This window comes from Psychrobacter sp. 1U2, assembly GCF_051847575.1.
Genome location: NZ_JBPYDC010000023.1, coordinates 1 through 43,653, shown reverse-complemented (window position 1 = coordinate 43,653; position 43,653 = coordinate 1). Strand labels below are relative to the sequence as shown.

28 protein-coding genes are annotated in these 43,653 nt (G+C 45.0%); 17 read left to right on the top strand and 11 right to left on the bottom strand.

Features of this window, described 5'->3' with window-relative positions; translation table 11 throughout:
• Nucleotides 1–159: 159 nt before the first annotated feature.
• From nrdA to ACS8FD_RS10820, 6 genes are all read right to left on the bottom strand, one after another.
• The gene (gene nrdA, locus ACS8FD_RS10845) at nucleotides 160–2,436 is read right to left on the bottom strand and encodes a class 1a ribonucleoside-diphosphate reductase subunit alpha (protein ID WP_439275862.1); all 2,277 of its coding nucleotides are present in this window, start codon (nucleotides 2,434–2,436) and stop codon (nucleotides 160–162) included.
• A gap of 221 nt (nucleotides 2,437–2,657) precedes the next feature.
• Nucleotides 2,658–2,876, bottom strand: coding sequence for a hypothetical protein (locus ACS8FD_RS10840; RefSeq protein ID WP_439275861.1), 219 nt, complete (start codon nucleotides 2,874–2,876; stop codon nucleotides 2,658–2,660).
• A 134-nt stretch (nucleotides 2,877–3,010) separates the two neighbouring features.
• Entirely contained in the window at nucleotides 3,011–3,391 is a 381-nt protein-coding gene (locus tag ACS8FD_RS10835) for a YbeD family protein (protein WP_439275860.1), read from the bottom strand.
• A 144-nt stretch (nucleotides 3,392–3,535) separates the two neighbouring features.
• Nucleotides 3,536–5,452, bottom strand: coding sequence for an RNA polymerase sigma factor RpoD (gene rpoD, locus ACS8FD_RS10830; RefSeq protein ID WP_439275859.1), 1,917 nt, complete (start codon nucleotides 5,450–5,452; stop codon nucleotides 3,536–3,538).
• 445 nt (nucleotides 5,453–5,897) lie between these two features.
• On the bottom strand, nucleotides 5,898–8,003 hold the full coding sequence (locus ACS8FD_RS10825) for a DNA primase (protein WP_439275858.1): 2,106 nt from the start codon (nucleotides 8,001–8,003) through the stop codon (nucleotides 5,898–5,900).
• Between the two features lie 204 nt (nucleotides 8,004–8,207).
• A complete protein-coding gene (locus ACS8FD_RS10820; RefSeq protein ID WP_439275857.1) occupies nucleotides 8,208–9,434 on the bottom strand; it encodes an outer membrane protein assembly factor BamD in 1,227 nt (408 codons plus the stop codon).
• Between the two features lie 733 nt (nucleotides 9,435–10,167).
• On the opposite strand from ACS8FD_RS10820, the gene ACS8FD_RS10815 reads away from it, so the two are divergent.
• From ACS8FD_RS10815 to ACS8FD_RS10790, 6 genes are all read left to right on the top strand, one after another.
• The gene (locus tag ACS8FD_RS10815; RefSeq protein ID WP_439275856.1) at nucleotides 10,168–11,313 is read left to right on the top strand and encodes an RluA family pseudouridine synthase; all 1,146 of its coding nucleotides are present in this window, start codon (nucleotides 10,168–10,170) and stop codon (nucleotides 11,311–11,313) included.
• Nucleotides 11,314–11,381: 68 nt separating this feature from the next.
• The gene (locus ACS8FD_RS10810) at nucleotides 11,382–12,416 is read left to right on the top strand and encodes a polyphenol oxidase family protein (RefSeq protein WP_439275855.1); all 1,035 of its coding nucleotides are present in this window, start codon (nucleotides 11,382–11,384) and stop codon (nucleotides 12,414–12,416) included.
• A 41-nt stretch (nucleotides 12,417–12,457) separates the two neighbouring features.
• Entirely contained in the window at nucleotides 12,458–13,063 is a 606-nt protein-coding gene (locus ACS8FD_RS10805) for a flavodoxin family protein (protein WP_439275854.1), read from the top strand.
• 652 nt (nucleotides 13,064–13,715) lie between these two features.
• A complete protein-coding gene (locus ACS8FD_RS10800) occupies nucleotides 13,716–15,158 on the top strand; it encodes a cytochrome c (protein ID WP_439275853.1) in 1,443 nt (480 codons plus the stop codon).
• A 320-nt stretch (nucleotides 15,159–15,478) separates the two neighbouring features.
• Nucleotides 15,479–17,080: a flavin monoamine oxidase family protein gene (locus ACS8FD_RS10795; protein ID WP_439275852.1), complete on the top strand. Its 1,602-nt coding sequence runs from the start codon at nucleotides 15,479–15,481 to the stop codon at nucleotides 17,078–17,080.
• A 63-nt stretch (nucleotides 17,081–17,143) separates the two neighbouring features.
• On the top strand, nucleotides 17,144–17,803 hold the full coding sequence (locus ACS8FD_RS10790) for a c-type cytochrome (protein WP_439275851.1): 660 nt from the start codon (nucleotides 17,144–17,146) through the stop codon (nucleotides 17,801–17,803).
• Between the two features lie 79 nt (nucleotides 17,804–17,882).
• On the opposite strand, the gene ACS8FD_RS10785 is transcribed toward ACS8FD_RS10790, so the two are convergent.
• The 4 genes from ACS8FD_RS10785 to tolQ form a co-directional block, all read right to left on the bottom strand.
• On the bottom strand, nucleotides 17,883–19,205 hold the full coding sequence (locus ACS8FD_RS10785; RefSeq protein WP_439275850.1) for a translocation protein TolB: 1,323 nt from the start codon (nucleotides 19,203–19,205) through the stop codon (nucleotides 17,883–17,885).
• A 115-nt stretch (nucleotides 19,206–19,320) separates the two neighbouring features.
• Nucleotides 19,321–20,304, bottom strand: coding sequence for a cell envelope integrity TolA family protein (locus ACS8FD_RS10780; protein WP_439275849.1), 984 nt, complete (start codon nucleotides 20,302–20,304; stop codon nucleotides 19,321–19,323).
• A 45-nt stretch (nucleotides 20,305–20,349) separates the two neighbouring features.
• The gene (tolR, locus tag ACS8FD_RS10775; protein ID WP_439275848.1) at nucleotides 20,350–20,805 is read right to left on the bottom strand and encodes a protein TolR; all 456 of its coding nucleotides are present in this window, start codon (nucleotides 20,803–20,805) and stop codon (nucleotides 20,350–20,352) included.
• Nucleotides 20,802–21,524, bottom strand: coding sequence for a protein TolQ (gene tolQ, locus ACS8FD_RS10770; protein ID WP_439275847.1), 723 nt, complete (start codon nucleotides 21,522–21,524; stop codon nucleotides 20,802–20,804). Before tolQ ends, tolR begins: the two co-directional genes overlap by 4 nt.
• Nucleotides 21,525–22,328: 804 nt before the next feature.
• Between tolQ and ACS8FD_RS10765 the strand changes: the two genes are divergently transcribed.
• The 11 genes from ACS8FD_RS10765 (at nucleotide 22,329) to ACS8FD_RS10715 (ending at nucleotide 42,936) form a co-directional block, all read left to right on the top strand.
• Nucleotides 22,329–23,624, top strand: a complete 1,296-nt coding sequence (locus ACS8FD_RS10765) for an NCS2 family permease (protein ID WP_439275846.1) — start codon at nucleotides 22,329–22,331, stop codon at nucleotides 23,622–23,624.
• A gap of 808 nt (nucleotides 23,625–24,432) precedes the next feature.
• On the top strand, nucleotides 24,433–27,687 hold the full coding sequence (putA, locus tag ACS8FD_RS10760) for a bifunctional proline dehydrogenase/L-glutamate gamma-semialdehyde dehydrogenase PutA (RefSeq protein WP_439275845.1): 3,255 nt from the start codon (nucleotides 24,433–24,435) through the stop codon (nucleotides 27,685–27,687).
• A gap of 11 nt (nucleotides 27,688–27,698) precedes the next feature.
• Nucleotides 27,699–28,391 carry a 1-pyrroline-5-carboxylate dehydrogenase gene (locus ACS8FD_RS10755; RefSeq protein WP_439275844.1) on the top strand — a complete coding sequence of 231 codons (693 nt, stop codon included), beginning with the start codon at nucleotides 27,699–27,701 and terminating at the stop codon, nucleotides 28,389–28,391.
• Between the two features lie 616 nt (nucleotides 28,392–29,007).
• Nucleotides 29,008–30,660: a xanthine dehydrogenase small subunit gene (locus ACS8FD_RS10750; protein WP_439275843.1), complete on the top strand. Its 1,653-nt coding sequence runs from the start codon at nucleotides 29,008–29,010 to the stop codon at nucleotides 30,658–30,660.
• Nucleotides 30,657–33,263 (top strand): xanthine dehydrogenase molybdopterin binding subunit, encoded by a 2,607-nt coding sequence (gene xdhB, locus ACS8FD_RS10745; RefSeq protein WP_439275842.1) that lies wholly within the window; start codon nucleotides 30,657–30,659, stop codon nucleotides 33,261–33,263. Before ACS8FD_RS10750 ends, xdhB begins: the two co-directional genes overlap by 4 nt.
• Nucleotides 33,256–34,275: an XdhC family protein gene (locus ACS8FD_RS10740; RefSeq protein ID WP_439275841.1), complete on the top strand. Its 1,020-nt coding sequence runs from the start codon at nucleotides 33,256–33,258 to the stop codon at nucleotides 34,273–34,275. Before xdhB ends, ACS8FD_RS10740 begins: the two co-directional genes overlap by 8 nt.
• A 258-nt stretch (nucleotides 34,276–34,533) precedes the next feature.
• Nucleotides 34,534–35,946: a guanine deaminase gene (gene guaD / locus ACS8FD_RS10735; RefSeq protein WP_439275840.1), complete on the top strand. Its 1,413-nt coding sequence runs from the start codon at nucleotides 34,534–34,536 to the stop codon at nucleotides 35,944–35,946.
• A gap of 206 nt (nucleotides 35,947–36,152) precedes the next feature.
• Nucleotides 36,153–37,115, top strand: a complete 963-nt coding sequence (locus ACS8FD_RS10730; protein WP_439275839.1) for an alpha/beta fold hydrolase — start codon at nucleotides 36,153–36,155, stop codon at nucleotides 37,113–37,115.
• A 152-nt stretch (nucleotides 37,116–37,267) separates the two neighbouring features.
• Nucleotides 37,268–37,585, top strand: a complete 318-nt coding sequence (locus tag ACS8FD_RS10725) for a hypothetical protein (RefSeq protein ID WP_439275838.1) — start codon at nucleotides 37,268–37,270, stop codon at nucleotides 37,583–37,585.
• 162 nt (nucleotides 37,586–37,747) lie between these two features.
• Nucleotides 37,748–42,079: an ATP-dependent RNA helicase HrpA gene (hrpA, locus tag ACS8FD_RS10720; RefSeq protein ID WP_439275837.1), complete on the top strand. Its 4,332-nt coding sequence runs from the start codon at nucleotides 37,748–37,750 to the stop codon at nucleotides 42,077–42,079.
• A 257-nt stretch (nucleotides 42,080–42,336) separates the two neighbouring features.
• The gene (locus tag ACS8FD_RS10715) at nucleotides 42,337–42,936 is read left to right on the top strand and encodes a class I SAM-dependent methyltransferase (protein ID WP_439275836.1); all 600 of its coding nucleotides are present in this window, start codon (nucleotides 42,337–42,339) and stop codon (nucleotides 42,934–42,936) included.
• A gap of 130 nt (nucleotides 42,937–43,066) precedes the next feature.
• Here ACS8FD_RS10715 and ACS8FD_RS10710 read toward each other — a convergent pair whose 3' ends face one another.
• Nucleotides 43,067–43,438: an MliC family protein gene (locus ACS8FD_RS10710; RefSeq protein ID WP_439240888.1), complete on the bottom strand. Its 372-nt coding sequence runs from the start codon at nucleotides 43,436–43,438 to the stop codon at nucleotides 43,067–43,069.
• Between the last annotated feature and the right edge of the window lie 215 nt (nucleotides 43,439–43,653).

The following is a 43,653-nucleotide window of genomic DNA, read 5'->3' as shown; positions in this document are numbered from 1 at the left end:
AGAATAAGTCATCGTTATTAATATCTTTCTCTCAGTTTTAAAAGTATTGTATCTTATTTATAAAAGACTGACTATATATTGTCCATGAGAACACCATTAATTATAATTGTTGAACGTAGTCTAACTTTCTTAGACTACGTTTTTTTATTTAACTTATAATTAAATCTTACAAGCACCGCCAGCACAATCATCTTCCATATCCGCTTGTGCATCGTTCGCTCCATCACGCGTGTTGTGATAATACAACGTCTTCACACCCATTTTATAAGCGTTTAGCAAATCTTTTAGCAATATCTTCATCGGTACACGGCCGCCTTCATAACGAACCGGATCATAGTTGGTATTAGCCGAGATACTTTGATCGACGAATTTTTGCATGATAGCGATAAGCTTGAGGTAGCCATCGTTATTTGGCATTTGCCACAGTAGCTCGTATTGACCACGCAGCTTCTCAATATCTGGCACCACTTGCTTTAATATGCCATCTTTAGACGCTTTGATAGAAACCAGACCACGTGGTGGCTCGATACCGTTAGTGGCGTTAGCGATTTGGCTTGAGGTCTCAGATGGCATCAGCGCGGTTAGGGTAGAGTTACGTAGACCGTGCTCGGTGATCTCTTGACGCAAGCTTTCCCAATCGAGATGTAGTGGCTCTTGGCAGATGTTATCCAAGTCAGACTTATAAGTATCGATCGGCAAGATACCTTGCGAGTAAGTGGTCTCATTAAAGGCAGGGCACGCGCCTTGCTCTTTGGCCAATTTGTTTGAGGCTTTCAAGAGATAGTATTGCAGCGCTTCAAAGGTTTGATGGGTCAGGCCTAGTGCTGAATCATCTGAATAGCGCACGCCATTTTTCGCAAGATAGTAGGCATAGTTGATGACGCCAACGCCAAGGGTACGGCGACGCATACTGCCATTTTCAGCAGCTTTGACCGGATAGTCTTGATAGTCGAGTAGGGCATCGAGGGCGCGCACGATTAATTCTGCGGGCTCTTCGATATCGCTGACGCTCTCGACTTTACCTAGATTGACCGCTGATAGCGTACAAAGCGCGATTTCACCTTCTTCGTCATTGATGTTATCAAGAGGTTTCGTCGGTAGCGCGATTTCCATACATAGATTGGACTGGCGAATCGGTGCAACGCTCGCGTCAAACGGGCTATGGGTATTGCAATGATCGACGTTTTGGATGTAGATACGGCCGGTGCTAGCACGCTCTTGCATCATCAGGCTAAACAGATCTGCCGCTGGAATCTGGCGCTGACGTACAGAAGGGTCGCCTTCGTACTTGGTGTAGAGCGCTTCAAACTTCTCTTGATCTTCAAAGAACGCATCGTACAGACCTGGGATGTCATCCGGCGAGAATAGGGTGATGTCTTGGCCTTTGATCAGGCGAGTGTACAAGGTTTTGTTGATTTGTACGCCGTAATCCATGTGACGCACACGGTTGTCTTCGACACCGCGATTGTTTTTGAGTACAAGGAGTGATTCAACTTCTAAATGCCATAGTGGATAGAAGAGAGTCGCGGCCCCACCGCGCACGCCGCCTTGCGAGCAGCATTTGACTGCCGTTTGAAAGAGCTTATAAAACGGGATGCAGCCGGTATGCTGAGCTTCACCGCCGCGGATAGGGCTACCCAAAGCGCGAATACGGCCAGCGTTGATACCGATGCCAGCGCGCTGCGAGACATAACGCACGATAGCGCTGGTGGTAGCGTTGATAGAGTCGAGGCTGTCACCGCATTCGATAAGTACGCACGAGCTGAACTGGCGCGATGGCGTACGTACACCTGACATGATAGGCGTCGGTAGTGAGATTTTAAATTGTGAGGTCGCGTCATAAAAGCGTTTGACGTAACTTAAGCGCTCAGCTTTATCGTAATTGGCAAATAGACACATGCCAACGAGCATATAAAGGAACTGCGGGCTCTCATACACCGTTTTAGTTACGCGGTCTTGCACGAGATATTTACCCGCCATTTGCTCAACAGCAGCATAGGCAAGATTCATATCGCGCCAGTGATCGAGATAGGCTTCTAGCTCATCGAATTCTGCGCGGCTGTAATCTTTTAGGATATGTTCGTCGTATTTGCCCGCTTCAGTTAAGGTGGTGACATGATCGAATAGATGTGGCGGCTCGAACTGGTTATAAGCGATCTTACGTAGATGGAAGATTGCGAGGCGAGCGGCTAGATACTGATAGTCGGGCGTCTCTTCTGAGATTAAATCAGCGGCTGACTTGATGATAGTCTCGTGGATATCACGGGTTTTGATCCCTTCATAGAACTGAATGTGCGATTTGAGCTCCACTTGTGAGACTGACACATTATCTAAATCGTGAGCGGCCCATTCGATCACCTTATGGATTTTATCCAAATCTATAGGCTCTAGGCGTCCGTCGCGTTTGGTTACTTGAATATTATCAATATGTGTCATACCGCCCTCATAAATTATCAATAGTTAGTCGTGTTACTCAGTCAAAAACTGGCCTATAGTGTTATCGACTTCTTTTATTAAGCAAGCTATAACCAGAAAGCTTCCGTGCTTTTTTAGGCAAAAGAATACCGAAGGCTCTATTGAGGTGAAAACCCCTGAGCACTACATATAGCGTATTTGTTAGTAAGTAGACACAATATAGCGGGAATATTTTGAAAATGCTATATTGATTTTAGATTGGATTTATGTTGTTGAGGCGCTAAATTTAAGCAAAGAGTGATGGCATAAGGCCTAGAAGATATGTAAAGAATAATAAAATTTTTTATAAAAAATAGCTTGCTTTTTATTTTTGCTAATTTGATATCTCTGGCACAGATAACAGCAGTGCCAAGAGCAAAATAACGGCAGAGATTGTACCCGATAAGCACAGTCAATGCCATAGATAATCGTCACCTAAACAGTGACGATTTTCGATGTACTTTTCAATATGAAAAAAGATATGACTCGCTAAATAATGGCTTAGCTTAGATAGCTCGGTAACTCGTTTTGGCAGTACCTCGCAAGAAACTTGCTTTTATACCACCATACGTACCGTTTGGGCCTTATCAAGCGCAGCATAAAGCTCATTAACTTGCTCAACGCTAGTGAGATACAAATTGACCCGCGCTGAATGAAAGCGGTTCGTCTTTGAAGGTTTGACTTCAATAGAAGCTAAATCAAAATCAGGGAACTGACTGCCCAAAATGAGTTTAAGCTCATTGAGTAGGGTCTCGTGCTCGCCCTCATGACCGATCACACTCATAGGATAGTTCATGGGAAATTCCCACAGCTCTGGATTTTGAATGTCTGTTTTTTTACCTTTCAAAATACCGTCGTTGGCGACTAATTCGGTGACTTTGACGTCTCTTTTGCTGGTTTGCTGATTGTCAGGATTGTTTTTTGGATCGTTACTCATAATGAAACCCTTATTGTTTTTTGAGGACTAATGTCTTTTAGCTGCACACAAAAAAGCTGAGACTCGCTCAGCTTTTTTACTCACTGCCTGCTAATGTCTTGCCTTCTTTATAAGGCTTTAACAGCGCTTTTTCAAGAACCTATGTTAGTCATTCTCAAGGAATGAGCGCAGATGCTCAGAGCGAGAAGGGTGGCGCAGCTTACGTAGTGCTTTGGCTTCGATCTGACGAATACGCTCACGAGTGACGTCGAACTGCTTACCGACTTCTTCTAGAGTGTGGTCGGTCGGCATATCGATACCGAAACGCATTTTGAGCACGCGTGCTTCACGTTCGGTTAAGTTGCCTAACACATCACGAGTCGCTTCACGCAGACCCGCTGAGGTCGCATCATCGACAGGGCTTGAAATCGTACCATCTTCGATAAAGTCGCCTAAGTGCGAATCTTCATCATCACCGATAGGTGTCTCCATAGAGATCGGTTCTTTGGCGATTTTCAGTACTTTACGGACTTTGACTTCGTCCATCTCGAGACGTTCGCCTAATTCCTCAGGCGTGGGCTCGCGGCCCATTTCTTGCAAGAGCTGACGCGAGACGCGGTTGATTTTGTTGATGGTCTCAATCATGTGTACTGGGATACGAATGGTGCGCGCCTGGTCAGCGATAGAGCGAGTAATCGCCTGACGAATCCACCAAGTGGCGTAGGTCGAGAACTTATAACCGCGGCGATATTCAAACTTATCGACTGCTTTCATCAAGCCAATATTACCTTCTTGAATGAGATCCAAGAACTGTAGACCACGGTTGGTATACTTTTTGGCAATCGAGATGACCAGACGTAAGTTAGCCTCTACCATCTCTTTTTTGGCGCGGCGTGCTTTGGCTTCACCAACCGCCATGCGGCGCGCAACATCTTTCATATCAACGATTTCCATGTCGAGCTGCTGCTCATAGTCACGGATTTTACGCTGCAAAAGAATTACATCGTCAGTAACTTTCTCTAACGTCTCAGCAAAGGCAGGCTTGCCTTTGAGGCGCTCTGTGAGCCAGTCGACGTTGGTCTCGTTACTTGGGAAGGTCTTACGAAACTCGCTACGCGGCATACGACCACGGCGAATGACCAGACGCATAATCTGACGCTCTTGCTTACGCACATCATCATAGACATCGTGCATAATCGCCATGACCTGATCAGACATGCGATTGTTCAGTTTAAGCATCATAAAGCGCTCAGCAAGCAAGGCATAAGCGGCTTTTGCTTGCTCGCTACCACGGCCATATTCGATTAAGGCTTTTTTGGCGGTGATAAATAAGTCTTCGATCTCCTCAACACGCAGGCGTACCGCTTCTGGATCGATACCGCCGCTTTCTTCCTCTTCAGCTTCTTCTTCCTCGACGTCATCTTCGTCTTCATCGTCATCGAGCTTGCTCTTATCTTTAGCTTTGAGGACAGGTGCTTTTTCTTTCTCCTCACGGGCCTTTTCTTTTTCTTCTTTAACGCGATCTTTTTCTTCTTTAGCTGCCAGACGATCTTCTTCAGTTTCAGGATCTAAAAAGCCGGTAATCACATCAGAGAGTTTTTTCTCACCCTCTTGAACCTTTTGGTATTCATCAAGCACAAACTGTACCGTACCAGGCCAGTAGGCCATCGCATGCTGTACATCGCGGATACCTTCTTCGATACGTTTAGCGATAGCGATCTCGCCTTCACGAGTCAGTAGATCAACGGTACCCATCTCACGCATATACATACGTACAGGGTCAGTGGTGCGTCCAGGTTCTGTCTCAACAGAAGCGAGTACGGCTGCTGCTTCATCCGCTGCCATATCATCATCGCTTGAATCATCGCTCATCAAGATATCATCGGCATCAGGAGCAGATTCAAAGATTTTGATCCCAACGTCCGTCAGCATTTGTACGATATCTTCGATCTGATCGCTTTCGGTAATAGAGTCTGGAAGTTGATCATTCACCTCAGCATAGGTGAGATACCCTTGCTCTTTACCCATCTGGATTAAGGTAGCTAGCTGGGAGGTGGACTTAGATAAGGACTTATCGTTCATAATTACTCGCTTGCATCGGGCATTGTCATAAAAAGGCATAAAGGCTAAGCGCTTAGATTGACCAGTAAGCTTAGCGATTAATCGTCATCTGTTATAACAATGAGTTGATATGAATAAGGGCTCAAAAACATCAATACTATAATTAAATTACTATAATAAAAAATAACAAAAACAAAAAATTATAAAATAACAAAAAATTGGTTCAAATCGCTCAAATCAAGCTGATAACGGCGTAGTTTAACACAGACCTATGAAAACAGAATACGGCTAATCAGCGCAGACGCTAGAATCTATGGTTTTTTAACCGCTGATTTTGAAAGCTTGTTGAGCATTATCATAGATGATGGGGTCGGCCTCTAGGGTTTTAAAGGGTTTCGCTAGCATAAAAAGAAAATTAAACCAGTCCTAGCCCATCTGTAGCGATAAGTAAGCCGCAGAGATATGCTCAGCTACCGAGCATCTGGGCAGATTGTTCGGCTTGTTGCGCTCGCATCCAATCATTGAGGTGCTGGGTTTGTTTTCTGACGATGGCTAATTTGACATGATTGGGGTTTTTTATCAGCTCTTGGGTCTTTTTTTGCATATGTAGCTGAAGTAGCTGCATGACTAGAGTCTCAATCAGCGCGTCCAAGCTCAAGATATTTCTGGTATTTAAGGTCTTATAGAAAGGGCCCCAGCTGCGGCTTAGCGACTCTTGCGTATTAGCTGTAAGATTAGATAAGATAAAATGTGCTGCGGCATTGGCATCTTTTGGCAAATAATTCATACAGCGCTTAATCGTACTTACTACATCTATAAGAGGCGCGTCTTGCAAATCCTCCCAAACCAAAGCTCGCATGGCATCATTTGAAGCCTTTTGCTGAATGTGTGCAGGCAAAAGTAAGCTATTGAGCCCTGCTTGCTGCCAAATCATCTCAATAGGATCTTCGCTTAAAGCTAGGGGCTGGAATAAAAAGCACAACTGTAGCTGTTGGCTGATGGTCATATCGCCATCAAAGTCTAACAGAGCATCCTTAGCTTCACTGTTCTGGCTGCGTTTGCCGCCTAGTTTTTGATAGATATCGTTGTTAAGCAAATAGCGAAAGCTACTACCTTTTGGCAAGGATGCCGTCAGTGTCCGCACTTGCGACATAAGCTTAGCTTTACCTTCTGCTAAGCTCATATCATAACGCTCGCTTAAGTAAGCAAAGATATATTGCGACAGCGGCATGGCGTTTTTAATCTGCTCGCGCATAGCCTCATGGCCATGACTTTTAATAAAGGTGTCGGGATCATGATTGTTTGGCAACGTCAAAAACCTAAGCTCTTTGTCATCCGCGAGCACTGGAAGTGCCACCTCGAGCGTGCGCCAAGCTGCTTTTTGTCCGGCGCTATCCCCATCGAAGCTTAAAGTTAGCGTCGGGTTCAAGGTCAAAAGCCTTGATATTTGACTCTCGTTAATCGCCGTACCCATAGAGGCCACTGCGCCATAGATGCCCGCTTGATACAGCGCGATGACATCCATGTAGCCTTCAACGACGAGCCAATCATTAGCCCGCTGCTGGCGCGACTCATAATAACCATAGAGTACGTGCTGCTTATGAAAGACTGGCGAATCTGAGGAGTTAATATACTTAGGCTTGACCTCATCATCGAGGGCGCGGCCGCCAAAGCCAATCGTCCGTCCTTGATTGTCACGAATCGGAAAGATAACGCGATCACGCAATAGATCATAATCACGACCTGACTCCGACTGACGCACGAGCCCTAGAGCCTTGAGTCCTTCTATGTCCTGTGGAAATTCATGCTCAAGGTGCTGCCAGCCAAAAGGCGCGTAGCCTAAGCCAAAATCCTCAACACTCTGCTCAGTGATACCACGGGCGGCAAAGTAATGCTTGGCATGCGGATGCGTGCGCAAATTACGCTGATAAAACTGCTGAATCTGAGTCAACAGCTCATATAAGTTACCGTCTTGTTCATTAACGCTATTGTCTTCCGTTACGGAATAATCATCAGCCATCAGCCAATCAGGCGGCGGCTCGTTATCGATAGGATTATAATCTGCAGGATAATCCAGAGCCGCGGACATGTTGCTGGCATAGCTATCAGGGTAATCACTATTTTCACGGTTATCATAGAACGCGTAATCGCTATGATAGTCAGGCGCATCATCAGAAGTTTGCTGTAGCGGCGAAGATGTGTTTTCTACCGCTTTAGGAGACGAGGGTTGAGTAATGGGTTTAGGCTTAATGCGCTGGTAGCTGACGTTTTTTTGCTCGTCTTTTGGAACTTCGATGCCCGTCTGCTTAGACAGCTCGTCGACTGCTTCCATAAAGGTAAGGTTTTCATAATCGCGCAAAAAACTAATCGCATTACCGCCGACGCTACAACCAAAGCAGTGGTAGATGTTTTTTTGTGGATTGACATAAAAGGAGGGCGACTTTTCACCATGAAAAGGACAGCAGCCTTTAAACTCGCTGCCAGCCCGTTTGAGCGTAGTATGCCGACCAATCATGCTGATCAAGTCAGCTTGGCTATTTAATTGCTCGAGAATGTGGTTAGGAATACTCATAAGGATAAATATTTTAGCACAGAGACTGAGCAAGATTATGCTCAGCTTTTAATTTTGGTGAAATATTTAGAGGTGGCTTTACGCATACCTCATCATGAAGCGCGCTAGTATTTAATATTAGCTTAAAATAAATAAGGTCAACGATAACGTTGACCTTATATTTATCCACTTGCGTCGTACCTTAATACAATATCAGTAAGCCGACTATTCAGTGTCTTCTTCAATGACATCCGTATCGGCAGGCGTGAGCTGAATACGCTCGCTAGTATTGTCATCAGGTAGGGTTGCGCGGCGCACAGGATTGGTGGTTTGCGGATTAACAATAGCGGATCTGGCAGTAGAGCCGGTGCTTGCTTGGTCAGTGATGCGCTCGCTTTCATTTTCAGGCAGACCTAGACCGATATTGACACCGCGATTGTCGCCGGTGACTAGGTTGCTTGAAGAAGCATTAGCATTGCTGGCAGCAGCATTGTCGCTTGGCAGGCGTAGCTGAGTGGCGCTACGAATGATCTGCTCTTTGGTTGCGCCAGTATATTGACCCGTCGCTATCGAGGACTCGCTAATACCTGCACGACCAAGCTTACCAAAGGTTAGCTTGTTTAACCAAGAGCTATCACGTTTGGTGTTGATTTTGACCCGGCCATCATTAGTTAACCAGCTTGGATAGTTAATCTGTAGTAGCGTTTGGTACTCTTGGGCAAGATCAGTAATCCCAAGCTTTTGATGCGCGTAAGTTAAGATAGCTAGCGCTTCAGGAACAGACTCACTTAGCGGATAATATTGTACCACCCACTTGGCACGATTGACGGCCGCGACATAAGCTTCGCGCTCGATATACCAGTTAGCCGCCGTCAGTTCGCTTTGTGCAAACTGATTGTAGATAAAGGTCATACGCTGAGCGGCATCAGGAGAATAAGGGCTATTGGGATACTTATTAACCAGCTCTTGGAAGTTGGCAAAGGCAAGACGTAAATAGGCTGTGTCACGCTCTGCTTGATTAACTTTAAAGATTTTTAAGCCATCAGATGAGCCTTCCATATTAGCGACGCCGCGCACGTAATAGGCGTAACTGACTTGCGGATTAGAAGGATAAAGACGAATGAACTGTTCGGCGCTGGCGGCAGCGAGCTCATAGCTATCATTAGCGTACTGAGCGTACATGACATCTAGCAATGCTTGCTCTGCGTAAGGCCCAGTCGGATAAAAAGTGCGCAAGTTATTCAAGTCATCGATGGCTTGGTTGTAACGTCCTTTGTCGATTTGCGCAATAGCATCGTTATAATAAGCTTGTTCAGACTTTTCGGCCGTCTCAATGGCATCTACATCATCGCCTGTTAGGTTCTTGAAAGTCTGGCAGCCGGCCAAGCTTACACTTAAGGTAAGCAAGGTTATTGAAGATAGTTTGATAAACGTGTTGCCTACAGGGCGCATACTTCTCTCCGCACAAAAGGCATAATAGCAGCGACGCTACTATGCAACATAACAGGTTAATGATAAAAGTCAGTAGTAGCACCAATCGATAGGCTACTAGCAAAAGTTCTGCCTACTTTATAGAATAATGCAAGCTTCGTCTATTTTTTCACAGTTTATTTTCGCAAGCTTAGCGATTTTACCTAACATTGTTCCCAACACCTAACATGGTGCTCACCACTTAAAATTGTGCCTCACATTGTGCCTCACTTAGTATACTCAACCGATATATAGCCGACCCCAAATCAATTAGATTGAGAACGTTATCAACTATATCATTAAGTCTAAGTTAAATAAGTGCTACTGAATGACGGTAACTCAAGCCCCAAACCGCTACGGCAATAGTTTAGCACGAGCGGAGTCAATGGGCGATAATGAAAAGGGTGAATGGGGGTAAATATACAGGAAGTTACCACGATGTTATATTTCAGAGATGTGAGCGCGTTTATTTTTGATAGTCTTTGGTAGCCAGATTTATAGCGGGCTCTAACTAGGCAATACATGCATATGAACCACTTAACCGCCCTAATAACAGATAACTTAATGACGCTGTAGGGCTAGAGCATTTGCCATGCTACAATATAGCACTAATTAACGGGTATTTTATTTTGATAGTTAGTGATTTTAATTATCAAATAATTGTCTATATTTCTATAAAGTGCACTATGGTGACTTTACGACGACTGAATATGCTATGAATGATAATGCCACAAATACAACCCTAAACGCTGATGATGACCTGATCGACAATGAAGCAGCGTTAGTAAACTTCGATGATGACTCTCTTGCGGAAGATGGTCTTATTGATGAAGAAATAGAAGACGATGATGAATCGGACGATGAGCAGCAAGGCTCTCAGCTCGCGGGTCAACGCGTATTAGAAGTCATTGATGTGACTCATACCGTGACTGAAAAAGAGTCAGGCCTACGCATTGATAAGCTTACCTCACAAGTCTTTACCGATTTCTCGCGCGGGCAACTCCAAGGATGGATCACTGACGGTAGTTTGCTGTGCAATGGCAATGTAGAAAGACCCAAATACCGGGTAAAGGCTGCTGACGTTTTACATTTATCCACGACGCTACAGCAGCATAGTGAAGATCAGCCAGAGAATATCGCTATCGAAGTCGTCTATGAGGATGAAGCGGTACTCGTCATCAATAAGCCAGTTGGCATGGTGGTGCATCCTGGCGCCGGCAATCAAACAGGTACGCTGGTTAATGCGCTATTATATCACTATCCGCAGCAGCACCATTTGCCGCGCGCAGGTTTGGTCCATCGTATCGATAAAGATACCTCAGGGCTGCTATTGATCGGTAAAACCAAACCGGCGCAAATGGCGCTGATGGAGCAACTCAAAGATAAGAGTGTATATCGTCATTATCAGTGTGTGGTTGCAGGAGATCAGGCCAGTTTAAGGCGGCATCAAAGGATCGATGCGCCTATCGGTCGCCACCGCAACCAGCGTACCAAAATGACGGTCATGACTGCTGGACGCGAAGCAGTTACCCATCTATTGAAGATTACCCCTTTAAATGAAAACTACTGTTTATTAGATGTCGGCCTTGAGACCGGACGCACGCATCAAATCCGAGTGCACTTGAGTCATATCAGCCATCCTATCGTTGGTGATCGGGTCTATGGGGGTCGTCGTCAGTTGCGTGCCGGTTTAAGCGAGGAGCAGCGCCAAACTATCGGTAGTTTCCCGCGTCAAGCTCTGCATGCTTACGCTTTAGGATTCGTGCACCCGCTTACTGGTGAAGATATCGAAGTCACCGTGCCAATACCAGAAGATATGCAGCAGCTCATAGCGGTATTAAGCGACGATTATGATTTATAATAACTGCTTGTAAGCTCATTTTTAAGCCAATGTACCACGCTAATTTAAACCTATGTGAAGCGCAGAATATGATGGATAAGACAGCGGCTTTAGGCGAGCCACCAGTGCGATTAATCGCTCAGCTTGACGGTGTCTATATTTTTCAAACCCAAGCTTTTACTGCTGATGATAATGACCTGCTTGCGGCCAAAAGCGAGCAATTGCAAAAAGGCCAAGCAAGCTATGGGGAGTTTAATCTAGGCTTACATGTCAATGACGCCAGTTTGCTCGTATTGATGAACCGTATGCGCTTATTGAGCAAGATCAATGAGCAGCTAAGCGCGCAAAATTCAAACGCGCAACCACCAATAATTGATCGCCTGCATTGGGTCAATCAAGTGCATGGCAAGCAGGTTTATGACATTAATAATAGCGCTGATGATGCACGTCATAACATCAAGCTGAGCATGTGCCCGGTAGATGCTGACGCGATGATTAGCAAGCAAGCTGGTACGGCTTTAGCGATTATGACTGCAGATTGTGTGCCTATTGTGTTGTACCAACCGGCGACTCGCCAGATTGCAGCGATTCACGCTGGCTGGCAAGGGATTTCGTGCGGAGTTATCAAAGCGACTACTGAGCGTTTCGATAGCAGTGAACCTATCATCGCTTGGATAGGGGCCTGTATTAGTCAGGCCAATTATGAAGTAGGTACTCAAGTATTAGAAAAGTTATTAGTTGGCTGCACTGATAATGAGTTACTAGACTCGATAACTCTCAATAATTTTGCATCTTTATTTAGTAGCTCTGCTTTGATGGAAAGCGAGATAAGTAATGACAGCAGTCTAAACAATAAAATCAATAATGGCGATTTACATAAGAGTATTGATAAATTATCAAATCGCGCTACCCTAAGCACAGATAATATATCTCCCAATAAAATTAAGCTCAACTTACCGAAGCTCGCTGCTGCACAACTAGCGCATTTAGGGGTACAAATAGCGAATGATACCGCTATTGCCTGTAGCTATGAGGATACTAGCTATTACTCTTATCGTCGCCAGACCCATTTACAACAGCCAGCTACAGGGCGTATGGCTTTAATCATTGCCCTCAGCCACTAAATGCTACTTACTCCATAAACCAATTCATTATTAGAGCCCGTATGACTACACCTATAGCCGCGACGGCAAACCATCCTAATAGAACGTCTGACTTATCCATAGCTGTTGTTTATCACAGTAATTATGGACATACCAAGCGTGTTGCAGAAGCTATCGCTACAGGCGCTCGTCAGCAGTTGGCAGATACACAAGTGAAAGCTATCGATGTCCATGATGTCGATTGGGATTTTTTGGATCAAGCCGATCTCATTGTGTTTGGCAGTGCGGTATATATGGGCAGCTTAACGGCTGGACTGAAGATCTTTATGGAGGAGACCTCAAAGCGTTGGTTCCATCGTAAGTGGGAAGGCAAGTGGGCGGCAGCCTTTGCCAATTCAGGTGGACTGAGCGGCGACAAGCTTGCCGTATTACAACAAATCAATTTGTATTGTATGCAGCATGGGATGAATTGGATTGGTTTGCCACTGATGCCAACGGGACACGGCGAGAATGATCTAAACCGGCTATCGAGCTACTTGGGTTTGATGACGCAATCTGCTGATGGACCGCCAGAGGAAACTCCGGGTAAAGGCGATATAGATACTGCGATATGGTTTGGTAATCATTTAGCTAAGACGATTATCAAGCACCAACCAGCAAACGGTTGATAGTCGAAAACAATTGATAAAACAATTGATAAAAAGTCACTAAGTGGCTAGCCGAGCAAAAAGGCAGATATCTAAATGATATCTGCCTTTTTAGTTATGCGTGTTTACTTATTGAGACTCGTCTTGAGTAGTGGGCTGGAACTATAATCTGGCGTTCTAGACTAGCATTACGGCTGGCCATAAGCATTGTAGGAGATAACAGGAATAGGACTAGCGCCAAATTGCATCGACTGACAACCGCTTTGCAGCGCTGCAGATATTACGACAGCACTGAGGGTAAGCGCGCGTATAACAGTAGCTTTAAATAGAGTTTTCAAAATAAGGAGTCTCTTAACAAACATGAAAAATGAATAGTTGAAGTATACCTGATGCGAGCAGTTGCAAGGAGTGTGCTATCAAAACAAAACGTTTGTACAGGGGTGAATCATATAAACTAGTCTCGTTTTTGTAAAGTCTTTGCAGGAATACGTTAATAAACTAGCAATAATTTAGAAATAATATAAAGTTGACTTAATAAGACACTAAATGACGTTGACACAGCTCAGTATAAAGGTGATATAGCTTTTTAGAGCATTAAGTTAAAAGCGCTGTGCAATCTAATCAACGCAAAACAATGAATTAAAAATCAAGCTGCTAGCTATATGAGGATATTATGAAGCCACTTTATCTGATGCTATCGATGTTTGCTATCGGTCTCACCTCTACTGCTGCATTAGCCCAAGCGGCAAATATACCTGATGCTGCAAGCCTACCTAATGTCAGCCCTGCCAACAGCGATCTTGTCAATCGAGGTGCATACATTGCCCGCGCTGCTGACTGTATGGCCTGCCATGGCGATGACTACACCGGCGGTAATGCTATTGAAACGCCCATGGGCGATATCTATTCAACGAATATTACGCCTTCTAAACAATACGGCATCGGTAAATATACTGAGAAAGATCTAGAAAATGCGCTAAAAAAAGGGCGAGCGCCTAATCATATGATTTATCCCGCTATGCCATACCCCTCCTATAGCGGCATGACTGATGAAGACATCAGCGCCTTATTTGCTTATCTGCAAACGGTGCCGGCTTATGACGAAGCCCCTCATTATAAAACCAGTTTACCATTCCCCTTTAACTTTCGCTTCTTAATGCTAGGCTGGAATGTGCTCAACGTGCCTTCTACTGAAAATCGTGAAGGTCTGACACCGACTCAGCAGCGCGGTGAGTATTTAGTGAATAACCTTGGCCATTGCGGCACTTGCCATACGCCGCGCAACAGTACCATGGGTTTTGATAAAGATAAATACTTATCAGGTGCCGAGCTTGGTAACTGGTATGCGCCTAATATTACCCCTGACGAGTCGAGCGGTATCGGCAGTTGGAGTGAAGAAGATATCGTCACCTATCTACGCACCGGTCAGCTCGATCAACGTGCCTATGCTGGTGGACCGATGGCAGAGGCTGTGGCGCACAGTACCCGTTATCTTAAAGACGAAGATCTAGGGGCTATCGCTTCTTATCTAAAAGCAGTCCCTGTCGTACAAACCCAAAATAAGGTCGAACCTGTAGATGCGTCGCGTCTACCTAGCCCAATCAACGAGTCTATCACTCATGATCTGCTAGATCAGGATGATTATCTCACGCAAGCCAAAGCACAAGTCACTGGAGGTCCTAACTCTCCAGAAGCCCTATACTTATCTGCTTGTGCCAGCTGTCATGGTGTCAATGGTTATGCCCAGCCGGATGCTCGCTACGCACCTATCGTAGGTCTAAGCAGCATTCGTAGTGAAAGCCCCAATGCTTTGATTAATGTCATCGCTCATGGAGCAGAAGGCCCAACCAATACCAGTCCAAAAATGCCTGGGTTTGAAGAAGAGCTGAGTAGTGAGCAAATCGCTAATATCGCCAACTATGTCCGGGTCAAATTTGGTAGCTTGCCTAGCAGTAATTTAACTGCTGATGATGTTGATCAAGTGATCACTGCTGAACCTGCGCAGCCCTTTTTAATAAAATATGCAGGCTGGCTGGCCGCTCTTGGGATCATCGTTGCTATCGTGGTTATTTTCTTTATTGTTCGCGCGATTATACGCTCAAGACGTTATGACTAAAATAACCTTTTAGCAGTCGCGGTCTTTGTTGAGCTGTTTCATACTCAGCTCACTTGACGGCTTAACAAGAGTAACGCACCTCTTATCGAGAAACGACTGCAAATTACACAACTGATATTCCTACTAAGATTAATACTAAAAAATATCGTATTCAAAATAATTATAGGGTAAACGACAGGGCAATAATAATTGATTTAGATAGACTCCATGGTCTCTCGTTTTTACTCACAACATAGAGACCACTGAGCTCATAAACAGAGGTATCAATCATTTATTAATACGCTTAGTTAGCATGACCGTCATACCAAAAGGACAACATCATGAAAGATATGCTTCAATCACCAACACGGCGCCAACTGCTGTCAATGATCGGTAAGACTGCCGGGGCCACGGCTATGTATCAAGCCATGACCACTTTAGGGTTCGCCTCTGAGTCTACTTTCAAAGAGTCAATGGATCTATCAGGCGCGCCTCCTGGAGCCAGTATTGTTATTCTTGGTGCCGGGCTTGGCGGACTAACGGCAGCTTACGAGTTACGTAAAGCTGGCTACGATGTCAAAGTGCTAGAGTACCAAAATCGCGGTGGTGGTCGTAGTTGGACGCTCCATAGCGGGGATAAATACACAGAGCTTGGCGGTGAAGAAGTCACTTGCGATTTTGAAGAAGGCAACTACTTCAACGGTGGCCCTTGGCGCTTACCTAGCCATCATTATGCCGTATTTCATTACTGCAAAAAGTTTGGTGTAGAGATGCAGCCTTTTATTCAAACGAACGACCATGCCTATCTGCACCGCACTACGCACTTCGGCGGCGTACCGCAGCGTCTCGGCGATGTAAAAAACGACATTCAAGGTCAGGTTGCAGAGCTATTATCTAAATCTGTTAACGTCGGCGGCCTCGATCGTTCAGTCAATACTGAAGATAAAGAGAAGCTGCTTGAAGGCCTTAGAGGCTGGGGAGTCTTAGATAATGATTATCGCTATACTCCTAGCAATGCTACTAGTAAACATCGCGGTTATAGTGTCTTTCCGGGCGGTGGTTTAATGCCGGATGAGCAGCCCTCTAAGCCTTTGCCTATTAGTGAACTACTCAACTCTGGCATGTGGGCAGACATTTATAGTAATCATATGACTTACGCCCATCAGCCGACCATGTTCCAGCCTGTTGGTGGTATGGGTAAGATCGGCGATGCTTTCACTCGCGAATGCCGCGATATGATTGAATTCAATGCTAAAGTCACTAAGATCAATCAAGATGATACGGGTGTGACAGTCGACTATGTCGATAGCAATAGCCCTGATGGCGCGACCAAATCAGTACGGGCAGATTGGTGCATCTGTAATATTCCGCTTACCGTACTGACCCAAATTGATATTAACGTCTCAAAACCGATGAAGCAGGCAATGGCAGCGGTTCCCTATGATACCTCTTATAAAGTTGGTCTTGAGTTCAACCGCCGCTTTTGGGAAGAAGATGAATGGATATATGGTGGCTTAACTTATACTGATATGCCTATTGCACAAATCGCCTATCCCTCAGAGAATATGTTCAAAACGGGTAGTGGGGTATTATTAGGCGCTTATGGTTATGGTCCAACCTCTTATAAGTTTAACACTTTAACCCCGCAAGAGCGTATTAACGTGGCCTTAGCTTATGGTAAATACATTCATCCGCAGTATCCTAAAGAGTTTCGTGCGGGTACTTCAGTGGTTTGGCATAGAGTGCCATGGACATTAGGCTGTTACGGTATATGGAGTGAGTCTAGCCGTAATCAGCACTACGATACACTTTGTAGTATCGATAACCGTATCGTCTTAACGGGCGAGCATTGTTCTCATATTCCAGCTTGGCAAGAAGGAGCTATCTTATCAGGGATTGATACTGCTAATCGCTTACACAAAAAAGCGAAAATGCTCGGTTAGCTCGTCTATAAGTTCTGATCCACATTTAATTGTATTTTGAGAATAAAGAAACTAGAGGCCATCATGGATATTATCACTATGAAAAACAGGACACCCAAGATGCTGACGGTGACGCTGATAGCAGCGATGAGTTTGGCATTGACAGCTTGTAGTCAAAACGAAGAGGCGGAAACTATCGCGAGTAAACAAGATGCAGTGACTGCAATAGATAATCAAGCTAGCCGCAATAACGGTGCTTGGGGCGGTGTTTATATGACTCGTGAAGAGCTAGCAGCGCCACCAACCAATATCGTCGATCAGAGCTCCTTGCCTGTTATGGAGGATGATCCGGAATTGGCAAAGTGGCAAGCTAAATTTGAAATTGTAGATCCAGTCACTAGAGAGCAGCAAACCAATGCTTTTGTGACCACTGATGGCAAAAAGCTCTATCATGATTCGTGTGCAGGTTGTCATATGCATGATGGTAAAGGCGCTTATGGTGCGGGCTATTACCCCCCTTTAGCGGACAACGAAAAGATGGAGTCTAAATATTACACTATCGGTATCTTGATCAATGGTTTTCGGGGCATGCCCTCTTTTCATATGATGATGAATAATGAGCAGATGGCGGCAGTGACACAGTATGTTATGAATGATCTTAATGACTATAAAGCCGAGGTAACCGCAGCTGATGTCGAACAACTAAGACATGCCAATCCCCCAGGTTATGATCCTAGTGAATAAAACAAGCTTACATAAAAAGCGCTCAATATTGCTATTGAGCGCTTTTTTGTGTTTTCAAAAATAGAACGCTTTCAGCGGACTATTTAGGACTGGCTGACCAAACAGGGGAGCGCACCGTACCACTGCTAGGCACATTTATAGCGTTACCACCCGTGAGAGATTTAATGGTCAATACGCCTTTACCACCTTGTCTTGAAGCATAAACCACGCGCTTGCCATTAGGTGAGAAGCTAGGCGCTTCATCGATACCGGTATTTCCCAAATTCGCAGTTATCCCGCCGCCACTATTCATAATAGCTGCTGAGCTACCGTTCAAAAAGGCAATCTGCGTACCATCACTACTGAACTGCGGGCTTGTCGCATAGCTGCTGTTAGAGACTTTAGTCGTGCGCCCTGAGCCAAACTCATAACGATAGATTTGCGGTTTGTTAAAGCCCGCTTTATCAGAGACAAAAACAAAAGACTGACCATCAGGCGCGTAGTTTGGCTGTACTTCGCTACTTGGCCAGTTGATAAGCTTACGTAGGTTCCCGCCATTAGCGTTGATCTGATAGATATCAGCGCTGCCCTCAAAGCTGCTAGAGAATAAGATTTTGCTGCCATCAGGAGAGAATGAGGGACTCAGGTTGCTGCCTTGATAATTGGCGATAGCCGTGGCTCCGCCGCCACTCACATTTTGAACGTAGATGACTGGATAGGACTTCTCGCGCTGGACGGAATAAGCGATACGGTTACCATCAGGAGACCAAGCAGGCGAGAAAATAGAGCCTTGTACCTCTGTCATCGTTCTAGCATTCTCGCCATCAGCGTCTATTACCTTCAAGCGCGAGACTTTATTTTTACCGACGCCAGTTTCCTCAATATAAGCGATACGACCCGAAAAATCACCTGGCGTACCAGTGATGAGCTCGTAGACTTTATCGGCTATCACATGACCGGCATAGCGCATGCTCTGAGCATCATTTTTAGCAGTCAAGCTTTGTTTGCCTTGAATGATACGACCAGATTTGACATCGATTACCTCATACTCTGTGGTCACTTGACCGCGATTGCTGCGAGTGCTACCGACGACTAAGTAGGGGATACCCATACTTTGCCAAACCGGCAGAGTGCCTGCAAGCTCACTACTACTATGCGGCTGCTGCGGTAAGCCTTGGCTTGTAACCTTTAGTTCGGTTCGGCTTAAATCGTTTAAGATAATAGAAGATAAAACACGGTCACCTGCAAAGGGTACAAAAGCGACTTGGTTTTGTTGTCTTGGCGCGACCACCGTAACATCGATCTCCATAGGCGCGGCATTGGCAGAATATAGAGGAGCGAACATCAATGGCGTTAACAATAACGAAGCTGACGCTATATTTAGAGCTGAGAAGGTTGGTAGCTTTAAAGGTAATAATTTCATAGGTGAATGCCCTAAGTTAATAATAGTTCTAAAATAATCGGCGATGAGAGATAAATGTAAAAAGGCTCTAATTTAGTCATCTTTTGCACTATGCCCAGAGTACTTTTACCCTAATCTATTGAACCACAACGTTGATATTTAAAGCTGCAAAGCTGGCAGGGTTGGCTAAATCGATTGGTAAAGGACTTGCGGCAAAAGCGGCTTTTTCTGCGGCATTATTAACAGCACTATTAGAGCCGGTGGCTACGGCGGATAACACGTTGCCTTGATTATCTAATCTTAAAGCCACTTTAGCAGTAATACCTTGGGTTTCAAGCGGTGCTTTTAAATTCCTCTGAATTTTAGCGGCTATGCTTTTTTTAAAATCACCCGTAGAACGCGAAGCGCTACTATTGTTATTAGCTGGTCTGCTATCAGCCGTTGATTGACCTTCTGATAAATCAAAGGTTTTACCTGTGCTGCTTGGAAGTCCAGTTTCTATCTCTATATTACGATCAGTTTTGCTAGGACGATTTATTCTAGGGTTCGTCGTGTTTTTTTGTTTATTACGATACTCTTTGAGTCGTTCGCGCTCTTCTTCACTATCTTCTTGCTGGCGTTGTTCGACTTGCTCGAGTCTCTCGCTCGCTAATGCCTCAGACTGAGCATTCCATTCCGCTAGATTGCGCTCATAATCTGCTGATTGTTCAGCCAGTCGTTGCTGCTGATCTTGGCTCATGAGTATAGGCTCATCAGCCGCGTCATCAGAGCGCATAAATACTGGCACCCTTTGTGAGCTTGATGGTGTAGATTCTAAAGAATCTGCAGAAGGGTTGCTGGCAGTGCGCTCAAAGGTTTCAGTTGGCAAGGTGCTATTAGCTTGACTAGCCGCTTCAGCTGCGGCGCGATTACTCAATATCTGAGTCTGCATCTCAGCCAATTGCTCAGGCGACACCATCGTTGTCTCAATCGCGCCGCTTGTCTCTAAACTTGGCTGCTGATAAGTGTAGATCAGTAGGCCGAGCACTATACCGTGCGCGAGCAAACTGAGCAGCGTAGGCATCGTTAGCCCATCACTTTCAGGCTGAGTTGGGATATAGACGAGGGGCGCATTATTCATAAGTATGAGTGGGCATCTAAGTTAAAGGGTAACGATCGCATTTTCTTATTGCGGCATAGGCAGAGGCGGGCCGGTGAGTAGTCCGACTTTCTCAATACCGGCTTGCTGCAAGTTTGCCATTAGCGAAACGATAGCGCTGTATTGATTGTTTTGATCGGCATTAATCATAATTTGTAGTGGTTGTCCTGTTTCATTATTACTTTGAGTTTGTAGATTGAATAGAGTATTAATCAGCTCAGGCTCACTGACAGGTACATCTATATTATCCTCATAACTCATAAAGATCTCACCAGTATCGGTCAAAGAGACGATAATCGGTAGCTGATTTTGACTCATGCTTGCCGCTTGCTCTTTAGGCAAGTCGACTTCTACGCCAGTCGTCAACATCGGCGCGGTCACCATAAAAATCACTAACAGCACTAGCATCACGTCGATGTAAGGCACGACGTTCATCTCGCTATTGAGCGTGGCTTTTTGACGCTTATACGGGCTTGGCTTCATAGAGCAGTACCTTGAGCGCTCTTCATAACCTGAGTAGTAGCCGCCTGGTTTTCAATACTGGTTTCGCGCTGAAGCATGCCGGTCATCTCATCACAGAATAAGGCGCGCGACTCATAAAGCCGTGCTGATTTAGCTGTGAAGTGATTGTAAGCTAAGACCGCCGGAATAGCGGCAAATAGCCCCATAGCGGTAGCAATTAGTGCTTCAGCGATACCAGGTGCGACAGAGGCAAGAGTGGCCTGCTCGGTTTGTGATAAGCCTAAAAAAGCATTCATAATACCCCAAACCGTACCGAATAAACCAACGTAGGGAGCTACCGATCCTATACTTGCCAGCGTCGTCAGGCCTGACTCTAAAAGCTGCTGCTGACGGCCAAGACCAACGCGCAGCTTGCGCTCAACACCGTCAATAATATCGTCTTTGGGTTGGCGCTTTTTGTGCATTCTTAGATATTCAGAGAACCCAACATAAAAAATCTGCTCAAGACCTTGTCGATCAGGCGAGCCTTGTACGCCTTGATAGAGCTTGGCAAGATCTTCGCCTGACCAAAACCAAGTCTCAAACTGCTCATCGAAGCTTTTGGCACTACCTAAACGCGCGCTGAGCCGAAAAATAACCACCCAACTAAGCAGTGAGGCCAATAATAATAGGGCCATCACGATTTGCACCAGCAGACTCGCTTGGGTGATAAGGTCGATAATATTTAAAGATTCAGGCATCTAATGGACTCACGGTAATTAACGATAGCTAGAACAGACAGCATACTCAAAACTAATAAAAGGACGTAAAAGCGAATGAATGACTCAATGATTATAAATCAATATTGTTGACAATAGGGGTGTATAAAACAACAGAGCTAAAAAACGATTGGGTATTCAAATACTTCTGGGTCATATTAACCCGTTAGTGTACGTCTAAATGATAAAAAGGTCATTATTAATGTATTAAAAAATTGCTAGTCATCAATTTTGCTAAATAACGGATGACAAAAAGTTGTAAATATAATATGGTTTAGCATGCAGGTTGAATTGTAGTTTTAACTTACTTAATTGTCACAAAGTATATTTTTTTATATACTACGGCTTGAGGCAAGTTATCACTAATTTTAAAACGTGTTTATTCTACAAAGCACCACTGCTGATAGCGACAACCTTGTCAAAGCTAAAGCAATACAAAACGCAAAATCAGACCTTGTCATCATAACTGATTTTGTTAGAGAGAATGAGATGATAATGACGTCAACTTTATCTTAAAGACGGAGGCGAGACTTCTAAAGACGTTACGTTATAAACTCATTCGGCTAGAATGACTAAACTAGATAAGCTTCTTCTCGTATCGCTTAAAAACCATTCTACATCACATCGTGTGTTAGCAGCATGATGATAAAACATGTTTAAAAATATCCTCATTGAGCTAAAAGTGCCAAGCTAATTTTGGTATGGATAACTTTTTGATCGACCTGTTAAACACTGAGATTTTAGTTTGGAAGCGATACTTAATTAATGCAACTTGGAAGCGACACTATGAACGCAATTGAACGATATTATGGGATCACTGGTGACAACACCACCATAAAAACAGAACTTCTCGCCGGTTTAACAACCTTTTTGACCATGGCCTACATTATCTTTGTCAACCCGAATGTCTTAGCGGATGCGGGGATGGATAAAGGCGCGGTCTTCGTCGCTACTTGCTTAGCTGCGGCGATTGGTTGTTTTATTATGGGTATTTACGCGCGCTTACCAGTAGCCTTAGCGCCTGGGATGGGGCTTAACGCCTTCTTTACTTATGGCGTAGTGCTGGGTATGGGCTATACTTGGCAAGTCGCACTTGGAGCGGTATTCTTATCAGGGTGTATCTTTGTACTTTTGAGTCTCTTTAAGATACGCGAAATCATTATCAACTCTATTCCGGTTTCTCTCAAGCAAGGGGTAGTGGCGGGTATTGGTGCATTCTTAGCGTTTATCGCGCTACAAAGTGCTGGCGTCATCGTCAATAACGATGCTACTTTAGTAGGCTTAGGGGATATGACGACCTTTTCTCCTGCTATGGCGGCTTTTGGCTTTATTGTTATTATCGCTTTGGCTTATAAAAAAGTACCTGGCGCAGTAACTATCGGTATTTTACTCGTTGCGCTCATCAGTCTGTTAACAGGTAATACCCAATTTACAGGTATTATTTCAGCGCCGCCCTCTATGGCACCGACTTTCATGCAGGTTGATATTGCAGGCGCTCTAAATGTCGGTATGATCAGTGTTATCTTTGCTTTTTTATTCGTTGATTTATTCGATACTGCAGGGACTTTGATTGCCACCACTAAGCAGGCAGGTTTAGTTGATAAAGATGGCAATATACCAAATATGGGTAAAGCACTATTAGCCGATTCTACCGCAACTGTCGCAGGTACTATTTTGGGCACCTCATCAACGACCAGCTATGTTGAGAGCGTATCTGGTATTGCAGCTGGTGGTCGTACGGGCTTAGTCGCGGTGACAGTTGGGGTGCTATTCTTACTTAGTATGTTCTTTGCACCACTCGCCGGTATGATTCCCGCTTATGCTACTGCCGGCGCTATCTTTTATGTCGCAGTACTGATGCTAGCTACTCTAAAAGATGTGGAATGGTTTGACTTGACTGAGGCGGGGCCAGTCGTCGTCGTGCTATTATTTACCCCCTTAACTTATTCTATCGCCGATGGTATTGCGCTTGGATTTATCACTTACACTGCTGCTAAGTCATTAACCGGTAAGTTTGCTGATATCAGTATAGCGGTCTGGATATTAACGATAGTGTTGCTCGCCAAGATTATATTTGTCTAAAGCCTATATATCGCTTTACGAAATTTTTATGCCAATCTAACCCTTCTTATCTATCTAGATAAGAAGGGTTTTTTTATGGAGTTTTAGTGTTCTCTCTTAAGAGGATAACTGAATAAAACGCACTTCTTCATAAGGTGCTGCTGTCGTCTATTAGCCGTTAATTGGCTTATTATAAGAATGGCTACACGCATAAAGTAGACAAAGAGTAAATAAAAAAAGATATCTTAAGCGTCAATAGCAAGACAATTATGGTATCTAATTGTTTTTAAAGGTGATAATGGTTGAAAATAAATGTTGGTTAGCCATAGTTTGAATATTTTTTTCATGATAATATGACCGAGTTAAGCGCATCACCTCAAGCAACGCCGTAGAGGTTTTTCTTACAGTGAATTTGCAACATCCTGATCATATATTTGCCGCTATCAGAACCCTCAGCTCAGACTATGATCGCACTCCTTCACTACCGACAAGAAGAAGGCACTAATGCCGCTTAACGTTATTTTGCCTTTGTATTGTTAACGTAGTCCGTTTAACACGTAACGATCTACTTAACCGTATCCAGCTTTTGCTGGATGTGCTCGTTTTGTGATAGCGCTGTCTGATCTTTTATAATTTGGTTTTTTTGTCTTTATTTATAGCTATTTTAGAAATCGCTTTTAGAGAGTTCTTTTATTTTAGATTCTCTATCAGCGAATAGTTATGTTTCCTATCGCTTTAATAACTGAAAACATAAGTATAAAGATATGAGATTATAAAAATCTTGACGCTCTATTTATCATAGTTTTTAAACGATAATTATGGAGTTGGTATGCACCCACTAGATCAGTTTACCCCACAAGAGCCAATACTATTTAAGCCGACAGCGCTGCTTTCGCCTGATTATATTAAACAATCAAGTGATGAGCTGTATGCGCGTATCTCGCCGTTATACAGTGTCGATGAAGATCGCTGGCTATCAGAGTTATTACCTTTGGCCAAGCCAACCGACGCAGAGCGCGATGCGGCAAGTGAACAGACGCGTAAGCTCGTTGAGTATGTACGCCGTGATAATAAGTCTGTCAAGATGGTGGACTCGCTACTATTAGAGTACAGCTTGGATACGCAAGAAGGCATCTTGCTGATGAGCTTGGCGGAAGCCTTGATTCGTGTGCCGGATAACTATACGGCTGACGCGCTTATCCGTGACAAGATGAGCGTGGCAGATTGGAAAAAACATCTCAAAGATAATAATGGCATGATGGTCAACGCCTCGACTTGGGGGCTGATGATGACCGGGCGGGTGGTCAGTATTGATAGCAGTACAACCGCTTCAGGATTTTTGGATCGCATGACTAAAAAGATGGGCGAGCCTATGATTCGCGCGGCTATGCAAAAAGCGATGCGCATTATGGGACATCAGTTTGTGCTTGGTGAAAGTATTGAAGATGCCAGTCGCAACAGTCAGGCTTACCGCAATAAAGGCTATACTTATTCCTTCGATATGCTAGGTGAGGCGGCTATCACTAATAAGGATGCTGAAAAATACTTCAATGATTATCTGCATGCGATTAAGTCTACTGCTAATATCAAAGTAAAAGAAGGAATGCCAAAGCCTTCTGTTTCTATCAAACTATCTGCACTACATCCGCGTTATGAAGCGACCCAAGAAGCACAAGTATTTGGGCGCTTGCGTCAGCGCTGCTTACTACTTATTGAGGCGGCACGCGAAGTTAACGTTGATCTAAGTATCGATGCCGAAGAAGCCGATCGCTTAGAGATCTCTTTAAAGCTCTTTGAGTCGCTATACCGCGATCCTATTACCGCCGGTTGGGATGGTTTGGGTCTAGTGGTCCAAGGCTACTCTAAGCGCGCCATCGCTATCTTTGCTTGGCTTGCGCGCTTAGCGACTGAGGTTGGTGACCGTATTCCACTGCGTTTGGTCAAAGGCGCATATTGGGATACTGAGATTAAACTGGCTCAACAAAAAGGCCTATCAGGCTACCCAGTATGGACGCGTAAAGAAGGCACAGATACTGCCTATTTGGCTTGTGCGCGTTTCTTACTCTCAGACCATCTACGTGGTCTGATTTGGCCGCAGTTTGCCACTCATAATGCGCATACCTTAGCAGCTGTTATGACTATGAGTAGTCACAGAGACTTTGAGTTTCAGCGTCTACACGGTATGGGCGATGCGCTCTACGATCATATTTTACAAACCTATCAGATACCAGTACGTATCTATGCCCCAGTTGGCGCGCATCAAGATTTGTTGCCGTACTTAGTGAGACGTTTACTGGAGAATGGCGCGAATAGCTCATTCGTGCATCAGTTATTAGATAAGTCTTATCCTATCGATAAGCTAACCGTGCATCCTTATGACAAGCTAGTGGCTAATGAGAATCTGCACAATCCAGAGATTCCATTGCCATTAGAGATATATGGCCAGCGTGAGGCGAGCTATGGTCCCAATATCTTCGTTGAGTCTCAGTGGCAGCCTTTTGAAGCTGCGATTGCAGAACAGCGCAAAAAAACCTGGTCGGCGACCTCAATCATCGATGGTCAAGCGGTCAGTGAGTATACAAAAGATGGCAGCACCCAACAGCTCGATAGCCAAAGTATTCATGCGCCCTGGAATCATGATGTTACAGCTGGCGACGTTAAATACGCTAATGCCGATATTGCTAACCAAGCCATTGAGGCGGCAGTAGCCGGTCAAGCAGCATGGCAAGCGGTTCCTGCGGCGAGGCGTGCTGAGATACTGCGAAAAACGGCAGATCTGTATGAGGAAAACTACGCGGAGCTAATGGCGCTTTGTCAGCTTGAAGCGGGTAAAACCATGCAAGATAGTATCGATGAGATCAAAGAAGCGGTAGATTTTTGCCGGTTTTACGCCGATGAAGCGGTGCGCTTAGCAGCTGAAGTCCATGAGTTGACCGACTTATCTGGCAAGCCACTGCGCCAAGTCTATAAAGCTCGGGGTACCTTTGTCTGCATTAGCCCATGGAACTTTCCTTTAGCGATTTATACCGGTCAGATTGTAGCTGCGCTCGCAGCTGGTAATACCGTAGTGGCAAAGCCAGCTGAACAAACCAGCTTGATTGCTCATTTTGGCGCGCAGCTGATGTATCAAGCTGGCGTACCCGCTGATGCGCTACAGTTCGTAGTTGGCGCAGGGGAGGTGGGCGGCGCACTGACTGCCTCTGATAAGATTGCAGGCGTCATCTTTACCGGTTCAACGCAAACCGCTCAGCGTATCAATCAAAGCCTTAACAACCACGCACAGACAAGTGGTGAGCTGCCAATATTGATCGCTGAGACGGGTGGTCAAAACGCGATGATCGTCGACTCAACCGCACTGCCTGAGCAAGTAGTCACCGATGCCGTGTTATCCGCGTTTGGCTCAGCAGGTCAGCGCTGCTCGGCTTGTCGTATCCTATGCGTGCAAGAAGATGTCGCCGATGGCATCATCGAGCTACTACAAGGGCATATGGCAGAGCTGGTAGTGGGCAATCCGACTTACGTTTCAACTGATGTTGGCCCTGTTATTGATAGCGATGCTAAAAAAGGCTTAGAGGCGCATATTGCGCGGATGCAAGCCGAATCAACTGCTACTATCTTAGGACAAACGCCGATGAGCGCAAGCTCAGTGGTTAGTGAAGATGAAGCGACCTTTGTACTACCCACCGCGATTGAAGTAAACAGTATCGATGTCATCGGTGGTGAGCATTTTGGTCCGATCTTACATGTACTACGCTACCAAGCGCGTGACCTCGATAAGCTGATAGATGCGATTAACGGTACGGGCTTTGGTCTGACCTTAGGCATCCATAGCCGTATAGAAAACATCGCTGAACATATCGAGCGCCGTGTGCTAGTGGGTAATACTTACGTTAACCGTAACCAAATCGGTGCAGTGGTTAACGTTCAACCTTTCGGTGGTACCGGGCTATCTGGTACAGGACCCAAAGCAGGCGGACCGTATTATGTCGCGCGTTTAATGAAGCTCAGCACTGAGCAAAGCGCCGCTGATAATAATACTCATAGTATGAACAATCAATCATCCACGCAAACAGAGCTCGCATAAGGAGTAGCAAGATGGCAAATGAATTCAAAAAAAATCATGCTGGGGTCTGTGAAGCTTGGCGATTATTAGGTGCCGTCAAGCGTTCGGCGTACTTGGAGGCAGCGATACCTAAGCTTGCTTTGCTTACTGGCGATGCCAATAAAGCGCGGCGTCTATTTCATCATCTACTGAGCAGCGCTCCAAAGCTTGATGAAGTACAGCGGATGACCGGCGCCACGGGCGAGTCTAACGATCTGTATGTCACCGCTCGCGGCAAAACCATGGTCATTGGCGGCGAGTCTGCAAGAGCGATGGCAGTCTTGGGTCAGCTCATTGCCGCTTTACTGACGGGTAATGAGGTAATTCTGCATTGCCCAAGCCAAGTCGATATGTGCGAAGAAGCGGCTAAGATACTTTATAGTGTCGGCATTAGCGATGATGTACTTAGCGTTGCTAATGATTCACAAACGATCACTTTATTGTACATTGATCGACTTGCGCAAGTAGCAGTCGCAGGTAGCCAAGCAGAAGTGCAAAGTATCAGTCAAGAGCTTGCTAACACTGATGGCATTTTGACGCAGGTGATTGCGGTAACCGATATGGAAGGCTTCTCTGAGATGCTAAGTCTTGATTATCTACACCGCTTCGTCACTGAGCGTGTTATCACTATCAATACTACGGCTATCGGTGGTAATGCCAGCTTACTTGAGCTTGGTAATGATTAGCCATTTAAGGTAAAGCCCATAAGTTTAAATACTCTAGCCGGCGTTTGTCTATCAGCTATTTTGATACACGAACGCTGGCTTTTTTGTGTCGCTACCAACCCTAAAAGATAACCACTAACTTTGAGCTTATTGAAATTATTTAATATAAATAGGGTTTTTGAGTTGTAAAATAATTAAATTTAATGCTAGTATTATAATGTTAACCAAATAGTCAGCTTCAAAGCAGAGGTTTGGCTCGTTAATTAAAATACGGAATATTGATTGGCGAAAAGCCAGAATAAATGGACGTTTTTTTTCAATCTTCGTAGCTATTATAAGCGCATAAAAAAGCTTACATAGATACCGAAGCTCAATTCTAAATAAAGATTAAGTCTGAACCAGTCAGCAGTCTCATAGGCAGTCAGCTTATTCAATACCTGTATAACTATCAGTATTGATGTAGGTATGATGATCGTCGTCGTATAAATTTTATTACTATAATAATTGAATACTACCTTATGGCAGTGTCGCTGTATGCGCCTGACCTTTGATATATTGATTGTTAACATATTATTATCCGATTAAAAATAAAAGTTTACTTTTTATCTTCCTTTTATCCAGACAGCCGAGTATAGCTATGATTCGTTTTTATCTTAATGGCAAGCCGCATCAAGTGCGTGATCTCAACCCTAATACTACCGTGCTTGAGTATTTACGTTTGCATGAGCGTCAGACTGATACTAAGGAAGGCTGCGGTAGTGGCGATTGCGGGGCGTGCACGATTATGGCTCAGCGCCTACCTTCGCAAGATACAAACGATAGCGCCCCTTTTTATACCTTCAACTCTTGCATTACCTTATTATCATTGATGGATGGTCATCATTTATTGACGGCTTCTTATCTAGCGGATAATCCTAGCAACCATCCCGATCGGGCGCTATTGCATCCCGCGCAGCAAGCGATGGTTGAGTGTCATGGCTCGCAGTGTGGATTTTGTACGCCGGGTTTTGTGATGTCATTGGCCAATTTATACGAAAACAGACGCCTGCAAACAGGTCATGACTCAAACGCAAACGCCGACGATACAACCTTTAGCTACGATGAGATCGTTGCTTCTATATCAGGTAATTTATGCCGCTGTACCGGCTACCGACCTATCATTGATGCAGGCTTAAAGATGCAGCAAATCGGTCAACAGCTCGAAAGTGCAAATACGCCATCAAAAGTGCTAAGTTTGGCGACAAATGCTATGGCCAATCATGATTCTCAGACAATCTCCAATAATCAGGCTGAGTCAGACGCTCCATTCGACACGATAGAGCCTGCCTTGACTGATGGCTCAAAGCAGCTATTTATACCACGCTCTATCAGCGAGTTTAATCAATTACTAGCCGTGTATCCCACTGCCACGATCTGGGCAGGAGGCACTGATTTAGGGTTGACCGTTACTCAGCGCTTGATGGATCATGAGGTTATTATTCAGCTCTCAGCGCTCGATGAGTTACAACAATGGTCACTATCAGAGGCTGCTGACACGCCAGAGTTAAGCTTTGGTGCGGGCATGACCTATCAGCAGATGCTGCCGATCTTAGAGCAGCACTTTCCTGCTTTTGCTGATTTATTTGCTAGAACGGCATCCCCGCAGATCCGTAATATGGGCACACTTGGCGGCAATATCGCTAATGCCTCACCGATTGGCGATCTGCCGCCCGTGTTGTTAGCGTTAGAGGCGCGAGTACATCTGCGTCATTGCGATGTGATCAATAAAGAGGCTATTGACAAAGAAGCTAGCACTGATAACGAGCACAAAAAATCATTTGAAGTCTCTGATGAAACCATCTCTTTGGCTGATTTTTTCTTGGACTACAAAAAAACCAAATTGCGTCCAGGTAGTTATGTGGTAGGGGTACATATTCCTTTGATGCAAGCGCATCAGCACCTATTTATTCATAAAATCAGTAAGCGTTATGAAGATGATATCTCAGCCTGTTTATTAGCGGCGAGACTTGATTTGTCTGCAGATGCTACGACGATTACCAATGCTAAAATTGGCTTAGGCGGTATGGCTGCGATTCCATTATTAGCGCAGCATTGCCAGCAAGCGCTTGTCGGTCAAAAACTAGAAGTCGCAAGTTTCAAAGTGGCAGCGGAAGCCATGCCTTTGGATGTGTCGCCGATGACTGATGTCAGAGCCAGCCGCGAATATCGTATGCATGTGGTACAACGCTTACTAGTCAAGTGCGCTAAGCAGTTAATGACTGAGTTACAAACGCAGGGAGCAGTATTATGAGTCATCATTCTAGTCTTTTTGACAGCTATAAGATCCGCCGAGTACGTCCGCCCAAAAACAAAATTGGCACCTCCGCCAAGCATGATAGCGCCATTAGTCATGTGATGGGAACAGCGACCTATGTCGATGATATCCTAAAACCGCAGGACACACTACATTTGGCAATCGGTAAAAGCACTCATGCGCATGCGCGCCTTATCAGTATGGACTTAGAAGCCGTAAGAGCGGCAGATGGGGTCATTGACGTTTTTACCTTTAAAGATTTACCTGCGGCAACTGATATCGGACCGGTGTTCGACGGTGATCCCTTGATGGTCGATACCATCACAGAATATGTAGGCCAAACGTTGTTTGCGGTGGTTGCTACTAGCCACCGCGCCGCAAAAAAGGCCGTTTTAAAAGCCAAAGTGGAGTATCAGCCGCTACCAGCGATAGTGACGGTTGAGGCAGCTTTAGAGCAAGAGCAGTTTGTACGTCCAAGCCACTTCATGCAGCGCGGCGATAGTGAAAGCGCCTTGGGTAGTGCTCCTAAACGCCTGCAAGGTCATATCCATATGTTAGGCCAAGAGCACTTTTATCTCGAGGGGCAGGTTTCTTATGTCGTGCCTTGTGATGATGGCGGCCTTGAGGTTTATACTTCCTCTCAGCACCCTAGTGAAGTGCAGCAGTTAGTCGCTGAAGTGACCGATCTGCCATTTCACGCGGTCAGTACTGTCGTGCGCAGAATGGGTGGCGGCTTCGGTGGTAAAGAAACACAAGCTGCGGCATGGGCTTGTCTAAGCGCTATTGTTGCTAAGCGCTACAATGTACCTGTGAGTATGCGCTTAGATCGTCAAGATGACATGGTGGTCACTGGTAAACGTCATGAATTCTCTAACCGCTATGAAGTTGGTATTGATGATTCTGGACACATCCTAGGCGTCGATATGCAGTTGTCAGGGCTATGTGGTTATTCGCCTGATCTGTCCGATGCAATTGTCGATCGTGCGATGTTCCACTGTGATAATGCTTATTATTATCCCGCTGCAAAAGTCGCCGGTCACCGCTGTAAGACGCATACCGTCTCCAACACCGCTTATCGCGGTTTTGGCGGACCACAAGGTCTGATGACTGCTGAATATATGATGGATCATATTGCCTATACGCTAGGTAAAGACCCGTTACAGGTGCGCTTAGCTAACCTTTATCAAGATGGGCAAACGACTCATTACGGTCAGCCGATCGAGCATTTTGATTTGGCCACTTTGATGGATTCCCTAGCTAAAGATTGCGATTACGATCAGCGTCGTCAACAGATGATAACAGCGAATAAGCAAGCCGAAGCAGAAGGTAGCGAAAAACGCTTAGGTATGGCGCTAACGCCGGTGAAGTTCGGCATCTCTTTTACCGTGCAGCATCTGAATCAAGCGGGAGCTTTAGTACACGTTTATACCGATGGCACCATTCAGATTAATCACGGTGGCACAGAGATGGGACAGGGCTTATATATTAAGATCGCCCAGATAGTCGCCAATGAATTTGAAGTAGACTTAGACACGGTCAAAGTCACCGCGACTCGTACGGATAAAGTGCCGAATACTTCACCTACAGCTGCCTCTTCAGGTACTGATATCAATGGTAAAGCCGCGCAAAATGCTTGTCTTACTATCAAGCAGCGCTTAGTTGAGTTTGCCGCTGAGCATTTTGAGGTGTCGTCTGCTGCGATAACGTTTACAAATAATCATGTGCAGATTGGTGATCAAGAGACTTTAACGTTTGCAGAACTGGTACTGCTGGCCTATCAACACCGCATTAGTCTGTCTGCTACTGGCTACTATAAAACCCCCAAAATATTTTATGATCGCTCTAAAGCCTGGGGCCGTCCTTTCTTCTACTTTGCCTTAGGAGCCGCCTGCTCTGAGGTCGAGGTTGATACTTTGACCGGGGAGTATAAAGTGCTACGCTGCGATATCTTGCATGATGTCGGGCAGTCGATTAACCCCGCTATCGATATTGGGCAGATCGAAGGCGGCTTCGTACAAGGCATGGGCTGGCTGACGACAGAAGAGCTCACTTGGGACGATAAAGGCACGCTGGCTTCCAATAGCCCGGCGAATTATAAAATCCCAACTTCTCATGATCTGCCAAAGCAGTGGAGCGTCAAGCTATTTGATCGCAAAAATAGCGAACAGACCATTTATAATTCCAAAGCTGTGGGCGAGCCGCCCTTTATGCTAGCAGCTAGCGTGTGGTGTGCCATTAATAATGCAGTAGCAAGCTTAGCCAATTATCAGAAAAATCCTAATTTGACTATGCCAGCGACTAGTGAAGCAGTGCTAAAAGCCGTAATGCAGTTGCAAGGGGAGGAGTGGGAGATACCTGCTAGCAACAATCATACTAATGAGATAAGTGCTGATATCAATACTAATGATAGCCCGAAAGTAGAAGCGCAGTTCAGTGCGGATGGCAAGGTAAAGATGGATAATAAAGATAAAGCGCAGCCAGTGCCACATGCTGAGGACAGTAATCCACCTAAATCCGCGGGCGAGCAAGTTGATGAGCAGCCAGAGGCCATAAAAGATCCTAATGTCTCGGTCGCTAGAGGCCCAGCGCACAGTGAGTAAGTCATCTGTACCTGCCATGCCGCCTGAGCGCTGGTACGAAGCTTTAGCGCGTTATCAGCAGCGGGGAGCGGCGCATGTGCTGGCGACTGTCATTGCTATCAATGGCTCAGCCCCGCGTGCGCTGCAAGCTAAAATGATTATCACCCTCGATGATTTTAGCGATACTTTAGGCGGCGGTGGTCTTGAGCACGATGTCATCAGTACAGCAAGACGACTGCTGAGTGGCGAGCTTGAAACGGATGTGGTCACAACTTCTAAAAAGTCAAAGGAAGCGCGTTCTGAAAAGGCTATGACGGTACGCCGCGATGCTGTCTATACTAAGCACTATCCACTAGGGGCTAAGCTGGCGCAGTGCTGCGGTGGTAGTGTCACTATAATGTTTGAGTGCTTCAATATCACGCCGCCCATGTCAATACTGGTATTTGGCGGTGGTCATGTGGCAGCCGCGTTGATGACGATATTGGCAGAGCTGCCTTGTCAGGTAGATTGGGTGGATAGCCGAGCTGAGAGGTTCGATAAGTACGTATCGGCTGAGACTGAGAATATAAATACCATAGATAGTTTAGATGAGCCGACTTATCACTTGCCAAAGCACATTCATGTGCACATTGATGACGATCCTGTTGATTATGTGCGCCCCTTCATAGAGCAAGGCGGCAAACGCTTTATGCTAGTGATGACCCATGATCATGGTCTTGATTTTGAGTTAGTGCGAGCGGCATTAGATGTGCTCAAAGCGGATAAGAAGGCAACCCTTGAAGATAGCTTAACGATGGATACAAATAGCGCTAAGCTCACAGATAACTCGACAACAGGGCTATTTCCTTATATTGGCTGTATTAGTTCAGCGACTAAGGCTAAGCGCTTTTCGGATCGCTTACTGCAGCGCGGCTATAGTGAGACGTTAGTTGAGAGAATCACTATGCCCATAGGCTTACCTATAGGCGGTAAAGAACCGATGGCAGTTGCCGTGTCTATCGCTGCGCAAATTATGCAGCAGCACTATTGTTAATGTTGAGTTGCTAGATTTGAGTAACAACGCCTAAGCATTAAAGTTTAATGACGAGCTTTTTTTAATATCCCTTAGCTATAGTTAGTTTTACGCTGTGAGCTATTAATGACCACTACTGAGCTATTTGTAAGTGCCAATAAAGAGTAACAGAGCACAACATAGCCATAAAAAGTAACTTTTTAAATGACTTTAATCCTTTTTTCTATTAATCATAGCTTATCAACATAAGCGTTATGAATAGAGCGATGAGACCTTTTTATGACTATCCATATTTACCAAGCGCAATTATTACATTACTTGACGGAAGATGATTATATCAAAAGATTGGCAGGCACTAATTCTGAGAAGTCTAACCATCTTGATACTACAATCGTCAAAAAAAATATAACGTTATTACCCGTGGTTGCTGGCGTAAAAGTCTATCCTGAATATATCGCAAATGGCGCATTGGTCGTCGATGATGCGACTGGCCTTATTATTGATTATGGTCATAAAGAAGCTATTTTAGCGAGTTATGTTAATGAGCAAGCAGGCACAGAACCAGTAGAAATTCATGATTATCAGCATAAGCTGATTATGGCAGGCTTTATCGACACTCACGTACATTATCCACAGATAGATATGATTGCTTCTTACGGTGAGCAATTACTCGATTGGCTCAATAACTATACTTTTGTTACCGAAGCCAATTTTGGTGATCCAAAAGTCGCACACGATGCTTCAAAGTTCTTTTTAAACCAGCTTTTTGCTAACGGTACGACTACCGCGCTGGTGTTTGCTACTAGCCATCCTGAGTCCGTTGAGGCGTTTTTTACCGAAAGCGCGCGTCTGAATACGCGGATGATTACGGGTAATGTATTGATGGATCAAAACGCTCCTGAACATCTGTGTGTATCCGCAGAGCAGGGCATTCGCGATAGTCAAAATATTATCGATAAATGGCATAATCATGGGCGTCAGCATGTCGCCATTACTCCTAGATTTGCGATTACCTCAACACCTAAACAGTTGCAAATGGCAGGCGAGTTGTACGCCAATTATGACGATGTCTATTTGCAAACGCATCTTGCAGAGAACCGTGAGGAAGTGGCTTTTGTGCGTGAGCTGTACCCTAATCACAAAGGCTACCTCGATGTCTATGCAGATATGGGACTATTAGGTCGCTATACGACGCTGGCGCATGGTATCTACCTTGAGACAGCTGAGTATGAAGTGCTTCGCGATACAGGCACGCAAGTCTCGCATTGTCCGACTTCTAATCTGTTTTTAGGTAGTGGTCTGTTTGATTTAGCCAAAACGCTTAGCTATACCGGAGTCAGTATTGCCACGGACGTCGGCGCGGGCACCAGTCTCTCGATGCTGACCACTCTAAATGAGGCGTATAAAGTCCAGCAACTACAAAGCAATCCGTTATCCGCGCACCAAGGACTCTATCAAATCACTTTAGGAAATGCGCAATCATTAGTATTGGACGATAAAATCGGTAACTTTATGCCTAATAAAGAGGCGGATTTTGTCGTGATTGACTTAGCAGGAACGGCATTGTTAGAGCGCCGTATGAGTCAGACTAAAACCTTAGAGGAACAGCTGTTTGTACTAATGATGCTCGGTGATGACCGAGTGATTGATGAGACGATCATTGCTGGTGTGAGTCGATATAAAAAAGCTTAATGCTTAAAACGAGTTTTGAAGCTACCGTTTTTCATAGCACTGTTTTTGAATAGCGCTATCATTTAACATAGTCAGCGTTTATTTACTAAGCAGGTCATTTTAGTAAATAAACGCTGGCTTTTTTGTATCTATAAGCTTTAAATAACTATTCTATTTGAATATGTACTTTGTCTCAAATTACACTTAATCTACTGAGTATCTATTAGATGTCGAAATATTTAGCCAAAATTATTTTATTTGCTATGTTAGCGACAGGTGTTTCGCTAGCGGTTTTGATAGCAGTCTATTGGGCTGCTGATAAAAGTGTTGAAGCGCTTAAAAAATGGCAGCTGCCTAACAGTGAGTTTATCGCCATCGACGGTATGCAAGCGCATGTCGTACGATCCGCGCAATGCGCTCATTTAGATACCGCGAAAACTATCGTCTTATTGCACGGTACTTCGGCCAGTTTACATACTTGGCAAGGCTGGACAGATGAGCTTGGCGATGAGTATTGCGTGGTAAGCATGGACTTGCCAGGATTTGGGTTAACTGGTCCTTATACCGATGAAGCAACTCAATATACTAGCGCCAACTATGCCGATTTTGTGATAAAAGTTTTAGATCAATTAAATTTAGATAAGGTCATTCTAGCGGGTAACTCTTTAGGCGGTAAAATCGCTTGGCGTACCGCAGCTCTTCATCCTGAGCGTATCGAGAAGCTTATTTTAGTCGATGCCGTTGGTTACCCAGCCACGCCAAAGAGTATTCCTATAGGCTTTAGACTGGCCGCCTATCCTATACTAAAACCCATTCTGAGCAACGTCTTACCGCGCAGTTTAGTGCAAAAAAGTATTCTAAGTGTCTATGCTGACGACAGCAAAGTCGATGACGTCCTAGTAGATCGTTATTATGAGTTATCATTGCGCCGCGGTAATCGAGGGGCGTTATCCGATAGATTGCGTGAGTTCGATAATATTGAAGATCAGGCGCAAATTAAGCAGTTAACGCAGCCAACGCTTATTTTATGGGGCGCGCAAGATAATCTTATTCCCGCCGAAAACGCTAAGCGGTTTCATCAAGATATTGCTAATAGCCAGCTGAAGATATTCGATAATTTAGGGCATGTGCCGCATGAAGAAGATCCTAAAGCGACGGTCGCTGTAGTCAAAGAGTTTTTAGCCTCATGATTCAATTGAGGACACGCCCTAGGATCTTACCGTTCTCTAACACTTAGTGGGTAATAAAGTCACTATTGATGGTAGCCCTAAATTCACACCTACTGACAACAATAAAGAGTATGTCATAATGAGGTGTTTGTAACCAAAGCAAGGGAGCTCGTATGGCTTTAAATATGTATTATAAAAACGGTCTGTTTCGTAAGACGCGCTGTCAAATCTCTGATGAGCTCGTACCTACGCTTTATCAGGTTCATAATAATGCCGACTTTCCGCAATTAACTTGGCTCATCGATACGCTATATGACAACCCACAGATTGAATCTGACATTGCCAAAGCTTTGGCTGATGAAATGGTAGCGTTTGAGAGAGTGATACTCTCCTTGCAACTGCCTTTCCCTAGAGTGCCATTACAAAAGCTGCATGACTTCTTTGCAAAGGCAGCTAGAGATCAACGGACGATTTATACCAGTAGCGATTGATTATTTAAGCGCTTCCTATCCTTTTATAGCATTTAAAAAGCAGCATCTAAAAAGGTTGAAAGCAAACTTAAGCTGCCAAGCAAACACTATAACCACCTTGAATCCCGCCCAAAATACCCCCATACTCTTAGCACTTATAAACAATAAATAGCCTAAGCAAATATGTCTAATACTTTAAAAAATGCGCCAAACTTAGCAAAAGATAGCTCAGCAAAAGATCTAAATAGTACGATTAGTAATCTAGCTCAAATAAAAGATGCAGATAGCTTTACAGAACTACCTGTGCTTGCTAAAGATAGCCACTATTTAAGCCGGTTAGAGCGTGAGCTAGCGCGTGCGGCTGTAACTAAAAATAAAGCATTCAACCAAAAACAAGCTGCTGATAACACTGACAGTAATAAGCAAGAAAAAGCGCAAAAAGAGCTGGCTAAAAAACGCGCGCAGTACGATAAAATCAAAACGCGCTCACAGCAGACGGTGCAGGCGCGTATCGATAGTATTCCGCAGGACCTGCCAGCGAAGCTCAACCTTGATTTGCCCGTGAGTCAACGTGCCGAGGATTTAGTCCAAGCGATCATTGATAACCAAGTGATTATCGTAGCAGGCGAGACGGGTTCGGGTAAAACGACACAGCTGCCGAAGCTTGCCATGCTAGCAGGCCGAGGTATCACAGGGCAGATCGGGCATACGCAGCCGCGTCGTCTCGCTGCGCGTAGTGTCTCCAATCGTATCGCTGAAGAGCTTGGCGAAAAGTTAGGCAGCACCGTTAGTTTTAAGATCCGCTTTAACGAGCAGGGCACCGCGCAGTCAGTCGTCAAGCTTATGACCGATGGTATTTTGCTGGCTGAACTCGGTCACGACAGATTCTTAAGCAAGTACGATACGATTATTATCGATGAGGCGCATGAGCGTAGCCTTAATATTGACTTTATCATGGGCTATCTCAAAAAGCTGCTGCCTAAGCGCCCTGATCTCAAAGTCATTATCACCTCGGCAACCTTAGACACTAAGCGTTTTAGCGAATACTTTAGTCATTACGATAGCAATCTCAAACGTAAAGTCCCTGCGCCTATCTTCAACGTCGAGGGCCGTAGCTTTCCGGTTGAAGTGCGCTACCGTCCGCTGACCGACGAGCCAGTGACTAGCTCGGATGATGATAGCTATGACGACTTCGAAGAAAACTTGCCGCGTGCGGTTGTCGCAGCGGTAGAGGAGTGCTTTAGCGATGCTCAAAGTAAAGGGCATGCCGATCAGGCTGATATCTTAATCTTTGCCGCGACTGAGGCCGAGATTCGCGAATTGCAAGACGTACTGATTCAATACGGCCCCAAACATACCGAAGTGCTGCCACTATTTGCACGCCAGACTTATGAAGAGCAGCAGCGTATCTTTCAGCCCTCCGGTCGTGGTCGCCGTATCGTTATTGCCACTAACGTTGCCGAGACTGCGCTGACCGTACCCGGTATTCGTTATGTAATCGACTTAGGCTTAGCGCGGATATCACGTTATTCCTATCGCTCGCGCGTACAGCGTTTGCCTATTGAGGCGATATCTCAAGCCGCTGCTAATCAGCGTAAAGGACGCTGTGGCCGTGTCGCGCCTGGTGTTTGTATTCGTCTGTATTCTGAGGAGGATTTTAGTGGTCGTCCTGAATTTACCGAACCTGAAATTCTACGTACTAACTTGGCTTCGGTTATTTTGCAAATGGCGAACCTGCGTCTAGGTAGTGTCGAGGATTTTGAATTCATCGAGCCACCCGATAGCCGTCTGGTTACCGATGGTCATAAGCTGCTCGATGAGCTTGGCGCGATTACTGCCAAAAACGACAAAGCCAATATCCCAAAACGTAAGCAAACCTTGGATCATCTGCGTCTGACCCGTATCGGGCAAAAGATGGCACGTATGCCAATCGATCCACGGCTAGCACGGATGCTAGTGGCAGGTAGCGACTACGATTGTATTCGCGAGATGCTTATCATCGTTGCCGCTCTAGCGGTACAAGATCCACGTGAACGCCCTGCAAATAAGCGTCAACAAGCCGATCAAAAGCACGCTGAGTTCCGTCAAGATGACTCGGATTTCTTATTTTATTTGAGTCTTTGGAAGGCGCTATTTGAGACTGACGAAAACGGTAATAAGCTCTCTGGCAATCAGCGTAAAAACTTCACCAAAAAGAACTATCTTAGCTTTCCGCGTGTGCGTGAGTGGAATCAAACGCATCGGCAACTTGTGCAAATGGTCACTGATTTAAACTTAACCGACGTAAGCGAGGTTAAGGGCGATGCTAAAGCCAAGGGCAAACCAGCCGATATTAAGAATGTTAAAAACAGTAAAAACGCTAATAAAGACTCAAATAAAAAACAAAGCAATGAAAAAGGGGTAAGCAATGACCCCACCGTTATCGACGATGAGGAAGTCAAAGCGGTTAAATACGCCAATTTACACCGGGCGCTGCTAACAGGCTTGCTTTCTACTGTGGCGCACAAAACGGAAAGCCGCGGCGAGTATCTGGCCGCACGTCAGCAAAAAGCTAAAATTTTCCCAGCCAGTACCGTATTTAAGCAAGTGCCGCCTTGGGTGATGGCTTTTGAAGTGGTCGAAACCTCACAAGTCTTTATGCGTACCGTTGCCAAGATTGAGCCTGAATGGATCATCGCTGAGGCTGGTAATCTGCTCAAATATCACTACTTCGAGCCGCATTGGTCGAAGAAAACAGGCCGCGTCAAAGCCTACGCACAGATCAGTCTGTTCGGACTAATTATCATCTCTAAGCAGCTGACTAATTATGAGCAAATCAATCTGTCTGAGTCGCGCGAGATTTTTATCCGCGATGGTCTTGTCACCGGTAATCTAGGCCGACAAGCACCATTTTTGCAGCACAATATGGATAAGATTGCGCATGTTGAACGCATAGAAGATAAGCTGCGCCGCCGTGATTTACTGGTTGATGAAGAGGCGCTGTATCAGTTCTATGATAAAAAAATACCTGAGCATGTCGCTAGTCGCAAAGCCTTCGAAGATTGGCGTGCGGAGATGGAAAAGAGCGATCCTAAGTATCTGTTCTTTACCGATGACGATGTGCTTAATAGCCAAGCGCCGACCACAGGCGACTTCCCAGAGATTTGGCAATTAGGCGATTTGCGCTTGCCGCTGCGTTACGTGTTTGATCCTGCTAGTGACGATGATGGGGTGACCATTCGGGTGCCACTTGCTGCACTGCCGCAGCTGGACGCCATTGAGCTGTTATGGGGTGTACCGGGCTGGCGCTATGAGCTGGTACTACAACTGCTTAAATCCTTACCCAAAGACATTCGCCGTCAAATCGTACCGATTCCAGATACTGCTGATAGCTTGTTCGATGAGCTCAAAATAGAAGCCGAGCAAGGTTTGCTCAAGCAGCTTTGTCATGCGCTTAATCGTCGCGGTATCATGTCAGTCACTCCTGATAAGTTTGACCCTTCCTCTATCGACCGCTACTTGCAGCCGCAGATATCGGTCGTCGATGATAAAAATCGTATTATCGAAAAAGGCCGTGATCTACAAACGTTGCAAATCCGTCATGCTAGCGAGACCAGTCAAGCGGTGACCGAACAGCAAGGCGCGCATACGAGTTTCCCTGAGCACTTTACTTTTAGTAAAAATCGTCATAGCGCGGGCGTGGTAATGAAGCAGTTCTCCGCTTTGGTCGCCGACGAAGCAGGTACAGCGGTGTCGATTCATCAATATACTGACGTCAATGCCGCACTGGAAGCACATCGCATGGGCGTATTGACGCTGATTAAAGCTAAGCTTGGCGCCAAGAAAAAGCAGCTCACCAGCCAAATCGACAAGATATTTAAACTTGCCTTTGCACCCCTTGGCGATATGGAAAAGCTTAAAACTATCGTTATTGATGCGGCGCTCGATGCGACTTTAGAGGAGCACTACGTATTATTTGATCATAGTTCTGATCTGCCTGAGAGTGCCGATAGTATCGCGGTTGGCTTAGCTGAGGAGCTTCCTTTTACGTTAGAGGAGTATCAGCAAACTCAAGAGGTAGTGGTCAATAATTTCCTGCTGACAGGTCAAAGCGTTATTAAAATTCTCAAGGAAGTCTATACGCGCTGGCAACGTATTCGCCAGAGCCTACTGATGCTCGATCGGGAGGTGTTCGGCGAATCGATTGATGATATCGAAGATCAGCTGTCGGACTTGTATCTGGCGGACTTCGTCTACCGCATGGATTATAGTCATTGGCAACAGTATCCGCGCTATCTAGAAGCATTAGAGCTAAGGATTGAGCGGCTTGAGCATAATCTTGAGTCCGATCTTGAAGGCGTCTATGCGCTCGATTTGCACATGGAGCGACTGGTTAACCGTGCCAGTGACGCCGCTATTAGCGAGTATCGTTGGATGGTGGAAGAATACCGTATTCAGCTCTTTGCCCAGCCGATGAAAACTCGTATGGCGGTGTCCCCGAAACGCCTTAAAAAGGTTTGGGATGAGACGCGTTAAAAAATTGCATGCCAATTTTAGCGTCGCAAGGAAGCTTTTGTTTGAGCGAGCTTTAAATAGAATTTTTTGGACACGTTAAAAAATTGCATGCTGACAGAAAATCATAGATTTTCTCTTGAGCTAGGAGCTCTTTATTAAAATCAGCCCTTAAAGGGGAACTTTCGGACGCGTTAAAAACTGTCTGTTTTACTCCCAAACCTAACGCGTTTTTTCGGATAAATCCTTACTTATAAGTTTGCTAAACAAGGAGAGTAAAAATGTGGGATGAACGCTACAGTGAACCAGGCTTTGCCTATGGTACTGAGCCTAATGATTTCTTAAAAGTAGAGCTTATGAGAATACCTAAAGGCGGGTGCGTTTTATGCCTAGCTGAAGGCGAGGGTAGGAACGCGGTGTTTTTAGCCGAGCAAGGTTATGAAGTCACTGCCATGGACTTATCCGAAGTTGGCTTACGTAAAGCGCAGCAATTAGCTGACGATAAAGGCGTAACCATCAGCACGCAAGTGGCTGATTTGTCGGATTACGAGTTTGAAGCCGATCGTTGGGACGGTATCGTCTCCATTTGGGCGCACGTTCCTGAGACCATTCGGCAGCAAATCCATTCACAGATTGCTCAAGCTTTAAAACCCGATGGTGTATATTTATTAGAAGCTTATACTTACGAGCAAACTAAGATGGATGCGGTTGGTGGGCCACCTGCTGATCAACAAGATCGTTTTGGCTCGTTGGTAAATTTACGAGCAGAGCTTACAGAATTGGAAGAAGTGATAGGCGTTGAAAAACAGCGTATGATATCAGAAGGCACGCGCCATCAGGGGTTAAGCGCAGTAGTACAGTTTATCGGTAGAAAAAAATAGGCTCAAAAAATATCTTAATTGACTGATTATTTATTTAACTGATTATATGGTAAATATTTCTGTCATAAAAAAAGGGTGACAGATTTTGCATCTATCACCCTAAATTTATTCTTAAATAGTGTCTTAGCGATTACATAGTGCAGTTTACGCTGTATTCTTTACCATTAGCGAGCTTTGCGCTGATGATACCGTAGTCTGCTTTGGTCTGCCATTGTAGGTTCATTTTAGGGTTGTCATTATTGACATAGCGCGCGCCAGAACCAGATACCGCTTGTGTCATGATAACTTTTTGATTGCTAATACCGAATTTTGGCATAGTGATATTTAAGTTAGCAGCGCTACCATCTGCAGCATAAGCTGCTGTAACTTTGCCATTGCCTTCGCAAGTATAAGAATTGACGACTTGATTAGTAGCACCTGTTTGATCATTACCCACAAATGGATTATTCGCACATGCGGCTAAAGCTAAAACAGCTGGTGTTAGTACTAATAATTTTTTCATAACTTTCCTCAAGAAATTTAAGAATGAAGTGTTTAAATGCCAACGAGTATCCTACACTTTAATAAAACTATTCTCGTTATCATTTGATATCTGTCTCGTAAACATCGTGTTTCAAAGTGTATAAGTTTAAGTTTTAAGCTAGGGTGTGTTGACATATATAGAATAATTGATAATCATAGTGTTATGACTAGATTAACCCTAAGTGATGCCCAGTG

Coding starts and splice junctions, on each gene's coding strand:
- ACS8FD_RS10820 (WP_439275857.1), bottom strand. CDS start 9,434: ATGCGCCCTGTAGGCAACACGTTTATCAAACTATCTTCAATAACCTTG.
- ACS8FD_RS10840 (WP_439275861.1), bottom strand. CDS start 2,876: ATGGCATTGACTGTGCTTATCGGGTACAATCTCTGCCGTTATTTTGCT.
- guaD (WP_439275840.1), top strand. CDS start 34,534: ATGACTATCCATATTTACCAAGCGCAATTATTACATTACTTGACGGAA.
- ACS8FD_RS10815 (WP_439275856.1), top strand. CDS start 10,168: ATGAATGATAATGCCACAAATACAACCCTAAACGCTGATGATGACCTG.
- ACS8FD_RS10825 (WP_439275858.1), bottom strand. CDS start 8,003: ATGAGTATTCCTAACCACATTCTCGAGCAATTAAATAGCCAAGCTGAC.
- ACS8FD_RS10730 (WP_439275839.1), top strand. CDS start 36,153: ATGTCGAAATATTTAGCCAAAATTATTTTATTTGCTATGTTAGCGACA.
- ACS8FD_RS10810 (WP_439275855.1), top strand. CDS start 11,382: ATGATGGATAAGACAGCGGCTTTAGGCGAGCCACCAGTGCGATTAATC.
- ACS8FD_RS10755 (WP_439275844.1), top strand. CDS start 27,699: ATGGCAAATGAATTCAAAAAAAATCATGCTGGGGTCTGTGAAGCTTGG.
- ACS8FD_RS10795 (WP_439275852.1), top strand. CDS start 15,479: ATGAAAGATATGCTTCAATCACCAACACGGCGCCAACTGCTGTCAATG.
- xdhB (WP_439275842.1), top strand. CDS start 30,657: ATGAGTCATCATTCTAGTCTTTTTGACAGCTATAAGATCCGCCGAGTA.
- rpoD (WP_439275859.1), bottom strand. CDS start 5,452: ATGAACGATAAGTCCTTATCTAAGTCCACCTCCCAGCTAGCTACCTTA.
- ACS8FD_RS10725 (WP_439275838.1), top strand. CDS start 37,268: ATGGCTTTAAATATGTATTATAAAAACGGTCTGTTTCGTAAGACGCGC.
- ACS8FD_RS10780 (WP_439275849.1), bottom strand. CDS start 20,304: ATGAATAATGCGCCCCTCGTCTATATCCCAACTCAGCCTGAAAGTGAT.
- ACS8FD_RS10785 (WP_439275850.1), bottom strand. CDS start 19,205: ATGAAATTATTACCTTTAAAGCTACCAACCTTCTCAGCTCTAAATATA.
- hrpA (WP_439275837.1), top strand. CDS start 37,748: ATGTCTAATACTTTAAAAAATGCGCCAAACTTAGCAAAAGATAGCTCA.
- tolR (WP_439275848.1), bottom strand. CDS start 20,805: ATGAAGCCAAGCCCGTATAAGCGTCAAAAAGCCACGCTCAATAGCGAG.
- ACS8FD_RS10835 (WP_439275860.1), bottom strand. CDS start 3,391: ATGAGTAACGATCCAAAAAACAATCCTGACAATCAGCAAACCAGCAAA.
- ACS8FD_RS10710 (WP_439240888.1), bottom strand. CDS start 43,438: ATGAAAAAATTATTAGTACTAACACCAGCTGTTTTAGCTTTAGCCGCA.
- ACS8FD_RS10805 (WP_439275854.1), top strand. CDS start 12,458: ATGACTACACCTATAGCCGCGACGGCAAACCATCCTAATAGAACGTCT.
- ACS8FD_RS10715 (WP_439275836.1), top strand. CDS start 42,337: ATGTGGGATGAACGCTACAGTGAACCAGGCTTTGCCTATGGTACTGAG.
- ACS8FD_RS10765 (WP_439275846.1), top strand. CDS start 22,329: ATGAACGCAATTGAACGATATTATGGGATCACTGGTGACAACACCACC.
- ACS8FD_RS10750 (WP_439275843.1), top strand. CDS start 29,008: ATGATTCGTTTTTATCTTAATGGCAAGCCGCATCAAGTGCGTGATCTC.
- putA (WP_439275845.1), top strand. CDS start 24,433: ATGCACCCACTAGATCAGTTTACCCCACAAGAGCCAATACTATTTAAG.
- tolQ (WP_439275847.1), bottom strand. CDS start 21,524: ATGCCTGAATCTTTAAATATTATCGACCTTATCACCCAAGCGAGTCTG.
- ACS8FD_RS10790 (WP_439275851.1), top strand. CDS start 17,144: ATGGATATTATCACTATGAAAAACAGGACACCCAAGATGCTGACGGTG.
- nrdA (WP_439275862.1), bottom strand. CDS start 2,436: ATGACACATATTGATAATATTCAAGTAACCAAACGCGACGGACGCCTA.
- ACS8FD_RS10800 (WP_439275853.1), top strand. CDS start 13,716: ATGAAGCCACTTTATCTGATGCTATCGATGTTTGCTATCGGTCTCACC.